Source organism: Actinoplanes sp. NPDC049668, assembly GCF_044465445.1.
Classification (GTDB): domain Bacteria; phylum Actinomycetota; class Actinomycetes; order Mycobacteriales; family Micromonosporaceae; genus Actinoplanes.
Genome location: NZ_JBITLR010000003.1, coordinates 900,239 through 957,413 on the forward strand (window position 1 = coordinate 900,239; position 57,175 = coordinate 957,413).

Annotated in this window: 50 protein-coding genes and 2 pseudogenes (2 of these 52 cut by a window edge); 38 read left to right on the plus strand and 14 right to left on the minus strand. The window is 69.5% G+C overall.

Annotated features, from left to right (window positions below):
• Positions 1 to 537 carry the 5' portion of a TetR/AcrR family transcriptional regulator gene (locus ACIBSW_RS16865; protein ID WP_404799351.1) on the minus strand. It extends 138 nt beyond the left edge of the window, so the window shows 537 of its 675 coding nt (coding positions 1-537); it begins with the start codon at positions 535 to 537; its stop codon lies beyond the left edge, outside the window.
• A gap of 132 nt (positions 538 to 669) precedes the next feature.
• Between ACIBSW_RS16865 and ACIBSW_RS16870 the strand changes: the two genes are divergently transcribed.
• Positions 670 to 852: an alcohol dehydrogenase catalytic domain-containing protein gene (locus ACIBSW_RS16870; RefSeq protein WP_354730149.1), complete on the plus strand. Its 183-nt coding sequence runs from the start codon at positions 670 to 672 to the stop codon at positions 850 to 852.
• Between the two features lie 253 nt (positions 853 to 1,105).
• Here the strand turns inward: ACIBSW_RS16870 and ACIBSW_RS16875 are convergent, their stop codons facing one another.
• Complete coding sequence (locus tag ACIBSW_RS16875; RefSeq protein ID WP_354730147.1) at positions 1,106 to 1,297, minus strand: hypothetical protein; 192 nt, start codon at positions 1,295 to 1,297, stop codon at positions 1,106 to 1,108.
• A 259-nt stretch (positions 1,298 to 1,556) separates the two neighbouring features.
• Here ACIBSW_RS16875 and ACIBSW_RS16880 point away from each other — a divergent pair, with 259 nt between their 5' ends.
• A complete protein-coding gene (locus ACIBSW_RS16880) occupies positions 1,557 to 2,252 on the plus strand; it encodes a hypothetical protein (RefSeq protein WP_354730145.1) in 696 nt (231 codons plus the stop codon).
• 150 nt (positions 2,253 to 2,402) lie between these two features.
• On the opposite strand, the gene ACIBSW_RS16885 is transcribed toward ACIBSW_RS16880, so the two are convergent.
• From ACIBSW_RS16885 to ACIBSW_RS16895, 3 genes and pseudogenes are all read right to left on the minus strand, one after another.
• A complete protein-coding gene (locus ACIBSW_RS16885; protein ID WP_404799363.1) occupies positions 2,403 to 3,368 on the minus strand; it encodes a copper resistance D family protein in 966 nt (321 codons plus the stop codon).
• 526 nt (positions 3,369 to 3,894) lie between these two features.
• Positions 3,895 to 4,254 (minus strand): annotated as a pseudogene (locus ACIBSW_RS16890) (copper resistance protein CopC); the annotation flags it as partial.
• Positions 4,251 to 4,943: a YcnI family protein gene (locus ACIBSW_RS16895; protein WP_354730143.1), complete on the minus strand. Its 693-nt coding sequence runs from the start codon at positions 4,941 to 4,943 to the stop codon at positions 4,251 to 4,253. The gene ACIBSW_RS16895 and the pseudogene ACIBSW_RS16890, both read right to left, overlap by 4 nt.
• Positions 4,944 to 5,123: 180 nt before the next feature.
• Between ACIBSW_RS16895 and ACIBSW_RS16900 the strand changes: the two genes are divergently transcribed.
• Positions 5,124 to 5,345: a tautomerase family protein gene (locus tag ACIBSW_RS16900; protein WP_354730141.1), complete on the plus strand. Its 222-nt coding sequence runs from the start codon at positions 5,124 to 5,126 to the stop codon at positions 5,343 to 5,345.
• An 82-nt stretch (positions 5,346 to 5,427) separates the two neighbouring features.
• Here ACIBSW_RS16900 and ACIBSW_RS16905 read toward each other — a convergent pair whose 3' ends face one another.
• Positions 5,428 to 6,219 (minus strand): IclR family transcriptional regulator, encoded by a 792-nt coding sequence (locus ACIBSW_RS16905; protein ID WP_354730139.1) that lies wholly within the window; start codon positions 6,217 to 6,219, stop codon positions 5,428 to 5,430.
• A gap of 154 nt (positions 6,220 to 6,373) precedes the next feature.
• Between ACIBSW_RS16905 and kduI the strand changes: the two genes are divergently transcribed.
• The 10 genes from kduI (at position 6,374) to ACIBSW_RS16955 (ending at position 20,467) form a co-directional block, all read left to right on the plus strand.
• Positions 6,374 to 7,189, plus strand: coding sequence for a 5-dehydro-4-deoxy-D-glucuronate isomerase (gene kduI / locus ACIBSW_RS16910; protein ID WP_404799352.1), 816 nt, complete (start codon positions 6,374 to 6,376; stop codon positions 7,187 to 7,189).
• Entirely contained in the window at positions 7,186 to 7,965 is a 780-nt protein-coding gene (gene kduD / locus ACIBSW_RS16915; protein ID WP_354730135.1) for a 2-dehydro-3-deoxy-D-gluconate 5-dehydrogenase KduD, read from the plus strand. The genes kduI and kduD overlap by 4 nt, the downstream gene beginning before the upstream one ends.
• A gap of 109 nt (positions 7,966 to 8,074) precedes the next feature.
• Positions 8,075 to 9,133: a sugar ABC transporter substrate-binding protein gene (locus tag ACIBSW_RS16920; RefSeq protein ID WP_354730133.1), complete on the plus strand. Its 1,059-nt coding sequence runs from the start codon at positions 8,075 to 8,077 to the stop codon at positions 9,131 to 9,133.
• 2 nt (positions 9,134 to 9,135) lie between these two features.
• Positions 9,136 to 10,131, plus strand: coding sequence for an ABC transporter permease (locus ACIBSW_RS16925; RefSeq protein WP_354730131.1), 996 nt, complete (start codon positions 9,136 to 9,138; stop codon positions 10,129 to 10,131).
• 73 nt (positions 10,132 to 10,204) lie between these two features.
• Positions 10,205 to 11,734 carry a sugar ABC transporter ATP-binding protein gene (locus tag ACIBSW_RS16930; protein WP_354723990.1) on the plus strand — a complete coding sequence of 510 codons (1,530 nt, stop codon included), beginning with the start codon at positions 10,205 to 10,207 and terminating at the stop codon, positions 11,732 to 11,734.
• Entirely contained in the window at positions 11,731 to 12,726 is a 996-nt protein-coding gene (locus tag ACIBSW_RS16935; protein WP_354723992.1) for an ABC transporter permease, read from the plus strand. Before ACIBSW_RS16930 ends, ACIBSW_RS16935 begins: the two co-directional genes overlap by 4 nt.
• Before the next feature lie 29 nt (positions 12,727 to 12,755).
• Positions 12,756 to 14,252, plus strand: a complete 1,497-nt coding sequence (locus ACIBSW_RS16940; protein WP_354723994.1) for an aldehyde dehydrogenase family protein — start codon at positions 12,756 to 12,758, stop codon at positions 14,250 to 14,252.
• Positions 14,249 to 14,881: a bifunctional 4-hydroxy-2-oxoglutarate aldolase/2-dehydro-3-deoxy-phosphogluconate aldolase gene (gene eda, locus ACIBSW_RS16945; protein WP_354723996.1), complete on the plus strand. Its 633-nt coding sequence runs from the start codon at positions 14,249 to 14,251 to the stop codon at positions 14,879 to 14,881. The genes ACIBSW_RS16940 and eda overlap by 4 nt, the downstream gene beginning before the upstream one ends.
• Positions 14,878 to 15,975 carry a sugar kinase gene (locus tag ACIBSW_RS16950; RefSeq protein WP_354723998.1) on the plus strand — a complete coding sequence of 366 codons (1,098 nt, stop codon included), beginning with the start codon at positions 14,878 to 14,880 and terminating at the stop codon, positions 15,973 to 15,975. The genes eda and ACIBSW_RS16950 overlap by 4 nt, the downstream gene beginning before the upstream one ends.
• Positions 15,976 to 16,183: 208 nt before the next feature.
• Complete coding sequence (locus ACIBSW_RS16955; RefSeq protein WP_354724000.1) at positions 16,184 to 20,467, plus strand: LamG-like jellyroll fold domain-containing protein; 4,284 nt, start codon at positions 16,184 to 16,186, stop codon at positions 20,465 to 20,467.
• A gap of 96 nt (positions 20,468 to 20,563) precedes the next feature.
• Here ACIBSW_RS16955 and ACIBSW_RS16960 read toward each other — a convergent pair whose 3' ends face one another.
• The 4 genes from ACIBSW_RS16960 to ACIBSW_RS16975 form a co-directional block, all read right to left on the minus strand.
• Positions 20,564 to 21,091: a response regulator transcription factor gene (locus ACIBSW_RS16960; protein WP_354724002.1), complete on the minus strand. Its 528-nt coding sequence runs from the start codon at positions 21,089 to 21,091 to the stop codon at positions 20,564 to 20,566.
• A 348-nt stretch (positions 21,092 to 21,439) separates the two neighbouring features.
• Positions 21,440 to 22,540, minus strand: a complete 1,101-nt coding sequence (locus tag ACIBSW_RS16965) for a methyl-accepting chemotaxis protein (RefSeq protein ID WP_354724004.1) — start codon at positions 22,538 to 22,540, stop codon at positions 21,440 to 21,442.
• Between the two features lie 348 nt (positions 22,541 to 22,888).
• Positions 22,889 to 27,682: a diguanylate cyclase domain-containing protein gene (locus ACIBSW_RS16970; protein WP_354724006.1), complete on the minus strand. Its 4,794-nt coding sequence runs from the start codon at positions 27,680 to 27,682 to the stop codon at positions 22,889 to 22,891.
• 804 nt (positions 27,683 to 28,486) lie between these two features.
• Complete coding sequence (locus ACIBSW_RS16975; RefSeq protein WP_354724073.1) at positions 28,487 to 28,699, minus strand: recombinase family protein; 213 nt, start codon at positions 28,697 to 28,699, stop codon at positions 28,487 to 28,489.
• A 939-nt stretch (positions 28,700 to 29,638) separates the two neighbouring features.
• Between ACIBSW_RS16975 and ACIBSW_RS16980 the strand changes: the two genes are divergently transcribed.
• Both ACIBSW_RS16980 and ACIBSW_RS16985 read left to right on the plus strand, forming a co-directional pair.
• A complete protein-coding gene (locus ACIBSW_RS16980) occupies positions 29,639 to 30,004 on the plus strand; it encodes a hypothetical protein (protein WP_354724075.1) in 366 nt (121 codons plus the stop codon).
• The gene (locus ACIBSW_RS16985) at positions 29,991 to 31,586 is read left to right on the plus strand and encodes a cellulase family glycosylhydrolase (protein WP_354724008.1); all 1,596 of its coding nucleotides are present in this window, start codon (positions 29,991 to 29,993) and stop codon (positions 31,584 to 31,586) included. The genes ACIBSW_RS16980 and ACIBSW_RS16985 overlap by 14 nt, the downstream gene beginning before the upstream one ends.
• 501 nt (positions 31,587 to 32,087) lie before the next feature.
• Here ACIBSW_RS16985 and ACIBSW_RS16990 read toward each other — a convergent pair.
• Positions 32,088 to 32,222 carry a hypothetical protein gene (locus tag ACIBSW_RS16990; RefSeq protein WP_354724010.1) on the minus strand — a complete coding sequence of 45 codons (135 nt, stop codon included), beginning with the start codon at positions 32,220 to 32,222 and terminating at the stop codon, positions 32,088 to 32,090.
• A 1,129-nt stretch (positions 32,223 to 33,351) separates the two neighbouring features.
• Here ACIBSW_RS16990 and ACIBSW_RS16995 point away from each other — a divergent pair.
• Positions 33,352 to 34,161, plus strand: coding sequence for a DUF1996 domain-containing protein (locus ACIBSW_RS16995; RefSeq protein WP_354724012.1), 810 nt, complete (start codon positions 33,352 to 33,354; stop codon positions 34,159 to 34,161).
• Between the two features lie 359 nt (positions 34,162 to 34,520).
• On the opposite strand, the pseudogene ACIBSW_RS17000 reads toward ACIBSW_RS16995, so the two are convergent.
• Positions 34,521 to 34,721, minus strand: a pseudogene (locus ACIBSW_RS17000) (DDE-type integrase/transposase/recombinase); the annotation flags it as partial.
• A gap of 105 nt (positions 34,722 to 34,826) precedes the next feature.
• On the minus strand, positions 34,827 to 35,267 hold the full coding sequence (locus ACIBSW_RS17005; RefSeq protein ID WP_354724014.1) for an OsmC family protein: 441 nt from the start codon (positions 35,265 to 35,267) through the stop codon (positions 34,827 to 34,829).
• On the opposite strand from ACIBSW_RS17005, the gene ACIBSW_RS17010 reads away from it, so the two are divergent.
• On the plus strand, positions 35,266 to 36,951 hold the full coding sequence (locus ACIBSW_RS17010) for a calcium-binding protein (protein ID WP_354724016.1): 1,686 nt from the start codon (positions 35,266 to 35,268) through the stop codon (positions 36,949 to 36,951). The two genes, ACIBSW_RS17005 and ACIBSW_RS17010, sit on opposite strands and share 2 nt — an antisense overlap.
• Positions 36,952 to 36,980: 29 nt before the next feature.
• Here ACIBSW_RS17010 and ACIBSW_RS17015 read toward each other — a convergent pair whose 3' ends face one another.
• The gene (locus ACIBSW_RS17015) at positions 36,981 to 37,589 is read right to left on the minus strand and encodes a TetR/AcrR family transcriptional regulator (protein ID WP_354724018.1); all 609 of its coding nucleotides are present in this window, start codon (positions 37,587 to 37,589) and stop codon (positions 36,981 to 36,983) included.
• A gap of 141 nt (positions 37,590 to 37,730) precedes the next feature.
• On the opposite strand from ACIBSW_RS17015, the gene ACIBSW_RS17020 reads away from it, so the two are divergent.
• From ACIBSW_RS17020 to ACIBSW_RS17120, 21 genes are all read left to right on the plus strand, one after another.
• Entirely contained in the window at positions 37,731 to 38,744 is a 1,014-nt protein-coding gene (locus tag ACIBSW_RS17020) for an NADP-dependent oxidoreductase (protein WP_354724020.1), read from the plus strand.
• Positions 38,741 to 39,496, plus strand: a complete 756-nt coding sequence (locus ACIBSW_RS17025; protein WP_354724021.1) for an SDR family oxidoreductase — start codon at positions 38,741 to 38,743, stop codon at positions 39,494 to 39,496. The genes ACIBSW_RS17020 and ACIBSW_RS17025 overlap by 4 nt, the downstream gene beginning before the upstream one ends.
• Positions 39,496 to 40,278 (plus strand): SDR family oxidoreductase, encoded by a 783-nt coding sequence (locus ACIBSW_RS17030; protein WP_354724022.1) that lies wholly within the window; start codon positions 39,496 to 39,498, stop codon positions 40,276 to 40,278. The genes ACIBSW_RS17025 and ACIBSW_RS17030 overlap by 1 nt, the downstream gene beginning before the upstream one ends.
• Positions 40,275 to 41,270: an NADPH:quinone oxidoreductase family protein gene (locus ACIBSW_RS17035; RefSeq protein ID WP_354724023.1), complete on the plus strand. Its 996-nt coding sequence runs from the start codon at positions 40,275 to 40,277 to the stop codon at positions 41,268 to 41,270. Before ACIBSW_RS17030 ends, ACIBSW_RS17035 begins: the two co-directional genes overlap by 4 nt.
• On the plus strand, positions 41,267 to 41,917 hold the full coding sequence (locus ACIBSW_RS17040) for an HAD family phosphatase (RefSeq protein ID WP_354724025.1): 651 nt from the start codon (positions 41,267 to 41,269) through the stop codon (positions 41,915 to 41,917). Before ACIBSW_RS17035 ends, ACIBSW_RS17040 begins: the two co-directional genes overlap by 4 nt.
• Before the next feature lie 14 nt (positions 41,918 to 41,931).
• Positions 41,932 to 42,690 carry a 3-oxoacyl-ACP reductase FabG gene (gene fabG / locus ACIBSW_RS17045; RefSeq protein WP_354724027.1) on the plus strand — a complete coding sequence of 253 codons (759 nt, stop codon included), beginning with the start codon at positions 41,932 to 41,934 and terminating at the stop codon, positions 42,688 to 42,690.
• Positions 42,687 to 43,139: a MaoC family dehydratase gene (locus ACIBSW_RS17050; protein ID WP_354724029.1), complete on the plus strand. Its 453-nt coding sequence runs from the start codon at positions 42,687 to 42,689 to the stop codon at positions 43,137 to 43,139. The genes fabG and ACIBSW_RS17050 overlap by 4 nt, the downstream gene beginning before the upstream one ends.
• A complete protein-coding gene (locus ACIBSW_RS17055; protein WP_354724031.1) occupies positions 43,139 to 44,173 on the plus strand; it encodes a phosphotransferase family protein in 1,035 nt (344 codons plus the stop codon). Before ACIBSW_RS17050 ends, ACIBSW_RS17055 begins: the two co-directional genes overlap by 1 nt.
• On the plus strand, positions 44,173 to 45,399 hold the full coding sequence (locus tag ACIBSW_RS17060) for an acyl-CoA dehydrogenase family protein (RefSeq protein WP_354724033.1): 1,227 nt from the start codon (positions 44,173 to 44,175) through the stop codon (positions 45,397 to 45,399). Before ACIBSW_RS17055 ends, ACIBSW_RS17060 begins: the two co-directional genes overlap by 1 nt.
• 460 nt (positions 45,400 to 45,859) lie before the next feature.
• Positions 45,860 to 46,162, plus strand: a complete 303-nt coding sequence (locus ACIBSW_RS17065) for an Os1348 family NHLP clan protein (protein WP_354724035.1) — start codon at positions 45,860 to 45,862, stop codon at positions 46,160 to 46,162.
• A gap of 100 nt (positions 46,163 to 46,262) precedes the next feature.
• Positions 46,263 to 47,609 carry a B12-binding domain-containing radical SAM protein gene (locus tag ACIBSW_RS17070; RefSeq protein ID WP_354724037.1) on the plus strand — a complete coding sequence of 449 codons (1,347 nt, stop codon included), beginning with the start codon at positions 46,263 to 46,265 and terminating at the stop codon, positions 47,607 to 47,609.
• Positions 47,606 to 48,316, plus strand: a complete 711-nt coding sequence (locus ACIBSW_RS17075; protein ID WP_354724039.1) for a hypothetical protein — start codon at positions 47,606 to 47,608, stop codon at positions 48,314 to 48,316. The genes ACIBSW_RS17070 and ACIBSW_RS17075 overlap by 4 nt, the downstream gene beginning before the upstream one ends.
• On the plus strand, positions 48,313 to 48,894 hold the full coding sequence (locus tag ACIBSW_RS17080; RefSeq protein ID WP_354724041.1) for a prolyl oligopeptidase family serine peptidase: 582 nt from the start codon (positions 48,313 to 48,315) through the stop codon (positions 48,892 to 48,894). The genes ACIBSW_RS17075 and ACIBSW_RS17080 overlap by 4 nt, the downstream gene beginning before the upstream one ends.
• On the plus strand, positions 48,891 to 49,913 hold the full coding sequence (locus ACIBSW_RS17085) for a radical SAM protein (protein WP_354724043.1): 1,023 nt from the start codon (positions 48,891 to 48,893) through the stop codon (positions 49,911 to 49,913). Before ACIBSW_RS17080 ends, ACIBSW_RS17085 begins: the two co-directional genes overlap by 4 nt.
• Positions 49,913 to 51,181 carry an AMP-binding protein gene (locus tag ACIBSW_RS17090; RefSeq protein ID WP_354724045.1) on the plus strand — a complete coding sequence of 423 codons (1,269 nt, stop codon included), beginning with the start codon at positions 49,913 to 49,915 and terminating at the stop codon, positions 51,179 to 51,181. Before ACIBSW_RS17085 ends, ACIBSW_RS17090 begins: the two co-directional genes overlap by 1 nt.
• A complete protein-coding gene (locus ACIBSW_RS17095) occupies positions 51,178 to 51,462 on the plus strand; it encodes a hypothetical protein (protein ID WP_354724047.1) in 285 nt (94 codons plus the stop codon). Before ACIBSW_RS17090 ends, ACIBSW_RS17095 begins: the two co-directional genes overlap by 4 nt.
• Positions 51,459 to 52,145, plus strand: a complete 687-nt coding sequence (locus tag ACIBSW_RS17100) for a 2OG-Fe(II) oxygenase (protein ID WP_354724049.1) — start codon at positions 51,459 to 51,461, stop codon at positions 52,143 to 52,145. Before ACIBSW_RS17095 ends, ACIBSW_RS17100 begins: the two co-directional genes overlap by 4 nt.
• Positions 52,146 to 52,151: 6 nt before the next feature.
• Positions 52,152 to 52,940 (plus strand): aspartyl/asparaginyl beta-hydroxylase domain-containing protein, encoded by a 789-nt coding sequence (locus ACIBSW_RS17105; RefSeq protein ID WP_354724051.1) that lies wholly within the window; start codon positions 52,152 to 52,154, stop codon positions 52,938 to 52,940.
• 43 nt (positions 52,941 to 52,983) lie between these two features.
• Positions 52,984 to 54,408 (plus strand): aminopeptidase P family protein, encoded by a 1,425-nt coding sequence (locus ACIBSW_RS17110; protein ID WP_404799353.1) that lies wholly within the window; start codon positions 52,984 to 52,986, stop codon positions 54,406 to 54,408.
• 75 nt (positions 54,409 to 54,483) lie between these two features.
• Positions 54,484 to 56,073, plus strand: coding sequence for an ABC transporter ATP-binding protein (locus ACIBSW_RS17115; RefSeq protein ID WP_354724053.1), 1,590 nt, complete (start codon positions 54,484 to 54,486; stop codon positions 56,071 to 56,073).
• 49 nt (positions 56,074 to 56,122) lie between these two features.
• Positions 56,123 to 57,175: the 5' portion of an ABC transporter ATP-binding protein gene (locus ACIBSW_RS17120; protein ID WP_354724055.1), read on the plus strand. 774 nt of this gene lie beyond the right edge of the window; only the first 1,053 of its 1,827 coding nucleotides appear in the window; it begins with the start codon at positions 56,123 to 56,125; its stop codon lies off the right edge, out of view.

The following is a 57,175-nucleotide window of genomic DNA, read 5'->3' on the forward strand; positions in this document are numbered from 1 at the left end:
CTGGGGCAGGAAGACGTCCTCGGTCATGTCCGCGAGCTCATCGGCGGTGTCGAACGGCAGGCTGGCTTCCTGCAGGGCGAAACCGTAGACGTAGCTGTCGAGCAACCAGTTGGCGTGCGTCGCCATCAAGACCGAGAAGCCGGCCCTCCGCAGGCAGGCGGTGACCGCTTCGCGGTGGCGCAGGTTCGCGGGCCCCGGCGATGTCCGCGACTCCATCAGGGCGATCGCCCATGGGTGGCATGCGAGAACCCGTCGGGCGGATACCGCCCGCCGTCGCATCGCTGACTGCCAGTCGGTCTGTTCGGGCGGGAGCTCGATCTCCTCGAACACGATGTCGATCATGGCGTCCAGCAACTGCTCCTTGTTCGCCACGTAGTGGTAGAGCGACATCGCACCCGCGCCGAGCGCGCTAGCCAGCCGGCGCATGCTCAGCCCGTGGACCCCCTCGCGGTCGGCGAGCCGGAGTGCCTCGGTCACCACTCTTTGCTTGCTCAGCCCCGCGTCTGACGCGACCTGGCGTTGTTCCCTCGCAGACACGGGTCTCCTCGCTCGAACGGCTTGACAATCGTCCAGCGCACAGTCATCGTACAGTGTACGACCTGTAGTACGGTGTACGACGTACGGTGTACGAATCAGGGAAAGTCGCAGCTCGGACGTGAGGAGGCTGCTGTGGGAATCGAACAGCGATCGAATGCCGGAGCACACCCGGTGCCGGGGGCGAGCCCGGCCGGGACGACGACGATGCGGGCCGCAGGCCAGTACCGCATCCCTGGCAGGGACCTCGCCGGCGTGGTGGCAGCGGTCGGGAAGGATGTCATCGCTCTGCGCCCCGGCGACGAGGTGTTCGGCTGAAGCACCGCTGGAACGCTCGCGGAGTACGCCTGCGTCCCGGCGGACAACCCCGTGTCCGTGCCTGCCAACCTGTCGGTCGTGGACGCGGCAGCGGTGCCCACGTCGGCCATGACGGCATTGCAGGCATTGCGCGAGATCGCGAACGTTCGACAGGGCCAGACGGTGCTGGTCACGGGCGCGTCGGGCGGTGTGGGCTCCTTCGCCACCCGCTACGTTGAACTGGTCCGTCCCTCGGTGCCGACCAAGTCGTCGACTACACGAGGACCGACTTCACCTCCTCGCCAATGTGGAAGCCCAGCCCCTGGCGGCTGTCCGCCGAGCGCTGACGCCCACCGGCACCCTCATCCCCAACAGCGGACGCGGCGGCCGCCGGCTCGGCCCCTTCGGCCGGATCGTCAAAGCGCGCGTGCTGTCCGGGTTCACCCGTACAGGTCACGCCCGTCATCGACCGCACCTACCCCTCGACAAAGCAGCCGACGCCCTCCGCTACGTCGCGGCCGGCCACACCCGAGGAAAGGTCGTGATCACTGTCTGACGACCGGACCGACGAGAACGACCCAACTCGTGCGTGTGCACGCCCAGACCTGCCCACTCCGGCGGACGAACCGCTCCTCTCGAAAGAAGGAACCGATGACCATCCCAACGAAAACCCCGAACCTGCTCGACAACCCGCCGGTCATCCGACCGTAACGAAGGAGTAGGAGATGAGACCACCGAAGAACACCGCCACCACGCCAGCCCGCAGCTGGTTCGATCGAGGCCGGCTCGTCGGTGCCGCGGCGATCGCGTTCGCGGTGTTGGTGGTGATCGAGAACGTGTTGTTTGCGGTAACGGGCGCGCTGCCCTACGGCGCTCCGATCGAGGACGTGCTGGCCTACTACGCGGCCAACCGCGACGCGGTCGCGATCGTGTCCGGTCTGGTAGCCCTGTACCTGCCGCTGCTGCTCGTGTTCGTGACGGGCCTGCACGGCCTCGTGGAGCGGCGCGGCGGAGCGGGCGCCGACTGGTCGCGCCTCGCCTTGGCCGCTGGCGCGACGCTGTCGGCCATCTTCGTGCTTGTCAACGTCCTGCAGATCGGGCTCGCGCTCTCCGCCGGCGGGCTCGTTGAGCCGACGCCCGCGTTCGGGCTCGTCTGGCAGATTCACGCGGCGGCGTTCGCGCTGGCGCTGCCGATGCTCGGCACCACCTGCATCGGCTCGGCCCTCGCCACGCACGCGAGCGGGCTGACTCCGGCTTGGCAGCGGCTGCTGGGCATGGTGGGCGGGAGCCTGCTGCTCGCCGCGGGGCTGGGTAACCTCGCGATCGCCGACGGCTCGCCGCTGATCTTCGTCGGGCTCCTAGGGTTCTTCGCCTGGCTCGTCTGGCTGGTCGCGACCGGCGTGCGCCTCGTCCGGTCGTGACCGAGATGAGGGCGGCGCCGAGGCCGCGGACGAGGACTCCGTGGAGGGCCGCCCGGGGATAGGGGTCGTCGCGGCCCCGGACCCAGCCGCGGCGGGAACGTCAAGTGGCCGCTTGTTCGGCGTTCGGACCGGCAGTGGTGACGAATTGGTCTACGTCGGAGCGCTTGGCCGTGGGGGACTCATTTGAGGTGTTGGTAGCAGATCAGGAGGCCGGCGATGTCGGCGAAGGCGTGGAAGTGTTCGGCGCGGCGTTCGTAGCGTCGGACCAGGCGGCGGTAGTTCATCAGCCAGGCGATCGTCCGTTCGTGGTCGAGGTGGCGCGCCGGCGGCCGTCAGCCGATGACCGAACTCCAGTTCCTCGACCGGGTTGGCGAATTCGCTGACGCGCAATGACACCTGCATCCGCCAGGTCCCGGGTGCCGGGAGCGTGACCTGCGCGGTGTAGAGGCCGGCGGAAACCTGTCTGAGCGGGACGGTGCCGAGCGCGGCCAGGTCGGAGGAGAGGCGTACCACCGGTGGTGCGACGCCCTCGGCGGGTCCGCCGGCCGCTGTGGTCATCCGCAGGGTGATGGTGTTGGGCCCGCGGGTCAGCGGGGTGAGGCGGGCCCGCACCTGGATGTCTCCGAGGGTTGTCGTCTTTGTGTCGGGGTTGGTCTCGGCAGCCACGCGTGCCGGACCGGAACTGGTATCGGGGCTGGTGTCGACGAGGAATCCGGTGAGGAGCAGGGCGACGGCCAGAACGGCGCCCTCGATCGCGGTGGCGCGCACCACCGGCCGGGTGGTCGCCTCCCGGCTGACCTGTTTCGCCGCCTGCTGGAGCCGGGGCAGCAGCTTCCACCTGTTGTACGCCGCGATGGTGAGGGCGGCCACCACGACGGCGATCTTGGCCAGCAGCAGCTGCCCGTAGTCGGTGTCGATGAGGGCTCGCCAGGATCCGAGAATGCGCCAGGCGAGCAGCCCGCCGGTGGCGACCAGGGCGGCCAGGACGGCGGCGGCGGCGTGGGAGAACCGGGCGAGGGTTTCGGCCGCGGCGGTGCCCTGGTGTGCGAGGGCGGGCAGGGTCAGCGCCAGGCCGGTGAGCCCGCCGAGCCAGACGCTGCCCGCGAGCAGGTGCAGGGCGTCCGCACCGACGGCGAGGAATTCGGGGCCTGGCCGCGCGGGTGTGCCCGACCAGCGCCGGGGCGGTGGCCGCGATCGCGGCGGCTGTCACGGCGGCGATGCGGCGCTGGCGTGATTCCGGCCCGGGGCCGAGCAGGGCTACGGCCAGGAGTACGCCGCCGGCGACGGTGGCTGCGACGGCGTACTCGGTGGGCGGCAGGAAGGACCAGGTGGGGCCGTGGGTGAGCAGGCCGGGTCCGCCGCCGAGCAGATAGACCGCGGTGATCGGCAGCGCGGCCAGCCAGGCCGCGGCGGCGATCCCCGCAGCGGTACGCGTGACAGCGGCGAGTCGGCGACGCATCCGGTCGGGCCAGGGGCCCGCCGGCGGGAACAGGGCGGCGAACGTGACCAGCCCGGCGGCGAGCAGGAGGCTGACGTAGCCCACCCACCGGGCCAGGGTCAGCGTCCAGGGGACCGCCGGGATGCTGCCCGCGGCGCTCGGCGGTGGGGTGATGGCGGGGGTGGGCGCGCCGACCGAGAAGGTGAGGGCGCCACTGATCAGGTGCCCGTCCTCGGAGACGACCCGCCAGGTGATCACGGTCGTGCCGTTGCCGAGCGGTCGCGGCAGTCCGACCTGGAGTTCGGTCCCGTTGACGGTCGTCGTCGCCGCGACCGGGTCACCGTGGGCTTCGAAGACCTGGACGCCGTCCGGCACGCCGCGGACGGCCTCGTCGAAGGTGAATCTGATCTGGCCGGGTGCGGCCGGCAGTACCGCGCCTTCAGCCGGGTCGGTGCTGACCAGGTTGGCGTGCGCGTTCGCCGGTGTAGAGACGCCCAGCAGCAGCACGGGTAGCACGGTCAGGAGTACCGCCGTTCGCCGACAACGCGGCCGAGGGCGGCTCATGCTTGGCGGCGTTGGCGAAGCAGCGCCACACCACCGAGGACCGAGCCGAGGACACCGGCTGCCAACGCGGCGAGCGTCAGGCTGTCGCTCTTCGGCGCTGGAGTCGCTGCGGGTGCTGCCGCGGCCGCGTGGTGATGCGAGCCGTCGACCGGTCCGGAGATGGTGAAGCCGGGGGCGGGCAACGCGAGTTCGGCTAGGTTCTGCCCGTCCTGCGGTACCTCGATCCAGGCGGCCTCACCCTGTTGGCAGGTCTGGATGGTCGGGAACAGCAGGGTGGTTCCGGCGGCGTCGGGCAGTTGGACCGCGAGTTCGAAGACCTCGCGGTAGCCGTCCGGCAGCGGGGTGTCGGTACTGAAGGTGACCGCGGCGACCCGTTCCACGATCTGGTTGCCGTGCACGTCCACCACGGGCGGGTCGACCTGCTCGGTTCTCTTCTCGACCTTCCACAGCGCGGTGCGGGAGGGGGTCACCGAGGTGATCGTGGCCGGGATCTGAACGGTGATCCGGGTGGTCGGCGATTCCTCGCAGCCGTGCCCGACGCTGAACTGCAGGATCGCGTGGGCGCCGGCGCTGGTGGTCGAGGGCGTAACGCTGACGTGGGCGCCCGCCGCGGAGGCGGGGACGGCCAGGCTGACGATCAGCGCGGCGGCGCCTTTCAGCAGGAGACGCCGGATCCAGGTAAATCCCATGTCAACCTCGCGCCTGAAGAACGAGTCGGGCGCACAGATTGGACCAACATGCCGAATCGATGTCAAGGATGTGAACTAGACAGGCATGGCGTTGCGACACTCCTGGCGGAAAGGTAGGGTCCGGTTCACATAAGTGAATCGAAGTCCATCTGATGGACGATCGAGAGGAAGGGCGGCGCAATGCCTAACATCACCGTCGAGTTGCTGGCGGGCCGGACCCTGGAGCAGCGCAGGGCCTTCGCCCGGGCCGTGGCCGACAGCGCCGTCGAGATCCTCGGTGCCCGGGAGCAGGACGTCCGCATGGTGTTCAACGAGATCACCCCGGATGACGTGGCCAACGGAGGCGTGCTGGCCAGCGAGGACGCCAGTCGCGCCGGGGTGCTGGCCGCGCTCGACAAGTAATACGCCTGCCGCCGTGCCCCGCCGTTCAGGTGGCCGCGCGGCGGCTGCTTTTTTGCCCTGGCACCGCCGGTGCGGTGCCAGGTCAGCGCACCATCCGGTTGTCGCGCATCGCCGACAGGCGGGCCTTCACGCTCAGCAACGTTTCGATGATGAAGTCTTCCCGGCCCTGGTCGAGGCGGCTGATCGGGACGGCGACGCTGATCGCGTCGATCGATCGGTGCGAGAAGGGCAGCGCAACGCCGAAGCATCGCACGCCGAGGCAGGACTCCTCGCTCTCCTCGGCGTATCCGAGTTGGACGGCCTTGTCGATGATCGCCAGCAGGGCGTTGCGGTCCGTTGTCGTCTTGGGGGTGAGGGCCTTGATCTCATGGGCCACGAGCGGGTCGCGGACATCCTCGGGAAGCTCGGCGAGCATCGCCCGGCCGAGGGCCGTGGTGTAGGCGGGAAGGCGCCGGCCGACCGCTGAGTACATGCGCAACGGGTACTTGGACTCGCGCTTGGCGGTGTAGATGATCTCCGCGCCCTCGAGGCGGCCCAGGTGAACCGTTTCATCGGTGGCCGCGGCGATTTCGTCCATGACGGCGCCGGCGCGTGACAGCACCGGGTCGCCGTCGAGATAGGCGGAGCTGACCGTCAGCGTGTGCACGCCGAGCCGGTAGACGCTGCCGGTCTGGTCGGTGTCCAGCCATCCGCGGGCGCACATGGTGCGCAGCAGCGCGTGCAGGCTGCTCTTCGGGATGCCGAGGCGCTTGGCCAGCTGAAGCTGGGTGCCAGGGCCGTTGGCGGCGATGTCGTCCAGGACGTCGAGGACGCGGGCGGCGGACTTGACCTGCGAGGTGACGCCGCTGCCGCTGGCCGTCTTCTCGATGTCCACGAGACCTCCTCATCAACCGTTCGTGGTCGCATAACCCTACACCACGGTTCACATAGAGGGACTGACTTCGGCCCCTTGACCTGTGATCGGCGCCATAGGTATCGTCGAATCCAGTTCACATAGCGGAACGCGGTTCACGAACGAGGAGAGAGTGTTGATCGAAGTTAGGTACTCCGCATCGCCGTCGGAAGTGGAGACGGCGACCAATGCGGACCTGCGAAAGAACTTCCTCGTGCAGGACCTGTTTCGCACCGGCGAGGTGCGCGGGGTCTACACCCACGACGACCGGCTGGTCGTCGGCGCGGCGGTTCCCGGTGACGGCCAGCTCGAGCTGCCGGCCTGGGACGTGCTCGGCGCCGGCTCGCACCTGGCCCGCCGCGAGCTCGGCATCGTCAACGTCGGGCAGTCCGGTCACGTGCTCGTCAACAACGAGAAGTTCGAGCTGCGCCACCTCGACGGGCTGTTCGTCGGCCGGGGCAGCGAGGTCGTCTTCGCCGGTGCCGACGCCGCGTTCTACTTCGTCTCGGCTCCGGCGCACGCGGCCTACCCCACCACCCTGCTCAGCCACTCCGCGGTCGAGCCGGTCAGGCTGGGCAGCCCGGAGAGCGCCAACGAACGCCGCCTCTACCGCTACGCCTGGGGTCAGGAGCTGCAGACCGCGGTTCTCCAGTTCGGCGTGACCGTCATCGCCGACGGCTCGGTGTGGAACACCTGCCCGCCGCACCTGCACGACCGGCGCACCGAGGTCTACATGTATGTCGACCTCGACGAGAAGGACCGGCTCTTCCACTTCATGGGCCGCCCCGGCGCCGCCCGCCACCTCGTCATGCGCGACCGCGAGGCGGTCATCTCCCCGCCCTGGTCCATCCACTCCGGTGTCGGCACCGGCTCATACGCCTTCATCTGGGCGATGGGCGGCGAGAACAACGAGTACACCGATCTGACCCCGGTAGCGCTGGAGGACCTGTGAGCACCGGGCCTGCCGCCGAGCCGCGTTCGCCGTTCGACCTGCGCGGGCGCTGCGCCGTCGTGACCGGCGCCGGCCGTGGCCTGGGGCAGGCCATCGCTCTCGGGCTGGCCCGGGCCGGAGCCGACCTGATCCTGCTCGGCCGGCCGGGCTCCCAGAAGTCCACCCGCGACCAGCTCGCCGAGCTCGGCCGGGAGGTGGAGGTCGTCGATCTCGACGTCAGCGACCACGACGCCGTCGAGCGGGTCGCCGCCGAGGTGAGCGGCCGCCGCCGGGTGGACATTCTGATCAACAACGCCGGCGTCATCGACCGCGAGGACTCGGTGATGGTTCGCCGGCCGTCCTGGAACCGCGTGCTGGACATCAACCTGACCGGCCTGTTCCTGCTCTGCCAGGGATTCGGGCGGCCGATGACCGAACGCGGGCACGGCAAGATCGTCAGCGTCGCGAGCCTGCTCTCCTTCCAGGGCGGCATTCGCGTCGCGGCGTACGCCGCAAGTAAGCACGGCGTCGCCGGCATCACCAAGGCCCTGGCGAACGAGTGGGGCCCGCTCGGTGTGCAGGTCAACGCCATCGCCCCCGGCTACATCGCCACCGACAACACCACCGCGCTGCGTGCCGACCCCGACCGTTCCCGCGCCATCCTCGAACGCATCCCCGCCGGCCGCTGGGGAGACGCCTCCGACATCGCCGGAGCGGCCGTCTTCCTCAGCTCCGCCGCCGCCGACTACGTCAACGGCCACGTCCTGGTCGTCGACGGAGGCTGGATGGCCCGCTGACCCCCGTACGAAACGACGCCTCTCTGCATGTGCCACCGCGCCGGAGATCCGGCATCGAAGAGATTGAGGATTGATAATGAAGATCACCGCTCGTCCCTCCGCAGCCATAATGAGCGTGTCATTGGCCGCGGCCGTCCTGGCCGGCTGCAGCAGCGAGCAGGCCGGCGGAGGGGACACCGCCACCGGCGACAGCGCAGCCTGTGCGTCGGCCGACGTCCGCCTGGTGGGGCAGGTCCGCAACGAGTCCAACCCCTACGAGGCCGCCTGGCTCTCCGGCGGCGACGCCTTCGCCCAGTCGGTCGGCCTCAAGCAGGAGCGCCTCACCTACGACGGCGACTCCACCAAGCAGCAGGAGCAGATCAGCCAGCTCCTCGCCGGCGACACCAAGTGCCTGGTCATGAACGTGCTCCCCAACGGCGACTCGGACACCCCGGCGATCGTCAAGGGCGCCGACCAGGCGGGCGCCTACCTCGTCACCCAGTGGAACAAGCCGGCCGACCTCAAGCCGGCCGACTACAAGACGTGGATCAGCCACATCACCTACAACGGCGTCGAGTCGGGCCAGCAGATCGGTGACGCGCTCGCCACGGCGATCGGCGGCTCGGGCGGCATCATCGCGCTGCAGGGCATCCTCGACACCGCGGCCGCCAAGGACCGGTTCGCCGGCCTCGAGGCGTCGCTGAAGAAGAACTCCGGCGTCAAGCTGCTCGACCAGCAGGCCGCCAACTTCTCGCGGGCCGAGGCGCTCACGGTCACCAAGACGCTGCTGACCAAGCACGGCGACAACATCAAGGGCATCTGGGCCGCCAACGACGACATGGCCCTCGGCGCTCTCGAGGCACTGCAGCAGGCCGGCAAGGCCGGCAAGGTGGCCGTCGTCGGTATCGACGCCGTTCCGGACGCGATCACCGCCATCCAGGGCGGGACCATGACCGCCACCGTCTCCAGCGACGGCACCTGGCAGGGTGGGATCGGCCTGGCGATCGGCTACTGCGTCGCCACCGGCAAGTTGAAGGTGGCGGACATCGCCGCCGACAACCGGGCGTTCTTCGCCAAGCAGTTCCTCGTCAACAAGGCGAACGCCGCCGACTTCGCGTCGCCCAAGTCGAACCCGTCCGACTACGAGTGCGCCAACGTCTTCAACCGTGTGGCCGGGCCTCTGACGTGACAATGACAGCCGAGGTCGTCAACGCGCCTCGCCGCCAGTCCCGGCGAGGCGCGTCGTTTCGAGACGCCGGCCCACCGGTCGCGCTGATCGTCATCTTCCTGATCTTCGCGGTCCTGAGCCCGCAGTTCCGCAGCATCGGGAACGTCCAGAACATCGTGGACGCGGCCGCCGTGCTCGCCGTCGTCACCTGCGGCATCACGTTCGTGCTGATGATGGGGTCGATCGACCTCTCGGCTGCCGGCGTGATGGGTGCCTCCGCCCTGACCGTGTCGCTGCTGGTCGCCAACAATCGCAACGACAACGACTTCGGGCTTCTCGGCATCCTGATCGCCGTGCTGCTGGGCTGTGCGTTCGGCTGTCTGAGCGGGCTGGCCCTCGTCCTGCTGAAGGTGCCGTCGTTCATGGCCACGCTGGGGGTGTCGGCCGTCGGGCTCGGCGTCGCGACGCTGATGTTCGCCGGCGTGCAGCCCAACATCTCCGACGCCATGCTGGAGAGCTGGGCGATCGAGCGGTTCCTCGGGTTCGCCTATCTCACCTGGATCGCCGCCGCGTGCATCCTGGTGGGCTGGCTCATCCAGCGTTACACCCGGCTCGGCCGGTACGCCTACGCGATCGGCGGCGCCGAGGAGGTGCTCGCCCTCTCGGGGGTGCGGGTCAGGCCGTGCAAGGTCGCGGTCTTCGCCCTGGCCGGCGCCTTCTACGGGCTGGGCGGCGTGATGGTGACCAGCCAGCTCGGCGCCGGTCTGGTCCAGGCCGGCGACGGGTACGACTTCTCCGCCATCACCGCCGCGGTCGTCGGCGGCACCCTGCTCACCGGCGGCCGCGGCGGCATCCTGCACTCCGCTGTCGGTGTCCTGCTCGTCATGGTGCTCACGAACGGTCTCGTGCAGGTCGGGGTCAGCCCCTATTGGCAGGGCGGTGTCGAGGGCCTCATCGTGGTGGCCGCAGTCGCCGCCGCGGTCATTCCCCAGCGTCGACGGAACCAGGTGGTCAAATGAGCGAGCTCGCGAGCGAATCATCAACTCAGTCCCGAGCTCTTGGCATCGCCGGAGCGCCAGCGGAGGCGATGGCATGAGCTCGCCCGCGCCGGTGCCGGCACTGGAGGTACGCGGCCTCGTCAAGCACTACCCGGGCGTGAAGGCCCTCGACGGCGTCGACCTGATCGTGCGGCAGAACGAGGTCCTCGGTCTGGCCGGCGAGAACGGCGCCGGCAAGTCCACGCTGCTCAAGGCGCTGGTCGGTCTGGTCGCCCCGGATGCCGGTGAGATCTATGTCCGTGGCGAGCCGGTCCGGCTGCGCAGCGTGGTGGAGGCCGCCGATCACGGCATCGGGATGGTCTTCCAGGAGCAGTCCCTGGTGCCCAACCTGACCGCCGCGGAGAACATCGTTCTCGGCAGCGAAGGGGCGGCGGTCCGGCGGGGCATCTACCGCTGGGATGCCATGCGCCGGCTGGCCCAGGAGCAACTCGACAAGATCGGCTCGCATATCGACCCGCTGGCCCGTACCGACTCGCTGTCCTTCGCCGAGCGGCAGATGGTCGAGATCGCGAAGGTGCTGCGCATCGAGCAGCGCAGCCAGCACCCGCCGGTCATCATCCTGGACGAGCCGACCTCGGTGCTGGAGTCCAAGGAGATCGAGACTCTGTTCGCGCAGATCCGCCGGTTGCGCGAGTTCGCCTCGGTCGTCTTCGTCTCGCACCGTCTCGACGAGGTGCTGGACGTGTGCGACCGCGTCGTTGTGCTGCGGAGCGGGGAGTCGGTCGGCGAGGTCGCCACGGCCGGTGCCGTCCCGCGTGAGCTGCACCGGATGATGATCGGGTCCACCGGGTCCGACGATCATTATCACGAGAACGCCGCCGCGCCGGTCGTGGCCGAACAGCCCCGGCTGTCCGTACGCGGTCTGTCCGGCAGATCGTTCCACGACATCGACCTGGACGTGGCCGCCGGTGAGATCGTGGGGATCGTCGGTGTCCACGGCTCCGGTCGCGAGGACGTCTGCCGTGCCCTGTTCGGGGCCGAGCCGACGACCGCCGGTGAGATCCGGATGGACGGCAAGCAGATCGAGCTGCCCAGCACCCGCGCCGCGTGCGCCGCCGGCATCGGCTACGTGCCGGCCGAACGCAAGATCGAGGGCATGGTCGGCGCGATGTCGGTGGCCGAGAACATGACCCTGACCAAGCAGAAGGCCCGCTGCACGGGACCCTTCGTGGCGCCGAAGAAGCAGGCCACCCTGGTGGACGGCTGGATTCGCCGGCTGTCGATCCGGACGCCGAACCGCGGCACCGCCATCGGCCGGCTGTCCGGCGGCAACCAGCAGAAGGTGGTTCTCGCCCGGTGGCTGGTCGCCGGCGACATCCGGCTGCTGCTGCTGGACCATCCGACCCGCGGCCTGGACATCGGTGCCCGCTCGGAGGTGTACCGGCTGATGCGCGAGCTCGCCGCAAGTGGGGTCGCCACGGTGCTGCTGGCGGACAGCCTCGAGGAGGCCATCGGCATGGCCGACCGGATCCTGGTGATGAACGACGGCCGGGTCGCGGCCGAGGTCGCCTGCCCGAACGGCGGCAAGCCGAGCCCGCTGGATCTCGTCAAGGAGATGGTATGAGCACTCCCGTCGCCATGAGACCGGCCACCGAACCCGCCAGCGTCACGAGCAGGCCCCGCACAGCCGAGCGGCTCACCGGGTTCATGCCGCTGATCGCCCTGGTGGCGCTGGTAGCCGCCCTGACCATCGCCGATCCGGACTTCCTGACTCAGCGCAGCCTGACCGCGGCGGCGCGGACCGCGGCGCCGCTGATCGTGCTCGCCGCGGGGGCGACGCTCGTCGTCCTCTGCGGTGGCATCGACCTGTCCATCGCGGCGTCGGCGTCGCTGTCGACCGTCCTGCTGGCGCTGTGGCTGCCGGACCTCGGCGGCGTCGCCACGCCGGTCGTCATTCTGGTCGCGGCGGCGATCGGCGCGGTGCAGGGCGCGGCGCATGTACTGCTGCGGATCCCGTCGTTCATCGTCACCCTGGGCGGGCTGAGCATCCTGTCCTCGGTCGCCCTGGTCATTTCCGGTGCCGGCACCGTGCGGGTGGTGGACGACTCCCCGGTCCGGTGGCTCGACCTTTATGTCGCCGGCTACGTGCCGATGTCGTTCGCGATGGCGGTCCTCGTCGTCGCCCTGACCGCCGTGGTGCTCAGGGTGACTCCGCTGCACAGCTGGATCTCCGCCACCGGCTACTCCGAATCGGCCGCGCGGCTCGCCGGCACGCCCGTCGACCTGGTCAAGATCGGCGCGTTCTGCGTTTCCGGTGCCTGCGCCGGCTTCGCGGCGGTCATGCTGGTCTCACGTCAGTTCAGCGGCGGTCCGACCATGGCCGACAACCTTCTTCTGCCGGCGGTCGCGGCGATCGTCGTCGGCGGAACCGCGATCACCGGCGGTCACGGCAGTGTGTGGCGAAGCCTTGCCGGCGCGCTCGTCGTGACGCTGCTCCGGGTCGGCCTGCCGATCGTGGGGGTCCCGTCGGCATACGAACAGATCCTGTACGGCGTGATCATCGTCGTCGCCGTCGCGCTCACCCTCGACCGATCACGAGTCTCGATCATCAAGTAGTTCCAGTCCCGACCCTATGGAAGGCGATCATGCCCCACGAGAACTCCGCACTGCTGCCCGCCGTCCGTTCGTTCCTGTCCTCACCCAAGCGGCTGCTGATCGACGGCAATTGGGTGGACGCGAAGGACGGCCGGACGTTCGCCACCGTCAACCCGTCGACCGAGGAGGAACTCGTCCAGGTCGCGCACGCGTCGAGTGTCGACGTGGATCGCGCGGTCGTGGCGGCTCGCACGGCGTTCGAGTCCGGCTCCCCGTGGTCGAGGATGACCCCGCGAGACCGCTCACACCTGCTGTGGCGGATCGGCGACCTGATCGAGGCGCACGCCGACGAGTTCGCCCAGCTGGAGGCCCTCGACAACGGCAAGCGCGTGGAGGCGGCCCGCGACGGTGACATCGCGGTCGCCGCCGAGCTGTTCCGCTACTTCGCGGGCTGGGCGACCAAGATGGAGGGCACGTCCATCCCGATGTCCGTGCCGGGTCGCGAGTTCCACGCGTACACCCGGCGCGAGCCGGTCGGCGTCGTCGCCGGCATCGTGCCGTGGAACTTCCCCCTGCTGATGGCCTGCTTCAAGATCGTCCCGGCGATCACCGCGGGCAACACGGTCATTCTCAAGCCGGCCGAGCAGACCCCGCTGACCGCGCTGCGCCTCGGCGAGTTGCTGCTCGAGGCCGGTCTGCCGGCCGGAGTGGTGAACGTCCTGCCCGGCTTCGGCGACACCGGTGCCGCGCTGGTCGACCACCACGGCGTCGACAAGGTCGCCTTCACCGGCAGCACCGAGGTCGGCAAGAAGATCGCCGCCGCGGCCTCGGGCAACCTCAAGAAGGTCTCCCTCGAGCTCGGCGGCAAGGCTCCCAACATCATCTTCAACGACGCCGACATCGAGGCCGCGATCGCCGGTGCGGTGCTGGGTGGCTACTTCAACGAGGGGCAGTGCTGCGTCAACGGCTCGCGCCTCTACGTGCAGAGCGGCGTCTTCGACCGCGTCGTCGAGGGCGTGGCCGCGGCCGCTGCCGCGATCAAGGTGGGCGACGGTTTCGACCCGAGCTCGCAGATGGGTCCGCTGGTCTCGCAGGAGCAACACGAGAAGGTGCTGGGCTACATCCGCGGCGCGGTCGAGCAGGGCGCCGTCCTGAACGCCGGTAGCGCCGACCGGGTCGGTGACCGCGGCTTCTTTGTGCAGCCGACGTTGATCACCGCGGTCAACGAGCAGATGGCGGTGCAGACCGACGAGATCTTCGGCCCGGTGGTTACGGCGGTCCCGTTCCAGACCGAGGACGAGGCCGTCGCGGCCGCGAACAACACGGTGTACGGGCTCGCCGCGGGTGTCTGGTCGAACAACATCGGCACGGCGCACCGGGTCGGTGCCCGGCTGCGGGCCGGCACGGTGTGGCTCAACACGTGGCACGCCGACGACGTCACCCTGCCGCGCGGTGGCTTCAAGCAGTCCGGTTGGGGCCGCGAGCTCGGTTCGTTCGGGCTGGACGACTACACCGAGCTCAAGACCGTCATCGCCGAGCTGCGGTGAGCGTCATCGACGTTCTGCGCGGGCACCGGGTGGTGCCGGTCGTGGTGCTCGACGACCCCGCGTACGCCGATGATCTGGGCGCCGCGCTGGTCGCCGGCGGCCTGCCGGTCGCGGAGGTCACCTTCCGCACGGCGAAGGCGGCGGAGGTGCTGAGCCGGCTGGCGCGGCGCGGTGATCTGGTGGTGGGTGCCGGTACGGTCCTCACCACCGAGCAGGCCGGTCTCGCCTACGAGTCGGGTGCCCGGTTCGTGGTCTCGCCCGGCTTGAGTGCCGAAGTCGTGCGCCGCTGTCAGGCGCTCGGGCTGCCGGTGATCCCCGGGGTCAGCACCGCCTCCGAGATCATGGCGGCGCTGGACCTGGGTCTGGACACCGTCAAGTTCTTCCCGGCCGAGGCCGGCGGCGGGCTGCCCACCGTCAAGGCCCTGGCCGCGGCGTTCCCGCAGGTCCGTTTCGTGCCGACCGGCGGGATCACCGCGGAGAAGGCGCCCGCCTACCTGGCCCATCCGGCGGTGGCCGCCGTCGGCGGCAGCTGGATGGTGGCGCCCGATCTGCTGGCCTCTGCGCAGTGGGACGAGGTCACCGCGAGGTGTGCGGCCGTGCCCACCCCCGACCGGCGGGGAACAGCATGATCGAGATGCGTCCGGCCGCCGAGTGCGAGTTCGACATCGTCGCGCTCGGCGAGGTGATGTTGCGGCTCGACCCCGGTGCGGGCCGGGTCCGGACCGCCCGGCGGTTCGAGGTGTGGGAGGGCGGCGGCGAGTACAACGTGGCCCGCGGGATGCGCAAGGTCTTCGGGCTGCGGGCCGCGGTGGTGACCGCGCTGGCGGACAACGAGATCGGCCATCTCGTCGAGAACCTGATCATGCAGGGCGGGGTCGACACGTCGCTGATCCGCTGGGAGAAGTACGACGGCATCGGCCGCACGGTCCGCAACGGGCTCAACTTCACCGAGCGCGGTTTCGGGGTACGCGGTGCGGTCGGGGTGTCCGACCGGGCCAACACGGCGATCGCCAACGTGCGGCCGAGCACGATCGACTGGGACGACCTGTTCGGCCGGCGTGGTGTCCGGTGGCTGCACACCGGCGGGATCTATGCCGCCCTGTCGGAGAACGCCGCCGCCGTGGCCGAGGAGGCGATGGCCGCCGCGCACAAGTACGGCACGGTGGTCTCGTTCGATCTCAACTACCGGCCCAGCCTGTGGGCCGGTATCGGTGGCACGCAGATGGCGCGTGAGGTCAACACCAGGCTGGCCCGGCACGTCGACGTGATGATCGGCAACGAGGAAGACTTCACCGCCGCACTCGGCTTCGACGTCGAGCACGTGGACGAGCAGCTGCGGGCGCTGCCGATCGACAGCTTCGCGCAGATGGTTGCCACTGTGGCGAGCAGATTGCCGTGGCTGTCGATCGTGGCGACGACCCTGCGCACGGTGCACACCGCCAGCGACAACGACTGGCAGGCGATCGCCTGGTCACCGTCGACCGGTGTGCTGTCCTCGGCCGTACGCGATCATCTCGGCATCTTCGACCGGGTCGGTGGAGGCGACGGGTTCGCCTCCGGATTGATCTACGGCCTGCTCGAGGGTGAGGCGTTGCAGTCCTGCCTGGAGCTTGGCGCCGCGCATGGCGCACTCGCCATGACCACGCCGGGCGACACGTCGATGGCGACCCGGGAGGAAGTCTGGGCGCTGGCCGGTGGCGGTAGCGCCCGCGTACGCCGGTAGGTCGAACTGACGAGGTAGGCCCCGCGGATTTCCTCGGGGCCTACCTTTCTGTACGGATCCAGTTCTCATATAAGAACTGGAATGATTGAGGTTCGCGTATATAGACGCAGTTCTTGACGATGCATCCATGGTGGGCATACGTTCAGGCACACCGTGGCAGCGACCGTCCCTCGCTGCCACGTCACCCGAATCCCCAAGGGAGCTCTTAATGAAAGTGCCCCGCTTCCCCTTGTCTGCCCGCCTCGAACGATTGTTCGGGGGACTGTTCCTCCCGATCACCGCGGTTGTCGTCGCGCTGACCCTGGTCGCCGGCTCGGCGGCCGGCGCGGTCGCCCGGGCGGCCGCCGTCGACGACGGGCGGCTCAACGTCCTGCTCTTCTACAAGCCCAACTTCCACGCCTCCAACGTGCAGGCCCGCCAGGCCGTGCGTGACCTGGCCACCCAGCTCGGCACGCAGTACAACCAGCCGGTGGAGATCCAGGAGACCGACGACCCCGCGGTCTTCAACACCTCGAACCTCGCCGCCCGCGACACCGTGGTCTTCGCGCAGACCGGTGGTGTGCTGTTCAACGCGGCGCAGCGCTCCGCGCTCGAGGCCTACATCCGCGGCGGTGGCGGCTTCATGGGCCTGCACTACACCGGCTGGTCGGTCGGCGAGAGCGAGCACGACGTCAACCCCTTCTACGCCCGCCTGGTCGGCGCGGTCTCCGAGGGACACCCGGAGAACCCCGGCGTGCGCCCGGGCCGGGTGTTCGTGCGGGACGCCGGTCACCCGCTGACGTCGGGTGTGACGGCCTCGATCACCCGCAGCGACGAGTGGTACGACTGGGTCGTCAACCCGGCGCCCAACGTCCGGACCCTGATCGAGGCCGACGAAGCCTCCTACGGCGGCGGCCACCAGGGCACCTCCCACCCGGTCACCTGGTGCCAGAAGATCGACTCCGGCCGGTCCTGGTACACCTCGATGGGCCACGAGGGCACGGCCTACTCCGAGGCCTACATGCGCGCCCAGATGAAGAACGGCCTGGCGTACGCCGCCGGGCTGCTCACCGCCGACTGCTCGCCGCCGGTGTTGGACCGGGCCGGCGCCTGGAGCGATGTCACGCCGTGGCCGCTGGTGCCGATCAACATGTCGCTGACCTCCGACGGCAAGGTGCAGTCCTTCGGCAGCGTCGGGGGCTGGAGCAACGACACCACCCCGTACGACTGGAGCGGCAACGACTCGGTCACCCAGGGCGGCCAGATGGAGGTCGACGTCTGGGACCCCGCCCAGGCACGCACCCTGGCCAACCTGCGCGCCGGGATCCTGCCGAACACCACCTACACCGACCTGTTCTGCGCCATGCAGGTGCAGAACCCGCACGACCACTCCACGATGACGATCGGCGGCGACGACGGGTTGGGTGGTAACAGCCCGAACGACGCCGCCATCGGCGTCACCGGTTACACCACCAACAACGGGCTGCAGAACAAGGCGCCCATGAACTACCCGCGGTGGTACCCGACCGGCACCACCATGCCCAACGGCGACATCGTCGTTCAGGGCGGCAGCCTGCGTGGCGGCACGGGCGGACCCGGCGTGCTCACCCCGGAGATCTACACCCCGCAGTCGGGATCGGGCTGGAAGACGCTCGACGGCGCCCGGAGCCCGGCGGCGTACGGTGACGGTGGCGCTGACCACGCCGGTCAGGACGAGAACCGCTGGTGGTATCCCCGCGCGTTCGTCGCGCCGGGCAGCGGGACGCTGTTCAACATCAGCGGCACCCAGCTGTCCGAGCTCAACCCCGCGGGCAACAACGGCACCGGACAGCTGGTGCTGCGCGGCACCCTGCCCGGCACCATCGCCAACCAGGGCACCAACGGCAACCCGGTCGGTGCCACCTCAACGGCCACGATGTACCGCCCCGGCAAGATCCTTCAGGTCGGCGGCGGCTGGTGGGGCAACGGTGGCGGCCCGGACGGCGCTCGCGCCGGCTTCACCGTCGACATCACCGGCGGCACGGCGAGCCCCGTCATCGCGGCGACCAAGCCGATGAAGTACCAGCGCCACTGGGCGACCTCGACGGTCCTGCCCGACGGCGACGTGCTCGTGACCGGTGGCGGCCGCGAGAACAACGGCAACGGTGGATACGTCACGAACGCCGAGATCTGGGACCCCGACACCGGGAACTGGAGCGAGGTCGCCGTGCCGTACGAGCACGCTCGTCTCTACCACTCCGCGGCCCTGCTCCTACCGGACGGCCGGGTGATGATGGGCGGCGGCGGCACTCCCGGCCCGCGCAACTACACGGACGTGGAGTACTACTCCCCGGCGTACCTGTTCAACGGTGACCAGCCCGCGCCGCGCCCGGTGATCAACACCGCGCCCGCGACGATCGGGTACAACGGCAGCTTCGCGATCACCGCGTCGGGCACCGTCTCCCGGGTCACGCTGGTCCGCAACGGCTCGGTGACGCACGGCTTCAACAACGACCAGAACTTCCAGGACCTGGCGTTCAGCCAGTCCGGCAGCACGGTCAACATCACCGCGCCGGCCAACGGCACGTACGCGCCGCCCGGCTCGTACATGCTGTTCGCCTGGGACGCCGCCGGCACCCCGTCGGTCGCGAAGATCGTGAAGATCGACCCGGCGGTGAAGCTGACCCAGCTCAACCCGCGGGTCGTCGACCAGTTCGAGTACCCGCGCCTGCCCGCCGAGTGGCGTACCGCCAACCCGCCGGCCACCGTCGACGTCGCCGCCGGCAGCACCCGGATGTCCCCGTGGACGGTCGGCAGCCAGGTCCAGCTCGCGCGCGGCACCGTTGCCGGCCAAGGCGGTCTCGGGCTCACCGGCTACCAGCTCAGCCTGGGCGCCGCGGGCGGCATCCAACGCACCCTGAGCTCCCTCACCCCCGGCACCACCTACCGGGTCTCGCTGCGCTACGCACGGGACAGCCGGGTGAGCGGAACCACCGCGGCGACTGGCACCCTGTCGGTGGCGAACCTGAACGCCACCCTCACCGCCACCACCGCCCAGCCGTCGACGGCCGCCTACGGCACCTACGCCGGCACCTTCACAGCCGCGTCGAGTACCGCGACGCTCAGCCTACGAGGCACCGCCGTCGGCCTGATGATCGACGACCTGGTGGTCGTGGGCGACGACGCCCCACCGCCGCCCGCCAGTTCCCTCACCCGGTACGAGTTCGAAGAGGGCACCGGCACGTCAGCCGCCAACACCGGCACCGCCGGCGGGCCCGGTCCGGCCATCCTGACCGGAACCACGAGCTGGGCCGGTAACGGGGTCATCGGCAAGGCGGCCAACCTGCCCGGCGGAAGCACCGCCAACGCGGTGGACCTGCCGGACAACCTGCTGCAGGGCGCGACGAACTTCACCACCGGGTTCTGGGTGCGCCCCGACACGAAGGCCAACTGGACCGGCCTGTTCCACATCGGTGACGGGACCGGCTCCGCCGGCAGCTACTTCCAGATCCAGATGCAGACCCAGGCGTCCGGCAGCACCGGGCTGGCCGCGACCTTCAAGGCGAAGACCGGCCCCGAGGAACGGATCTACGCCAGCCCGGCTCAGGACGTGGCCGCCAACCAGTGGAACCACGTGGCCTTCACCCGCCAGGGCTCGGTCGGCACGCTGTACCTCAACGGGGCGGCGATCGCGAGCCGTGCCGATCTGACGATCGACATGACCGCGATCGGTCCGACAGCCAACAACTGGCTGGGCCGCAACGGCTACCCGGACGCGGCGTTCGACGGCCTGATGGACGACGTACGCCTGTACACGTCCACGCTGAGCGCGGCGGACGTCGCCGCGATGTACAACGAGGGTGCCGCCGTCCGCTACACCTTCGACGAGAACGCCGGCACCTCGGCCGCGAACACCGGGACGAAACCGGCGCTCGGGACAGCCACCCTGCAGGGCACGACGGGCTGGAGCACGGCAGGCCAGATCGGCGGCGCGGTGTCGCTGCCCGGTGGTGCCGCCGCCACGGGTAACCAGGTCCGGATGCCGGACAACGTCGACGCCGGATTGGACGAGCAGTTCACCGTGTCCTTCTGGGCGCGTCCGGACACGCTGCCGAGCTGGGTGCCCTTGGTGCAGATCGGCAGCAGCACGGACACGTTCTTCCTGCTCCAGTCGGCCACGAACGGCGGGACGACCGGACTCGGCGCCACCTTCAAAGCACCGGGGGTGGCCGCACAGGAGCGGCTGCTTCTCGGTGCCGGCCGGGACCTACCACTCAACGCGTGGACGCACGTGGTGTTCACGATGAACGGCTCGACCGGGAAGATCTACTTCAACGGCGTCCAGCAGGCCATCCGTACGGACTTCCCGATCAACATCGGTGACGTGGGTGTTGGCGGCAACACGACGGCCAACTTCATCGGCGGCACCAGCTGGGGTGACGCCCGCTTCGACGGGCTGATCGACGACTTCCGGCTGTACGGGTACGAGCTCAGCGCCGAGCATGTGGCACAGCTCCATGCGGGCCGCCGATGACCGTATCGACCAGGTAGAGATGACATGACGAGATGGGCCCCGGGAATCCTCCCGGGGCCCGCGGATCACCGTGTGCCTGTCCCGACTGGAAGGTGTCTAGCTCTCGGGGGCGGCGACCCAGCTCGCGATCTGGATACGCGAGTGGAAGCCCAGCTTGTTCAGGATGTTGCGCACGTGGCTCTCGACCGTGCGTTCGGAGATGAACAGCCGCGCGCCGATGTCCTTGTTGCTCAGGCCCTCGGTGACCAGCCCGGCGACGTCCTTCTCGCGCTGTGTCAACGGACCGTTCGGGCTCGGGGCGGCCACCTCGCGCAGCGCCAGCCGCAGCGCGTCGGCGCGGCTCATCCGCCGGCCGCCGCGCAGCGACGACTCGAAGCGCGCCGGACCGAGAGCCGCCCGTCCACGGCGACGCCGCCGCGGGAGCCAATTCGTCGAACCATCGGACGCCCCCTCGGTACCGAATCGTGCGCATCGTTGCAGGTAGTGATCCGCCCAGCGCTGTTCGAGGCCATTCGGGAAACGCGTCGAGCCGGCGTACTCGCGCATGGTCTCGTGCAGGCGGTAGACGACCGCGCCCGCAGCGGGCTCTCGCTGCAGCAGCGACTTGTCGACCAGCGAGGACACCAGTTCGATGCTCTGCGCCGCCTGATCCGTCGGTGTGTTCCGGCGAGCCCACGAGTCTGCCTGATCAGCACGGGGTCAGGCCGAAATCGTCGCCGGACGGAGCGCATTCCTCGAACCGTTCGCCCTGTACGCCGAGCAGATCGATCTACTGCTGCGGCTGCGTGCCGACGACCACGTCACCTGGTTCCGGACGCTACGGCCACCGCTGCAGGGCACCCCGATCGCGCCCCGTGCCCGCAGGCCGAACTACCCGTGTGAGCCGGCGTCGGCGGCTCGGACAGCGCCGAACGCGCCGGCGGACCGCTCAGCCAGCCAATACGTGCCTGCCCGGTCGCTCCGGGTTGACGGTCAGCGGTGCTGGCGCTGGATGACGATGAGTTCGTTGAGCCGCTCGACCTGATCGCTGATGCCCGCCGCCGCCGTACGGACGGTCTCGGCCGCCTGCGCGGACGCCTGCACCGAGTCCGCGACCGAGCGCACCCCACCGGACATCTGCGCAGTGGTCACGGTCTGCTCCTCCACCGCGCTGGCGATCATGGTCTGCTGCTCGGCCACCCGGTCGATCAGCTCCACGATCCCGGCGATCGCGCCGTCGACCTGTGAGCTCTCGCCCTGGATGGCGTCGGCCATCGCGATGATCTGCTGAGTCGCCTCGGCGGTGCGCGCCGCGAGGTCCTTGACCTCGCCGGCGACGACGGCGAAGCCCTTGCCGCTCTCCCCGGCCCGGGCCGCCTCGATGGTCGCGTTGAGCGCCAGCAGCTTGGTCTGGTCGGCGATGGAGGTGATCAGCTTGGTGACCTCGCTGATCTGCCGGCTGGACTCCTGCAGCCGGACCATCGTCTGCGCCGCGTCCCGGGCCGAGGCCACGGCCGCGCCCGTATCCGCGGACGCGGCGACGACCCGATCGGAGATCTCACTGATGCTCGCGGTCATCTCGGCCGAACTCCGCGAGATCAGCTGGGCCTGGTCGGCGGTGTCGCTGGAGGTGCTCGCCAGCTCGTCGCCGAGGCCATTGAGCGAGTGCACCGCCGAGTCGAGGTCCGCGGCCAGCTCACCCGCGACCTCCGTGGAGGTCACCCGGGCGGTCACATCCGCCCAGGTCGCGACGTACCCGCCGCCGGGGATGCGGTTGATGACGGTCTCGGCGTAGACCTCGTCGCCTCCCTCTCCTCCTTCGACCTTGCGGGCCAGGGTGTACGGGTACTCCGTGACGGTGGCAGCGATCTCCTTGAACGTGTCCCGCAGCGCCTGCAGCGCGGCCGGTCCCCGCTCGGCGACGACCCGAGCCACCATGGCAGCGCCGGCCTCGTTACGCCAGACGACATCGCCCTGGTCGTCCACCACGATGATCACGACCGGGAGAGCCGTCATCACGACCCGCAGCGCCTCGGCGGTGCCCACCAACGGGTGCACCGACTCGGCCTTGCCGAAAAGCCCCAACCGTGCCACAGCGGCTCCCGTCTCGTATCAGTCGATAGCCGATCGACAGATCCGGGACACGGCTGAGGAATCCCACCTGCTGAGTTTCTCGTTCGCACCGGGCAGGTCAGACCGTCCATGACCGGTCGGCGGGCGAGGCTGGCCTCCAGCCTGCGATACAACAGGGCGTTATCGAGGGAGACGGCGAGTCGCGCGGCGAGCAGCGTGACGGCGTCGAGCCGGTCGGTGGTGAAGGCGTCGACGCTGAGCCGGTTCTCCGACACCAGCCCCGCCCGCAGCGCGCCCTGCTGCAGGACGGGCACGACGAGCAGCGAACGGCCCGGCACGTCCGCCAGGTACGGGTCGTCGGCGCGGACGCTACCGCCGGACGCCCGGCGGGTAGGCCGGGGTGGGCGCTGCCGACTCGGCCACGCACAGTCGGTTTCGGCCCTGCCCCTTGGCGCGGTAGAGCGCTGCGTCCGCAGCCGCGATGAGGCCGTCCGCTGGCGCGCTGCCGGCCGGTACGTGTGTCGCGACGCCGATGCTGAGCGTGACTACCTTGGCCTCGGTGTGCTCGTGCGGCAGCGCGAGCGCCTCTACGGCGGCCCGGGCCCGTTCGGCGACGGCGGCGGCTCGGGTCTGGTCCGCGCCGGTGAAGACGATCGCGAACTCCTCGCCGCCGTAACGGCAGACGATGTCGGTGCCCTGACGGACGATTTCGGCGAGCTCTGCGGCGACCCGGCGCAGGCACTCGTCGCCGGCCTGGTGGCCGTAGGCGTCGTTGTACCCCTTGAAATGGTCGATATCGATCATGGCAAGCGCGACGGTCGTGCCAGCCTGGCGTGCCCGCGTCCAGGTGGCCTCAAGGGCGTCGTCGAAGCGGCGTCGGTTGGCCAGCCCGGTCAGCGGGTCGGTCAGGCTCAGCGCCGCGAGCTGCTCGTTGGCGTCCTGCAGGGCGCTGGTGCGCTCGGCGACCCTGGCCTCCAGCCGCCGGTACAACAGGGCGTTGTCGAGGGAGACGGCGAGTTGCGCGGCGAGCAGCGTGACGGCGTCGAGCCGGTCGGTGGTGAAGGCGTCGACGCTGAGCCGGTTCTCCAACACCAGCCCCGCCCGCAGCGCGCCCTGCTGCAGGACGGGCACGACGAGCAGCGAACGGCCCGGCACGTCGGCCAGGTACGGGTCGCTGGCGAATCGGTCGTCGGCGGCGGTGTCGGCGACGAGGAGCGGCTCGTGGGTGCGCTCGACGTAGTGCAGCGCCCGCAGCGGCACCAGCCGTTCGGTTCCCGGCGTCGAGACGGGCACCGGGGGGTCCCCGGGCCGGTCCGGGTCGGGCAGTACCCAGCCGCCCGCGTCGGTGTCGAACAGGGCGAGCCGGATATCGGTGGCCCCGGCGAGGGCGCCCACCTGCTCCACGACGCTGGCCTGCAGCCGGTCGAGGTCGGTCTCCGAGCTCAGTGCCTGCGACGCACGCAGGACGGCCAGCAGGTCGATGTCGTCGGCGCGGACGCTACCGCCGGACGCCGGGCGGGCCGGCGCGGACGGCGCGGCGGGTAGGCCGGGGTGTGCGCGCTCGAGCTGGCGAACCTTGCCTGCGGCGCCCCAGCTCCGATAGTGCTCGCGGGCCTCAGCTAGCAGGCCGCGGCCGGTGCGCGGCAGCCCGTGCTCCAGGTGGAACAGGCCGGCCCGCTCGGCGATCAACGCCCGGTGCCACGGCCGTTGACGCGGCTCGATGTCGCGCAGGGCAGCGTCGAACGCGGTTGCTGCGGCGCGGAAGTCGTCGACCGCCCAGGCCCGTTCGGCCGCTACCAGCCGCTCCAGGTGGCGGAAGTTCTCGGGCGCGTCTACGGCGCGTTCAGCCAGGTAGTCCCGGCAGTCGTCCAGGGCCGCCAGCAGTGCGGGTCGCTGCTCGGGTTCGGCGTCGCGCAACCGCCGGGCCAGCGCCAGTGCCTGCAGCAGTTGCGTCAGGGCGTACGGATAGCAGGCTTGCAGCATCGGGGCCAGTCGCACGGCCTGTTCGGTGTGGCGAACCAGGACCTCGACGTCGTCGAAGATGACGGCGGACAGCGCCCGGTAGATGAAGTAGTGCAGCGCAACCCGCTTGTTGACCTCGAGGTGCCGGTGTTCGTCGAACGTGTCGTCGCTGAATCCGCCGGGCGTGCTGGTATCGCCGCGCAGGGCGCGCACGAACTGCCGGTACAGGATCTGGATGGCGGCGGCGTTGTCGTTGCCGGTGCGGGCGGCGAAGGTGAGGGCGGCGTTTGCCTCGGCGTCGAGGTGGTCGAGGGTCGGCCCGGTGTCGACCAGTGCGAACAGCGACGGCCAGTAGGCGAGGCACACCGAATGCAGGTCGCCGCCGCGCAGCAGGCCCTCACGGGCCGAGCGGGCCTGGTGCACCTCGTCCTCGAGCGGCTGGAACCAGTGCAGGGCGCCGGCGGCGTGCACGTACCGGGCGTGGGCGGTCTCGGTCTCGTAGCCGCGCGCGGTGCCCACGGCGAGGGCGTGCTGGACGAGGCGTTCGGCGACGCGGTGCTTCCCGCCGGTCATGATGGTGGCGAAGCCGGCGCTGGCGACGGTGGGGACGAGGGCGGCGCAGGCGCCGTGCCGGGTCCACAGTCGGTGTGCCTCGGTGACCGCCCAGGGCAGGGCGGTCGGGTCGGCGAGGAATCCGAAGAACGCCGCGGGGGTGAGTCGTTGCAGCACGCGCGCCGCGGCGAGCGCCCGGGGGTCGGTCGGCTCCGGGCGGGCCAGGTCGTCTGTCACCGAGGCGGTCTCGATCCACCGGTACATCGCGTCCATGCGGTGCCGCACCTCGGCCGCGGCGTCCTGGCCCGGATGGGGGTAGCCGAGCCGGTCGAGCAGGGCGAAGCCGAGGGCGATCGCGTCGGCGTGCCGGTACCGGTTACTCAGGCTGGAGATCTGGTTGCAGGCCGCCTCCACCAGCGCGAGTGGCTCGGGCGCGAGGCACTCCAGCGAGTGATACACCTCGTCGGCGTCGCCCAGCCGGCCGAGGCTGTAGAGGGCGGCGTGCCGCTGCGTCTCCCATCCGATCGGCACGGGGTCGTCGTCGGCAGCGCCGAGGGTCGCCCAGAGCGCGAGTGCCGCGGTGAGATACCGCTCGGCGGGGGCGTGATTGCTGATCATCCGCGCGGCCGCGGCGGCCGCGCCGAACAGTTCCGCCGCGGTGCGCCGTTCCGCCGGTTCGACGTCGCGCAACAGTGGCCCGGCGGCTAGGTACTGTTCGGCGGCCACGGCGCGGAAGGCGTCCTCCCTGGCCAGGCGGCGGGCGATCGCGAGGTGGGTGGTGGGCAGGTCGGTCGGGTCGAGGTCGAGGCGGGCCGCTTCGTGTACCCGGTCGTGACGGAAGCGCAGCGCGGACGTGCCGCCACCGCCGTCGTCGTCCATGACCAGCAGCGCGTCCTCCAAGGCGGCGGCCAGGTGCTCGCGGGCGGTCTGCTCGCGGTACCCGCCGGCGCGGGCGAGCAGGTCGAGCCGCACCTCGCCGCCGAGGCAGGCCATTACCCGCAACAGCTTGCGGTCGTCCTCGGCCAACCGGCCGATACGCTCGGTGAGCAGGTCGACGACGTCGCCCGATCCGACATGGCGACGGATCGCCGAGGAGTCCCAGCACCACCCCGCCGCACCCAGTTCCAGGGTGCCGTCGGCGCGCAGCGCGTTGATCAGCTCCACCGTGTCGTAGGGGTTGCCGTCGGTCCGCTCGCTCAGCACGCTGGCGAGTTCGGTCGCGGGGGCGGCGGGCAGTCGCAGCATCTGCCCGACGAGGGCACCCAGGTCAGCAGGGCCGAGGTTGTCCAGGTGCAGCCGCGCGGGCGCGGTGCCCAGCCGCTGCCACCGGTCGAACAGCGCGGTGAGCGGGTGCGCCGCGTCGACCTCCCGCTCGCGGTACGCCCCGACCAGTAGCAGCCCGGGCAGTTGACCGTTGGTCTGGATGGCGTCGACGATGCCGAGCGCCGATGGGCTGGCCCACTGCAGGTCATCGAGGACGATCACCAGCGGCCGCTGCGGCGACGCGGTCACGCGCAGCAGGGCGAGCGCCGCCTGCCCGAGCCGCGCCTGCAGCTCCACCGGGTCGTCCGCCCCGACCACCTCGTGGTGACCCAGCAGCGAGGCGAACTCCGGCGCGGCCACGGCGATGAGGCCGGCGTTGGGTCCGAGCGCCGCGAGGATCCGCTCACGCTGCTTCGCCAGTTCCTCCTCCGGTTCGGCCAGCAGCAGCCGACCGATGCCCAGCAGCGCCTGCGTGACGACCCCCGACGCGGTGTCGTGGCGGTACGGGTCGGCCTTGCCGGTGGCGAACCAGCCCCCGTACGCGGTGACCATGGGCCGGAGCTGGGAGATCAGGGCCGACTTACCCACGCCGGGCGCGCCGGTGATCAGCAGGCCGGCCGCGCGGCCGTGGACCGCCCGGTCGAACGCCGACCGCAGCGCGGCGGTCTCGGGGTCACGCCCCACCACCGTCGACGGCGGCGACAGCCGGCTCGGGAAGTCTTGTTCCCCCAGCCGCAGGGACGCCTCCGGCGCGGCGATCAGTCGGGTCAGGTCGTGCACCAGCCCTTCGGCGCTCTGGTACCGCCGTGCCGGTTCCTTCTCCAGCAGCCGGGACACGATGTCGGACAAGCCCCGGGACGCGCCTGGCACGATCTCCGCCAGCGGCCGCGGCGGGCAGGCGAGGATGTCGCGAACCAGCTGCAGCGGGTCGCCGTCGCCGAACGGGGGCTGCCCGACGGCCAACTCGTACATGGTCGCCCCGAGCCCGTACAGGTCGGCGCGGGAGTCTACGGGCAGCCCGGTCCGCCCGGTCTGCTCCGGCGCCAGGTACGGCAGCCGGCCGACGATCTCGCGGTGGTGGGTGAAGGCAGGACGAACCTCGGCGAACGTGGTCGCCAGGTCGAAGTCGATCAAGACCGGCCGGCCGTCGTCGTCCAGCAGAACGTTGCCGGGGTTGATCTCGCGGTGCACCACCGCGGCCCGGTGCACCGAGACGAGGATGCGCGCGAGCGCCAGCGCGAACGTCGGCAGGTCGGCGTTACCCATCCGCTCGGTCGGCGGCAACTCCGCCAGCGCCCGGCCAGGTACGTCGACGAGGGTCAACACGTGTCCGTCGGCGGACGCATCGTCGCCCGCGAGCTGGCGCACGCCATCAACGCCGGCCAACCGAGACAGGATCGTCCGCTCGTGGCCCGCCCGCGCCGCCGCATTCGCCCCGAGTGACTCCTTACGGACGACCGTACCGCCGTCCGGCGTCGGCGTTCTGGTGACCCGGGTTCGGTCGCTGTCGTACAGCACGCCGGCTGGGTACCGGTCCGCCCGGGGCGAACCCCCGATGGGCGTTACTACTGACATGATGCTTCGCTCCCGTTTACCGACGCTCTCCGACACGTCCCGCCTCGCCGATGCCAATGTCGGAATACGCGGTCCTCCCGGTTCCGGTCGGTCGCGACCGGCCCAAACTGAGGGTTCCCCCGGTCATCCGGGCCGATCTTCGGCCGACGGATACCCCACCCGTCACCCTTGACGCCTTCTGCACGACGGGCGGCCAGCTGCTCGCCAACCGCGGCGTTTGGCTCTCGCGCTGAAGACACTGACCCGTGGTTCGCGAGGCCACCTCGCGTGACGACGGCCGGCGGCTGAACCTGGTTGGGGTGGTGGCATGCCGAAGCACACCGCGCGTTCAGCTCCGCGAGGGACGCGACCTCCGGAACCGGGACTAGATGGTTGCGGCGTAACCGGCCGATGTCGCCCTCGACGCCGCCTTTGTCATGCGCACCGGTGATGCCCGATGACCAGCCCGGTCAGCTGATACCGGTCGAGGTTGCCATCATCCGGTGCCGCAACCGCGGTGACCTGCTGGACGCGCAGGAAGTCGATGTTGCTGACCAGCGGCGGATGCGCGTTCGGCGGGGAGATCTTCCATCGCTCGCGCGAGTTCCAGGTGCGGGTCGGTTTGCTGCCCGGGGGTCAGCTGGTCTTGGCCCCAGGCCGGGTTTCGTGGTGGTCGATGCTCTGTCGTTTCCACACCTGCCGGCCGGTGTGGCGCGGGTTCGCCAAGATCGCGGCGACCGTACGGAGAGTCCACGCGGTCCCGGCGCGGTGCGGGTTGCGGACCCGGTCGTGCGCCGATGGCGGCGGCACACCGAGCGCGTTGAGGGTCCGGGCGATCCCGGCGGTGATGTACCCGGCGAGTCACTGCGCGAACATCCATTGCGTGTGGGGTGCAATGTCCGGGTCGAGGCGCAGGAGTCGTCCCCAGTGGGGCGTGCTGCGGGTTCGGGTGCGGGCTGGCGTCGGCGCGCCCGGTACCCGTACGGCGGGCGTCCGCCGAGGTGCCGGCCTTGGGCGGCCATCGCCGCGGTGGTACGTCGGCGGGCCCGTAGCACCTCACGGCGGGACTGGTGGCCAGGCAGCATCAGCAGCGCCTGGTGGCTGGTGTCGGTCAGGTCGCCCGTTCCGTCGAGTCCGGACGGCCACACGCTGATGCCGTAGGCGTGCAGTTGGGCGAGGATGCTGCGTGCTTGCCCGGCGGTGAAGGCGCGTTCGAACTCGCCGATCACCATCGCGTCGAACCCGGTCCGGGCTGGCGGCCGCACACGGCAGCGCGGCGGCCGGCGCTGCCAGGGCAAGGTGCGGGAGTGTCCGATGTCGAAAGAACTCGGTCACGATCCTCCCGACCCCGCCGATCACCTGCAGCGCGTTGTCACGCTGCCACTCCTGCGACGAGGCCGGGTCCTGGAATCGGCCGGTCGAGGTCCGTCCGTAGAACGCGAACCGCAGCCCGCCACCAGCCATCCGCAGCCGATGCCGGCCGCGCACCCGTGACCGAGCAGGTCGCTCGCCAAGCTACGACGCCAGCGCGTTGCCGCTGGTCTCGGCGGCCGAGGTGAGGCGGCTTCGGTGGGCCTACCGCTCACCAACGTGGTGTTCCCCGACCGCGGCGCTCGACCGCAGCCTGATGGACGGCTATCGATGCCTCCTGTATTTTGGCTGGCATGCCAACAAAGAAGTCGCACTTGAAGTACGCCTTGAGTGCCGCTGGCGCACCCGCAGTGGTGACTCGGCATTGTCGCGACGGCGGCAACGCGAACGCCGCGGCAACTGGATGCCGCCCACACGATCTCGAGCCACTGGGGCGGCTGCGCCAGCGACGTCAAGATCACATGCCTGGGCGACCCTGTCTCGACTTGGCGGTTGACCTTCGCCTTCGCCGGTGGCGAGTGCGCAGGCAACGTCTGGAACGGGGCGCTTACCCAGTCCAGCCAGCCACCAGGCGTGCGCCGGATACACCGCCATCAGTTGCGTCAACGACATCCGGGAGAACGCGTCGCGGTGCGCCGCGCCGGGTGGCCGGTTCCTCAACCAGCCGGGCAACTACCCGAACTGTCCCGGCGGCGGGCCCGCACTACGACCAGTCATTCCGGCTCACCGCCGGGGATCAGCGCTCGAGACCGCACGAGAGGACCCAGCTATGAGTTCAAATAGACGGAAGGCCGGGCTCGCATTCCTTGCCGCCATCCTGGCCTTCGCCGCAACGGTGTCCGGCGTGACGAGGTCGGCGTCGGCCGACGTCGTGGCCCAGCTGAACGGTCCTCAGCTGGTTGCCGACATGGGTGCCGGCTGGAACCTGGGCAACACGCTCGAGGCCAGCAACAACGGCATCCCCAGCGAGACGGCCTGGGGAAACCCGGTCGTGACGCAGGCCTTCATCGACCGGGTGCGGGCCTCGGGATTCAAGACGATCCGGATCCCGGTCTCCTACCTGGGACACATCGGGTCCGGACCGAACTACACGGTGAACGCGGCGTGGCTGACCAGAATCCAAGAGGTCGTCGACTACGCCTACAACCGGGGCCTGTATGTGCTGATCAACATGCATGGCGACGGTTACAAGACCGTCACCGGGTCCTGGCTGATCTGCGATGCGGCCGACCAGACAACGATCAAGGACAAATATCAGAAGGTCTGGCAGCAGGTGGCGACCAGGTTCCAGAGCTACAACGAGCACCTGATCTTCGAGTCCATGAACGAGAACTTCGACGGGCAGTACGGCAACCCGACCCAGCCGTGCTACTCGAACATCAACGCCTACAACCAGATCTTCGTGGACACCGTGCGCCGCACCGGCGGAACCAACGCCTCCCGGTGGCTGCTGGTGCCCGGCTGGAACACCAACATCGACCACACCGTGGGCAGCGGATTCGTGCTACCCACCGACCAGTACCGGTCGTCGTCCATCCCCGCGAACGAACAGCGGATCATGATCTCCGTCCACTACTACGACCCGTGGGACTTCGCGGGACAGGAGGACGGCACCATCACGCAGTGGGGCGCGGCCGCGACCAACCCGGCGAAGAAGTCGGTGTGGGGCCAGGAGGACTTCCTCGACGGGCAGATGAAGAAGATGTACGACAAGTTCGTCACGCGCGGATATCCGGTCTTCGTCGGTGAGTACGGCGCGATCGACAAGACGACGTACGACTCCTCGAGCAACCGGTACCGCGCGGACTATGCGCGCGCCGTGGTGGCCACGGCCAAGAAGTACGGAGCGGCCACCGCCTATTGGGACAACGGCTGGAACGGGCAGCACGGCTTCGGCCTGTTCGACCGGAGCTCGGGCGCGGTGACCCAGCAGAGCATCATCGCCGCCATCATGAGCGCCGTCGGCGGCAGCCAGCCCACCACCGCGCCCACCACGCCGCCGACCACCGCACCCACCACACCGCCCACCACACCGCCGACGACCAGCCCCGGCGGCACCTGCCGGGTCAGCAACGCGGTCAACGCGTGGAACACCGGCCTGACCAACAGCATTACCATCACCAACACCGGTACCACCGCCGTCAACGGCTGGACCCTGGCCTTCACCCTGGCCGCCGGACAGACGATCGTCTCCGGCTGGAGCGCCAGCTACTCCCCGACCAGCGGCACGGTGACCGCGACCAACGCCAGCTACAACGGCGCCCTCCCGCCGGGGGGCTCGGCCACCATCGGCTACCAGGCCAACCACGCCGGCAACGCCGCCGCCCCCACCGGATTCAGACTCAACGGCACCGCCTGTAACTGACCCACCGCGATGGGCCGGCGCCGCTTCGGCGGCCCCGGCCCGTCGTGCGTTTCGCCGGCCCAGCCGTCGCAGCACGAGGACAGGGAGACGGTCCGCCCGTTCATTGCGGGCCGCGGTTCTGGCGGAAGGCGCCACTGCCGTCCCGTCGGCTCGGCCCCGCGACGTGTTGTTTCGGTCTCCGCAGTTCGATCTACGACTGCACGACCCTGCCCAGCCTCCCCATGCGAGGCCACGGGTCTGAGTCGAAAACAGACCTCAGCCGACTGGTGTCAGTACGGCTTGGTAGCCGAGTAGCTGGAGTTGGTGGACCAGGCGGGCGGGTCGACGCGATTGAGGAAGTGCTCGGCCGAGGTCCTGGTAGTCGGCGTCGTTGCTGATCATTTGCCAGATGGCGACCAGCGCGCGTTTCTTGCCTCGGCGGTCGGCCAGGCGGCGATAGGGGGCCTGCTGACCCGATCGAGGACTCGGTGTCGGTCGAGGGTCTCGGGCGTTGGCTGGTGCTCAGTGCCCCGTGGACGGGATGTTCGAGGAGTGGCCGTTCTGCGCGTCACGCTTCAAGCGCTTCGCCGTCTGCTTCTCCTTGATCGTCTTGCCTTTTTTCTTGACGTTCGCCTTGCTCGTCGAGTCCTTGGACATGATCGAACCTCCCTGAAACGGGTCGGTGGACGTGCAGCGTCGGTGCTCGCCTGATCGCGGCGGGTGGGCGGTTCATGACGTCCGCGTGACGGCGGCGGAATCCGTGCGACACGCTGACCTTACGCCTCTTCCAGCTCCCACGATGATCAAGAGAAGCTGCTGAGGCGGAACCGAAGTCTGACGACATCGCGGACCTGTCCGACCCGGCTGGCCAACTGCGATCCGGACGACCATGTCTGGACACTGAGGGCGGAGCGGCAGGCCGTGGCTGGCGTCGACGCCGAGGTCCGGTGGCTGCGGGCGGATCGCCGCCATGCGCCCCCGCGCGGCCCGCGGCCCCTCCTTCGAGCGCGAGCCAGGGCGTTGAGAGTGCGGGCGATTCCGGCGCTGATCCACGGCTGCGCCGGTGAACAATCGAGCCAAGCCCGAAGCAGTCGGTTGGGAGGCTGGGCTGTGCGAGTGAGGGGAGTGGTCGACATGCCGATCACCTCGATTCTCGAGGCTGGTGAAAGTCGGTCCTTGAGATACCCGCACCGGGGTGCGGCCCTGAACGCACTGAGCCGCGATATCACTCGTAAGCCTGAACGACTGGGTCCATCCCCGGCCGGCTCGGTTCCGCATTGATAGCCGCGGACCCGTCCGCCTGCACGATCGCCGCCGCATACGCCTCCTCGGACGGGTGACCCACTGTCGGTGGCGATGCTGCGCTAGCGCCTACCTGACGCGCGGACACCGTTCCAGCCGTCCTCGTGGACCTGGACTCGGCCCCGGTCCGCCGCAGGAAGATCCTCAACGGACTGATCAGCGAATATTCGCCGGCAGTGCAGCCAAAACCGCATTTCCGAGCGGTACAGGTTGATCTCTTCCGCACCTGAAAGAACCGCGAAATCCCTTGAGCTGGCACCCTTCACCGTGTCGTCCAGGCAGCCGCCATTCCTCGCTGCGATCACCTCAATGTCTGATGATTGACACCTATCTATACAGGCTGTCATATTTGTGAAAGCGCTCTCTCGAGTGTTAGGAGGGCGCGGCCGTTCGGTCTCCCCCAGGCCCGAAGGAGTCCCCCATGAACCGCACGAATCCCCAGACCAGTTGGCCGAAACGTCTGCTTTCGCTGCTAGGAACCGCGGTGCTGGCCCTCACGGCCGGCATCCTCGTTGCACCCACCCAGGCACAGGCGATCGTCCGCGTGTCGGAGTTCCTCGCCGACTGCCCATTCAGCCACCGCCTTCCGGACGACCCCATCGTGTTCCCCGGCCTGCCCGGTGCGTCGCACATGCACAGCTTCTTCGGTGCCACGTCGACGAACGCCCACACCAACCTCAACTCCCTACAAAACGGCAGAAGCAATTGCAACCCGAGCGTCGACCTGTCGTCGTACTGGGTGCCCACGCTCTACAACGCCGCCAACCAGCCGGTCGAACCGAACATCGTGACGTTCTACTACCTCGGTGAGGGCATCGCGAACCCCGGGGCGATCCAGTCCATGCCGCTCGGCATGCGGATCGTCGCCGGCAACGCGAGGGCCACCGCACCGGACGCGACCACCATCTCCCGGTGGTCCTGCCTGCATGGACCGAGCAACCTGGTCAGCAAAGACTTCGTCAGCTGCCCGGCTGGCACCCAACTGGAGTCGTACCTGGACTTCCCGCAGTGCTGGAACGGGCGTGACCTGGACTCCGCCGACCACAAAAGCCACATGGCGTACCCGGTGAACAACGGTTGCCCGTCGTCGCACCCGGTCCCGGTGCCGAAGCTCCGCCAGGTGCTGCGGTACCCGATCACCGGCAACGCCGCCGCCATCCGGCTGTCCTCCGGCCGCGGCTTCACGATGCACGGCGACTTCTTCAACGCGTGGCCAGTGGCCGAGATGGATCGGCGCGTCCGTGACTGCATCCGTCCGGTCATCAAGTGCGGCGCCGACGGCCGCCCCAGCTAACCGCGCACTGACCAGCAAGAACGGCGGGCGGAACCACCGAAGCTCCGCCCGCCCCTACGCCCGGACGTGCCCTTCGCCGTGTCGGCCGCCTTGAGGTACGCGTGCTGCGTGCCGGTGAGCTGATCGGCGGCGGCGGTCGGTTTACTCGGCTCGGGCGTCGATACGGACGGCCGCCCGGCCGGCGTGGCGCCTGGAGCGGTGGTGCCGTCCGGTGCGGCGCCTAGTGCCTGGGTGCTGCCCGGTGCGGCGTCGGCGGGCTTGCCCGTACCGGTGGAGTGCCCGCACGCCGCGAGGGGTAGCCGCAGGAACGAGGCGAGTGTCAAGCGCCGAAGAACCGCGGTTCCCCAATCTTGAAGTGATCATGCTCGAAGGACAGTGTCGGATCCGGCTTTCCCATGCACAAATCCGCTGTTGTCGCACGGCGTCAGTCGCACTTCGCTCGGGATCACAGTTGGCGTGCGTAGTGCCCGGGTGAAGAACCGCCGGGCCGTCCGGGCGTCCCGGCGGACTGGCAGCAGGACGTCTACGACCTGGCCGTACTGGTCGATCGGCCGGTGGACGCAGAGCGAGGAGGAGACCCGGGGCGCGACGCAGCGGCATGCTTCACCGGTCGATCCTGCCCGGGCCTATCCGATTGGCGAAACGCGATAGAGCCCGGCTTTCTTTCAGTCGGCTGGCGACGGCGCGGTGCGGGTGTCGACCGGAGTGCCATGCTCGACCGTGCGCGAGACGGTGCAGAGCCGGTCATGCGACATCCGCGCCGCGCGCGGCAGCGCCTCCCGGGCCGCGTCGCCGGCGGCACCCTCCGGAAACGTGACGCGCAGCTCGATGGCCAGGTTGACCAGCCGGTTGCCGCCGGCCTCGTCCCGGACTTTGTCGCCGGTGACGTGGACGACGAAATTCTCCGGCTCCGCGCGCTTGCTGGTGATGTAGTCAACGTCGGCACCGGTGCAGCCACCGAGCGCGGCGAGCAGCAGCTCTACCGGGGTGAAGTCGGTACCGTCCCCGACGCCGACGGTTATCGTGCCGCCGCGGGCGTTGCGCGCCTCGTACTGGCCGAGGCTCGTGCGCTTCAGGTCCACCGAGCGCTGGGTGTCGTCCGCCATGCGGCGAATCTATCCCACCATGATCGCGGTCGGTGTGCTCCCCGAGATTCGCTGCTCTATAGTGACACTCATCAATCTGACGCGCGTGAACCGTGACCGCATTGCCTTCAGGAGGCGATCAGTGACCCGTTCAGCATCCGGGAGGACCCGATCTCGTATCCTCCGAGTGCTGGCGGCAGTCCTGGTCGCGGCTTTCGCGCTCGTGGCGTCCGGTACGGCGCAGGCCCGTACCCCCGTGGTGCAGACCTTTGCCCAGCTGCCACCGGGCCCTTGGCGGATCAACGAGCCGGCGACCGTCGCCGGCAATGTTCTGACCCTCGGCCCGTACGGGTACGTCGGCTTGTTCGACGGATCGTCGAGTGACTGGTCCGGCAACGCGGACAACGACCTGGGCTGGACCGTCGAGGCGAGGATGCGCCTCGATGAGTCGGTGACCCAGGAGTGCGGCTATGCGGAGCCGGCCCGCATCTGGGCCGGCGACCACCTGAGCGTCGTCACGGTCGGCTTCGCCCGCGGGCAGGTCTGCCTGACCTATCCCGTGCAGATCGCTTACGCGATGGACACCCAGAGCGCCTTCCACACCTACAAACTCGACGTACGGCGGGAGCGGGTCCAGTTGTCCGTCGACGGTCGTGTGGTCATCGCCCACACGCTGCCCTGGTCCGGTGGGGGGACACCGGCGTTGATGGCGGAGAGCCTGACCGGGACATCGCACTGGAAGTACCTCCGCTACGACACCACACCGTCGCTGCCCCGGTGCACGATGCGCGGGACGCCGGGTCCGGACCGCCTGGTCGGCGGTCCTGGTGCGGACGTGATCTGCGGCGGCGACGGCACGGACGAGCTGATCGGTGGTGGTGGCGACGACGTGCTGATCGGGGGCCTCGGCGCCGACGTGCTCCACGGCGGCTGGGGGCGCGACACGTTGGTCGGTGGGGACGACACCGACGTACTCGACGGGGGCGCCCAGGACGACACCCTGTACGGCGGGATAGGCCAGGACCAGTTCCCGGCGCTGCCGGAACACGACGGCGCTGACGTCCTGTCCGGCGGTGGCGGGTACGACACCGCCGACTATCGCGCCCGGACGACCCCGGTCACGGTCAGCCTTGACGGGCAGGCCAATGACGGCGCCGTCGGCGAGAGGGATCTGGTCGGCAGGCAGCGGTGGTCCGGCGACTCCGAAATCGAAGCGGTGCTCGGTGGTGCCGCAGCCGACATGTTGACCGGGGACAACTGGCGCAACTCCTTGACCGGAGGCGCCGGCACCGACGTTCTGCGCGGACTCGGCGGTGAGGACTCCCTCAACGCCGTGGACGGCGCGCCCGGCGACCTCGTCGACGGTGGGGACCTCATCGACTCCTGCCAGGCTGATCCGGGCGACGTTCTGAACTCATGCAACGAGCCTCGGTGCTTGCCCACGACAATGACGATGCCGCCGCCACCGACTTCAGCTGCGCCGCGGCCGGCGACGCCGACGCCACAGCCGTCCCCGACGAACCCCACCACTGCGCCTCCCACGGTCCCTACTCCGGCGGCTACGCCGCAGCCGGCAACCCCGATCCCCACGCCGTCGTGCCTGACGCCTCCGCCGACGTCCGCTGTCAGCACGCCGACGCAGAGCGCAGCGGCGGTACGCGGTGAATCCGGCGCGTGGACGGTGGGCTCTGTGCCGGTCGGCTGAGGGTGCCGAGCGCCTGCCCGGGTGGCGCTCTACAAGCTCGACAGGTCCACTCCGACGATCCGCAGGGCGAGCTCCGCGTAGTGGTCGCCGATGTCCTCCGGCGTCCACGTGCCCTCGTCCCGGTACCAGCGGGCGATGTCGATCCCCAGCGACAACAGCGCCAGGGTCGTCATCCCTGCATCTCTGACCTGAAAGACACCCGCGGCCATGCCGGACTCCACCAGGCGTCGCACCTCGTGGTCGATCTCCTGGCGGATCTGCCGGATCTCCTCGAAGTGCTCGGGGCTGAGCGCTGCGAGTTCGTAGTTCACGACCCGGGCCACCGTGTGCCCGCGCGCGTGGTCGATGGCGAACCGCCGCACCACGCTGACCAGCTGCTCCACCGGATCGTCGGAGCCGATCAGACCGTCGCGTACGAGCGCGAGCGTGCGTTCGTGGCCGGACCGGGAGATCAGGTAGAGCAACTCTTCCTTCGACTGGTGGTGCACATACAGGGCCGCGGGACTCATGCCGGCCGCCGCTGCGATGTCGCGGGTCGTCGTGGCGTGAAAGCCGCGTTCGGCGAACGCGCTTACCGCGGCGTCGAGAAGCCTTGCGCGGGTAGCCGCAGCCCGGGACAGGTCCGTGGTCTCGGTCATAGCGCTGCCATCCTCTCAGGTGCCTGGCGGGTGTGAGATGGGCCACGTCATGCGGCGACCGAATCTCTTGACGGACCGGAACGCTTCTCGCAAGCTGGGCAAGTAAGCAAGCGCTTAGTCAGTAGTGTAGAGGAGCGGCGTATGGGTCGCACAAATCGTCAGTACCGGCTCGCCAAGCGACCGGTCGGCCTGCCGGCGCCCTCGGATTGGGACTTGGTCGAGCAGCCGGTCGCGGAGCCGGGCGAGGGCCAGCTGCTGATCGAGGTGATCTATCTGTCGCTGGACCCGGCCATGCGCGGCTGGATGAACGAGGGCAGGTCCTACATCCCCCCGGTGGAGATCGGTGCGGTCATGCGCGCCGGCGGAGTGGGCCGGGTGGTCGCCTCCCGCAACCCACGGTACGTGGCCGGTGACTACGTGTCGGGAATGCTCGGCGTGCAGGAGTACCACCTGTCGGACGGCCGGGGCCTGACCAAGGTCGATCCCGCGCAGGCGCCGCTGCCGGTGTACCTCGGTGTCTTGGGCATGCCGGGCATGACCGCCTACTTCGGGCTGCTCGACATCGGCCGACCCGAGCGCGGCCAGACCGTCGTGGTCTCCGGCGCGGCGGGTGCGGTCGGCAGCGTGGTCGGCCAGATCGCCAAGATCAACGGATGTCGGGTCATCGGCATCGCCGGCGGCGAGCGCAAGTGCCGTCTGGTCGTGGAGGAGCTCGGCTTCGACGCCTGCATCGATTACAAGTCCGAGGACGTGCGCAAGGCTCTGCACGAGGCGGCACCCGACGGCGTCGACGTCTACTTCGACAATGTCGGCGGCGACATTCTCGACGCCGTGCTGACCCGTCTGGCGCGGGGCGCGCGCATCATCATCTGCGGCGCGATTTCGCAGTACAACGCGACCGATCAGGTCAAGGGCCCGGCCAACTACCTGTCGCTGCTGGTGAACCGCGCCTCCATGACCGGGATGGTGGTATTCGACTACGCCAGCCGGTATCCCGAGGCCACCACCGAGTTGGCAGGGTGGCTGTCGACCGGAAAGCTGCGGTCGCTGGAGGACGTGGTCGACGGCGGCGTGCAGGCGTTCCCCGACACCCTGCTTCGGCTCTTCAACGGCGACAACACCGGAAAGCTCGTTCTTCAGGTCGGTACCGAGTGAGCGGCCGGTTCGCCGGGCGGACGGCGATCGTGACCGGGGCCAGCCGGGGGATCGGGCTGGCCATCGCCGAGCGGCTGGTGGCCGACGGGGCGAAGGTCGTCGTCACCGCGCGCAAGCAGGAGGCGCTGGACGCCGCGGTCGCGCAGCTCGGCGGGCCCGAACACGCGGTCGGCGTGGCCGGGCACGCCGCAGACGTCGACCACCAGGCGGAGGCGGTCAAGCGCGCGATCGACGTGTTCGGCGGCGCCGACCTGCTGGTCAACAACACCGGCATCAACCCGGTGCACGGACCGATGGTCGAGCTGGACCTGGATGCGGCCCGCAAGATCGTCGAGGTCAACTGCCTGGCCGCGCTGTCGTGGGTGCAGCAGGTCCATCGGACCTGGATGGCCGAGCACGGCGGCGCCGTCGTCAACGTCTCGTCGGTGGCCGGCATCCGCCCGGCACCGGGTATCGGCTTCTACGGCGCCAGCAAGGCGATGCTCACCCACATCACCCAGGAGCTCGCGGTGGAGCTCGGCCCGGGCATCCGGGTCAACGCGGTCGCCCCGGCCGTGGTGAAGACGAAGTTCGCCGCGGCGCTCTACGACGGACGTGAGGAAGAAGTCGCCGCCGCCTACCCGCTCAAGCGGCTGGGCATGCCGGCTGACGTCGGCGGCGTGGTCGCGTTCCTGCTCTCGGATGACGCCGCGTGGATCACCGGGCAGGTGCTCGTCGTCGACGGCGGTGTGACGCTGACCGGGGGCGTCTGATGCCGGTGGGGGGACAGCGGGTGGTCGTCACCGGTGCCGGGCACGGCATCGGTCGCGCGCTCGCCACCCGGCTCACCGCCGAGGGCGCGCGGGTCGTGGTCAACGACCTTGACGCCGCCGCGGCGACCCGGGTGGCCGACGACATCGGCGGGCACGCCGTCACTGGTGACGCGGCATCCGAGGCGGGCGTGACCGCGCTGGTCGATGCGGCTCGCCGTCACCTGGGCGGTATCGACATCTGGTTCGCCAACGCGGGCATCGACCGCGGCGAGGGTCTGCAGGCGTCCGAGGCGGACTGGGCGGCCGCCCTCGACGTCAACGTGCTCGCGCACGTGCGCGCAGCGCGGCTACTGGTGCCCGAGTGGCTCGAGCGGGGCGCCGGTCGGTTCGTGGTGACGGCGTCCGCGGCAGGCCTGCTCACCATGCTCGGCAACCCGACGTACTCGGTCAGCAAGCACGCGGCCGTCGCGTTCGCCGAGTGGCTCTCCGCGACCTACCGGCACCGGGGCGTGGTCGTGCAGGCGATCTGCCCGCAGGGCGTCCGCACCCGGATGCTGGACAACGCCGGCCCCCTGCAGGAGCTGCTCAGCCACGACACCGCGATTGCGCCCGAGGAGGTCGCCGAAGCGATGTGGCAGGCCCTGGCCGACGACCGGTTCCTGGTGCTCCCGCACCCCGAGGTGGCGGGGTACTACGCCAACCGTGCTGTGCAGACCGACCGCTGGCTGGTCGGCATGAACAAGCTGCAGCGCCGGCTCGAGGCGAAGGGAACGACCGCATGAGGGCGTGGCAGACGACCGAACTCGGCCAGCCGCGTGACGTACTGCGGCTGGTCGACGTGGCCGACCCCGAGCCGGGCCCGGGTCAGCTCGCGGTCGCGGTGCTGGCCGCGCCCGCCAACTTTCCCGACGTCCTTATGTGCCGGGGGGAGTATCAGGTCAAGCCGGAGCCGCCGTTCACGCCGGGCGTGGAGCTGTGCGGCGAGGTGATCGCGCTCGGCGAGGGCGTCACCGGGTTCGCCGTGGGCGACCGGGTGCTGGGCGGCGCCGTGCTCCCGTACGGCGGGTTCGGCGAGCGCGCGCTGATGAACGCCGCCACGACCTTCGCGGCGCCGTCGGCGCTCGACGACGCCGAGGCCGCGTCGCTGTACATCGGGTACCAGACCGGCTGGTTCGGCCTGCACCGCAGGGCGGGGCTGCGGGCGGGCGAGACGTTGCTTGTGCACGCCGCGGCCGGCGGCGTCGGCAGCGCCGCGATCCAGCTCGGCAAGGCCGCCGGCGCGCGGGTGATCGGCGTCGTCGGCGGGCCGGCGAAGGCCGAGGTCGCCCGCAAGCTGGGCGCCGACGTGGTGGTGGACCGGCACGAGCAGGACTTCGTCGAGGTCGTCAAGGCCGCGACCGGCGGCCGGGGCGCCGACGTCGTCTACGACCCGGTCGGCGGCGAGACCTACCAGCGCTCAACCAAGTGCGTCGCCTTCGAGGGCCGGATCCTCGTCGTCGGCTTCGCCGGGGGCCAGATCCAGTCGGCCGCGCTCAACCACGCACTGGTGAAGAACTACTCGATCGTCGGGCTGCACTGGGGCCTGTACAACCAGTACGACCCGGCGGCCGTGGCGCAGTGCCACCGCGATCTCACCGCGCTGGCCGAACGAGGCGCCGTGCGGCCGCTGGTCAGCGAGCGGCTTGCGCTGCACGAGGTGGCCGACGGCGTGCAGCGGCTTGCCGAGGGCAGCACCGTCGGCCGCGTGGTGTACGTGCGGGGAGCGCAGCGATGAGCGCCCAGCGCCGGGTGGACGCCGTCATCTTCGACTACGGCGGCGTGCTGACCGGACCCGTCCGCGACTCCATCGCCGCCTGGATCGAGTCCGATGGCATCGACCCGGCGTCGTTCTCCCGCACGCTGAAGGCCTGGCTGTCCCGCGACGCCCCGGACGGCACCCCGATCCACCAGTTGGAGACGGGGCGGCTGTCCGTCACGGAGTTCGACGCGCTACTCGCCGCCGAACTGACCACCGTCCACGGCGACCCGGTGCACCCCGTCGGCGTGCTGCGCCGGCTTTTCGCCGGATTGCGGCCGGACCCGGAGATGTTCGCGCTGGCCCGGAGCCTGCGCGACCTCGGCGCGCGCGTCGGGATGCTGTCCAACAGCTGGGGCGACACCTATCCGCGCGAGCGGATCGATGCGCTGCTCGACCCGGTCGTCATCTCCGGCGAGGTAAGGCTGCGCAAGCCGCTCGCGCCGATCTACCACCTCACGCTCAAGCGTCTGGGTCTGCGGGCCGAGCGGGTGCTGTTCGTTGACGACGCCGTGCCCAATGTGGCCGGCGCGCGGGCGGTGGGCATGCGGGCACTGCTGCACACCGATGCGGCCACCACCCGTACGGCCATCGCCGAGCTGATCCCCGGCCTGACCCCGCAATGACAGGAGTGACCCACATGACCACCACCACCCGCATCGCGATCGTCACCGGCGCGGCCCGTGGCATCGGCGCCGGCGTCGCGAAGCGGCTCGCCGCGGACGGCCTGGCCGTCGCCGTCGTGGACCTGGACGAGGCGGCCGGCAAGCCGGTCGTCGAGGAGATCGAGCGCGCCGGGGGCCAAGCCGTCGCGCTGGGCATCGACGTGAGCGACGAGCGGGCCGTGCGAGCCGGCGTCGCGCGGATCGCCCAGGAGCTGGGCGCGCCGACCGTGCTGGTCAACAACGCCGGCATCCTCCGCGACAACCTGCTGTTCAAGATGACCGTCGACGACTGGGACGCGGTCATGAACGTGCACCTGCGCGGCTCGTTTCTGATGTCCCGCGAGGTGCAGAAGCACCAGCTGGAGGCCCGCTGGGGCCGGATCGTCAACCTGTCCAGCACCTCCGCGCTCGGCAACCGCGGCCAGGCCAACTACGCCGCGGCGAAGGCCGGTGTGCAGGGCTTCACCAAGACGCTGGCCATCGAGCTGGGTAAGTTCGGCGTCACCGTCAACGCCATCGCGCCCGGCTTCATCGAGACCGAGATGACCGCCGCCACCGCCGAACGCATCGGCGTGCCTTTCGAGGAACTCAAGAAGGCCGCGGCCGCGGAGATCCCGGTGGCCCGCACCGGCATGCCGGAGGACATCGCGCACGCCGTGTCGTTCTTCGTCAGCGAGGGCGCCGGCTTCGTCTCCGGCCAGGTGCTCTACGTGGCGGGAGGGCCGAAAGCATGAGGGTCTTCCAGGGCATCGAGGAGTTGGAGCGGGCCGTCGGCACCCACCTCGGGTACTCCGGCTGGCACACCGTCACCCAACGGCAGATCGACACCTTCGCCGAGGCCACCGGCGACCACCAGTGGATCCACGTCGACCCGGAGAAGGCCGCGGCCGGCCCGTTCGGCGGCACCATCGCGCACGGGTACCTCACGCTGTCGTTGGTGCCGACGCTGGTCTGGCAGGTGTTCACCGTCGAGGGCGTGCGGATGGGCGTCAACTACGGCGCCAACAAGGTCCGCTTCCCCTCACCGGTGCCGGTGGACACGCAGGTGCGGGCGGGGGTCGAGCTGCTTTCGGTGAAGCCGGGTGGCGGCGGGCACCAGGTCACCACCCGGGTCACCGTCGAGCGCGAAGGTGCGGACAAACCGGCCTGCGTGGTCGAGACGGTCAGCGTGCTGGTGGCGTGATGTCCACGATCCCGCACGACCCGCCCGGCCTCGACCTGCCCCGGCTCGCCGCCTGGTTCGCGGCGACGGTGCCCGGGGTGGCCGACGGGCCGCTCAGGGCCCGGCTCATCGCCGGGGGACGGTCCAACCTCACCTACGAGGTGACCGACGGCCGGGCAACGTGGATCGTCCGGAGGCCGCCCCTGGGGCACGTGCTCGCGACCGCGCACGACATGGCGCGCGAGTTCCGCGTGATGTCGGCGCTGCGGGACACCGAGGTGCCCGTGCCGGGGACCTACGCACTGTGCCGGGACGAGGCCGTGCTGGGCGCGCCGTTCTACGTGATGGAGCGGGTCGCCGGTACGCCGTACCGGTACGCCGCCGAGCTCCGGCCGCTCGGCGCCGAGCGGACCCGGGCGATCTCGATCGGGCTGATAGACGTTCTGTCGATCCTGCACGAGGTCGACCCGGCCGCGATCGGGCTCGGCGACTTCGGCCGCCCGGAGGGATTCCTGGCCCGGCAGGTGCGGCGCTGGCGCAAGCAGCTCGACGCCTCGCACAGCCGCGACCTGCCCGCCGCGGACGAGCTGCACGCCCGGCTCGCGGCCGGCGTGCCGGCGGAGACCGCGCCCGGTGTGGTGCACGGCGACTACCGGCTCGACAACGTCCTCGTCGACGACCACGACCGTCCCGTCGCCGTCATCGACTGGGAGATGGCCACGATCGGCGACCCGCTCACCGACCTGGCGCTGTTGGTGGTCTACCAGCGGCTCGGCACGCTGCTCGGCGGAACCGTCGTGGCCGACGCGTCGTCGGCGGCGGGCTTCCTCAACGAGGACGAGCTCGTCGAGCGTTACACCGCGCGCAGCGACCGCGACCTGTCCCGGTTCGGCTTCTACCTCGGCCTCGCATCGTTCAAGCTGGCCGCGATCCTCGAGGGCATCCACTATCGCCATCTGCGCGGCCAGACGGTCGGTTCTGGTTTCGACCGCATGGGTGACGCCATCTTTCCCATTCTCGACGCGGGGCTCGCGTCACTGAAGGAGCAGTACTGATGGATTTCCAGTTCGATGCCAGGACCGAGGAGCTGCGGGCCGGACTACTCGAGTTCATGGACAGCCACGTCTACCCGGCCGAGCCGGTCTTCCACGAGCAACTCGGTCAGCTCGAGGACCGGTGGGCCTGGGACTCGGTACCGGTGCTCGCCGAGCTGCGGGCCGAGGCACGCCGCCGCGGCCTGTGGAACCTCTTCCTCCCGGGGGAGCACGGCGCAGGGCTGACCAACCTGCAGTACGCCCCGCTGGCCGAGATCACCGGCCGCAGCCGCCTGGCCCCGCCCGCGCTCAACTGCTCCGCACCCGACACCGGGAACATGGAGGTACTGGCGCAGTTCGGCAGCGAGGCGCAGCGCAAGGAGTGGCTGCGGCCCCTGCTCGAGGGTGATATCCGCTCGGCCTTCGCGATGACCGAGCCCGGCGTCGCATCCTCGGACGCCACCAACATCGCCACCCGGATCGAACGGGACGGCGACCACTACCTGATCAACGGCCGCAAGTGGTGGATCACCGGCGCGATGAACCCCAACGCGAAGATCCTCATCGTGATGGGGAAGACCGACCCGGCCGCCGATCGGCACCGCCAACAGTCGATGATCCTGGTACCCCGCGACACCCCGGGCGTGGAGATCACGCGCGGCATGGAGGTGCTCGGGTACGACGACCGCGACCACGGCGGCCACGCGGAGCTCGAGTTCCACGACGTACGGGTGCCCGCGGACAACCTGATCGGCGGAGAGGGTGACGGGTTCGCCATCGCGCAGGCCCGGCTCGGCCCCGGCCGGATCCACCACTGCATGCGGTCCATCGGCGTCGCCGAGCGGGCGATCGAGCTGATGTGTGCCCGAGCCGAGGAGCGGATCGCCTTCGGCAAGCCGATCTCCGAGCAGGGGGTCGTGCGTGACTGGATCGCCGAGTCCCGGGTGCGGGTCGAGCAGCTGCGCCTGCTCGTGCTCAAGACCGCCTGGTTGATGGACACCGTCGGCAACAAGGGCGCGCACACCGAGATCCAGGCGATCAAGATCGCCACCCCGGCGACCGTGCAGTGGATCCTCGACAAGGCCATCCAGGTGCACGGCGCTGCCGGGCTGTCGCAGGACTTCCCGCTGGCCTACGCCTACGCCCAGATTCGTACGCTGCGCTTCGCCGACGGACCCGACGAGGTGCACAAGAGCGCCCTGGCCCGCCACGAACTGCGCCGCCAGGCCATCGCACGGGAGTCATGATGACCACGTGGGTACTTCGTCCCGCGGCAAGTATGCACACGCTGTCCGCCGCGACTCTGCACACGATGTCCGTGGCTGTCGTACATCCGTGATCGATCCCGCATAGTGAGCGGCGGCGCGTCGGGAAATTCTCGGAGAGGGCGTCGCACGGACGCGCTACCGACCAACGCCTCGGGGAAGTTCGAGATGAAGATTGCCGCGAGTAGTGCCAGCTCGCGGGCGCTCTCGCTGAGTGAAACCCCCAAGGCGACACGGCGGCCAGCGGGGCCGGCCCGGCGAATCCATGTCCTAAATGGAAGAGCTGACGCCAGCCATACATTGAGGATCTTGACAGTGGATCTCACCCTTGCCAGACTCCGGGAAGTGCGCCCGAGCCGAAGCCCTGCGTGGAGCGCAGGTGCCAAGCCAGGTGTCCAGGTTCTGCCTTCGAAGCACAGATCTGGAGACGGGAGATTCGCAAGTGAGCACTGTGGCCGGCGAGATCGAAACGGTAGAGCAGACAGAGCAGGTCAACATCGTCGCAGCGGCGATGGACGCCCTGATCGGTCGACTCAGCTACGACGAGGCGTTCAGGACGGCCCTCGCCAACAGCCCAAAGGAGACGCTTGAGGCGTCCGGAATCGTTCTTCGGAAGGAGGCCCTCGAGGCCTACATCCGCACCCAGCCTGAGCGGTTCGACAAGGCGTCCGAGGCGCTGTTCTCGCGCGTCGACTCGGACTTCCTCATGAGCCTGTCGGCACCCTCCTGCGACCAGCCCACGTAAGAAGTTCCATTGAGAGCGGTGTAATTCAGAAGCGGCGTTCTCGGTCGATGTCTGGGGCCGTGGTCTGGACGGCTCCAGACATCCCCCCTTTAGGAGCGACATGGCGCGCGTCGCACTGGTGAATCTGGCAAGTCTTCGAATGCCGGGTAATCAGCCCATATTTCCCCTCGGGATCGAGCGGATCCGGCAGGTTCTGCAGATCGATGGGCACGAGGTTGAGATCATCGACTTCTGTGAACGCCCGGAGCTCCAAGCCGATCACAGCTGGGTTCGCGAAGGCTGGGACGTCGTGGGTCTCACGATACGGAACATCGATCCGATCGACATCGCCTGCGAGAGTCACGTCCCCCACTATCTGCAGTACACCAGGGACCTCCAGAATGCGGCTGGAGATGCCGACATTCTGTGGGTCGGTGGAGGACCGGGGTTCAGCCTGTTCGCGACCGAGCTCACCGAAAAGATGCGGCTGGCCATCGGCGTCGTCGGTCCGGGGGAGACCGTCATGTCGCGAATCTGCGCCGACGTCCGGTCCTATTCGAATTCGGCGCCCCGCGTGCTGACCGGCGTTCCGGACCCGGGTTTCGACACGCGCGTCATGCTCTACTCTCCGGCGCTGATGGAGGTCTACACCGTCCGGGACCCTCGGGCGATGATCGGGGTGGAGACCCGGCGCAAGAGCTGCTACCAAGGCTGCACCTACTGCCCGTACGCCCATATCACGAAGGACGACGGCGGGACCTGCCGAACCATCCCTTCGCTGATCGAGGAGATCCGTGGCATCTACGCCGCAGGTTTCCGCAGGATCTTCTTCACCGACGGGATCTTCAACGCCGAGCTCCGGTTCGCGAAGGACGTCGTAGCGGCGGTCAAGGCGGAGGCACTACCGGGACTGCAGTGGTCCGCGTACTTCACGCCCAAGCCGTTCGACGAGGAGTTCGCCGAGCTGCTGTCGGGCAGCGGCAACGACACCGTGATCGTGTCGCCGGATTCGCTCGACCCTCAGATGATGAACGAGATCGGGAAGTCCTTCGACGTGCGCCACGTCCGCCGCTTCCTCGACCTCTGCCGCGCCCACGCGTTGAATCCGCGCGTCAGCCTGGTGATCGGGGGCCCCTTCGAATCCGAGCAGACCGTCGCGAACACGATGGCCTTCGTCAACGATCATCTGCGCGACAACGAGCTGGCGCTCAACGTCGGCTACCGGGTCCTGCCGGAGACCGCCATGAGCAGGCAGACCGAGGCGAGCACGGCTGAGCTCCTGGAGCCGACGTTCCTTGAAATGGATCCACAGGTGTTTCAATGGATCTACAACGCGTTGGATTCACGCTTTCTCACGACCGACCTGATGCTGAACGTGGCGGCGGCCAAGCACGGCATGAAGAAGCGAAGCTCGATCAAACCGAAGTTCTCCGTCGCCCGCAAGCAGCAGATTTCGCTACTGACTTGACACTCGAATTTCGTGTCCTGTGCGCCGGCGACAGAGCAGCCGAGGTCGTCCACGATCGGCTGTCCCCTCGGCACGACGTCCTGGGCGAATCGCAATTCCCCGACGACTTCCTCTGGGCGGTCATCTCGGACGACGATTCGGTTGTGGCGGCGCACCGGGCGCTGATCGGACACGGCCGTCTCTACCTTCGGGGCGTCTTCGCCTTTCAGAACACGGGTTTCGCGACCGCCTACGCGCTCGCGCGCTACCTTCTCGGTGAGTCGCGCAGGCGCGGAATCTGCCGGTCGCACGTCTGGGTGGAGACGGCGGGTCGCGAGCGAAAGATCGCCGAGCTGCTGGGCGCGAGGACGACGCTGACGCCGTTGCACCGCTATCGCGTCCCCGTGCCGCTCCGGCCGGGCGGCCGGTTCGAGGGAGCTTCCGGGACGTTCGATCTCGCGAGCGGAGCACGGCTCGACTGGTTGGTCGATCGAACGACGACCGTGATCATTGGACCGCCCGGCTCGGACGGCCTTCCAGGTCCCCTCCCGGTCAGCGAGACCATCAACCTGCCCTGGAGCGAACTCGTCTCGACGCCTTACGTCGAGTTGCCGGTGCCGGCCAGCGACATCCCGGCCACCCTGGAACTGCTCGGGCGGGGGGCGAAGCGAGTGAGTCGGTGCACCGTCCTGCATGGTGACGCCCAACCGGAATCGGCGGCGCCATGACGGGAGTCCTCGCCCTCCACGGCGCGGGCGGCTCGGCCGCGCGCTTCCGGAAGCAGCTACACCACATCGCGACGGGCACGCCGGCTCTGAGCTGGCAGGTTCCGAGCGCCGACCGACCACCCGAACCGGTGGACAAGATCCACTATGCCGGGCTCGGGGCCGCCGCGTACCGCCATCCGTGCTGGAACATCGACGCGCTGGCGCGGGCCGGTGCGCAGAAGGTGCTCCTCGGCTTCTCGATGGGGGCCATCACCGCGATGCGGGTGCTTCAGGCATCCCCGGCGAAGACCCGGGCCGTCGTCTGCATCGCCGGGTGCCACAGCATGATGCAGCTGTTCGGAGAGCCCTGCTCGGCGCCCGAGGGCTTCGCCGGCCCCGTGCTCTTCATCCACGGAACGATGGACAAGCAGATTCCGCCGGCTCTGTCGCACGAATGCGCAAGGGCACTCGAGAAGGCGGGGGCGACGGTCGACTACTGGCTGATACCCGGCGCCGGACACAGCCTCGACCAACTGGGACTGACCGGTCCTGGACCGACAGCTGATCGCCTACGGCAATGGATCGAGGACATCCCATGAAGCCAGAGACGAAGACGGCCGCGGCGCCGAGCACCGCACCGGATCCACTGCGCCTGACCCGCGAGAAGCTGATGGCCGCGCTGCGCGCCCGCGGCGCGGAACAGCAGGCCCTGCACGCGGCCGCGTTGAAAGTGAAGAAGCAGGTGTTCGGGGACGATGTCGTGCTCCGCGGCGTGATCGAGATCGGCAACGTGTGCCGGGTGAACTGCACCTACTGCCCGATGCGACGCGACAACAACCGCGCCAATTCGAGCTTCTTCATGTCGACCGCGGCCATCCTCGAGCGAGCCGGGCACGTCAAGGAAGCCGGCATCGACGTGATCCTGCTTCAAGCGGGAGAGAGCCCCAAAGCGGCGGCTGTCGCCCTCGACGCGCTCCCTCGGATCCGCGCGCTCTTCGACGGCGCCGTCGAGGTGATCCTGAACCTCGGATCGCTCGGGCATCAGAGCTATCGGCGGCTTCGCGACGCCGGTGCGACCACCTACATCCTCAAACACGAGACCAGTTCCGACATCCTGCATGCCGAGTCGAGGTTCGAGAAGCTGTCTCAGCGCATCCAGGAGTGGTACCTGGCCAGAGACGCCGGTTTCCGCATGGGTACGGGAATCATCTCGGGGCTGCCTGGGCAGGACTACGAGTCGCTCGCCGACGAAATGGTCTTCCTGCGCTCGATGGACCCGGAGATGATCAGTGTGAGCCCGTTCGTCCCGGCCCCCGACACACCCCTGGCCGACGCGGCCCCGGGCAACGTGGACGACGCCCTGAACTTCCTGGCGCTGACCAGACTTGAACACCCGCACGCCCTCATCCCGTCGGTGAGTGCCCTGGAGAAGAACTCCAGCGGCGGCCAAGGGGCCGGCATCGCCGCGGGAGCCAACGTGATGACCGTCAACTTCACCGGCGACCACCAGGAGGAATATCTGATCTACGGCAAAGAGCGGTTCGTCGTGAAAACCGAGCACGTCAGTCGCGTCCTCGCGCTGAACAAGGCGAGACGAGCCGGTTCGGTATGGATCTGATGACACTGAATCTGCTCGACGGCCTGATGGCTTCCGGCGCCCTGATCAACGGCGTCAAGATCCCCGACCTGACCACCGCCCTGCGGGAAAGCCGAGCCTTCGACGAGGTCGATGACCTGCGAGGCCGGGTCGTAGTGGTCCAGGAGCCGGACGCCGCCTCGACGATCGGCATGATGGTGGCCGCTTGGCAGCGCGAGGCCGTGCCGATGCTGTCGGGCGGGCCTGCGGACGAGCTGCCCTGGTGGAACAGCGCTCCGGGAAGCTTCCTCGTACCTGAGGAGATCTCGTCAGCTTGGGAACTTCCGGTGGAGTGCGCCCTGGTGCAGGCGACCTCGGGATCGAGCGGAACGCCCCGACTGGCGATGCGGTCGCACGCCTCTTTCTACTGGGAGTCGCAGGCGTACGCGAATGCCTGGGGCACCGGCACGCATCCCCTGGTGCACTGCGTTCTCCTGGAGCACTCGCTCGGCATCGGCATCACGCTCAGCGCGCTGCTCGCCGGCCGCGACGTCGTCCACGAACGCCCGGTCCGGGCCAATCGGCTGACCGACTTCGGTACCCGCGCCGGCGTGATCGCCGGCACCCCCTCGACGCTGCGCATCCTCAATGAGGCCCTGTCGGACGGGAGTCTGGGCGCCGACACGGTGTTCTGCGGAGCCGGAAGCCTTGCCCCGAAGTTCCGAAAGGTCCTGGAGCAACGCTGGGAGACGCAGGTCATCGTGGGATTCGGGTCGACCGAAACCGGCGGTGTGCTGTCGGGAACCCGCGGCCTCGGTTCTCCGGTACCGGGCGCCTCGCTGGCCGATGAGCCCTCGACCGGATCGGCGGAGCCCTTCCAGTTGAAGGTCCGGTTGCCGCACCTCGTGCTCGGGTACGTCGGGCGACGCGACAGCACGGAGGTCTGGGAGTTCCCCGACCTGGTGCGCCGGGGCGGCGACGGGCAGCTGGAGCACGTCGCACGGATCACCCGAACCATGCGGACCCGGGACCAGACGCGGGCTCTCGGACTACTCTCCGACGCCCTGAGCTCGATGGATCGCGACTGGCGACTCCTCGAAGCGAGCGAGGGGGACACCGCTTCCCCACAGTTACTCGTCGAGGGCGAGCCGTTGTCGGCGTCCGAGGAGGTACGGCTGCGGCGTGCGGGCGGCGCCGTCTCCAGCGAGATCGCGATCCGCACGGTGCCCAGGTTCCCGCGCAACGACGTGGGCAAGGTCGAGCTGGCGAAGCTTCTCACCTGTCAAGGGACCGAAGGCGGTGGCGCTTGAACGGAATCGAGTACGAAGAGTTCCTGGAATTCATGAAGAGCAGTCTCGCGGCGGATCACCCGGAGCTCGCCGACCTGCCCGTCGGCGCCTTCGCCCGCTCCTCCCTGCAAGGACTCGGCGTGGACTCCCTGGCACTGACCGAATTGGTGATCAAGGTGCACTCCCGCTGGGGCCGCGAGTTCAGCGACCAGTTTCTGGCTTCACCCGTGATCGACATCCCGGTGAACTGGTGGGCCGAGGTCGGCGACAGCCCACAGAAGATCGAGAAGGGCGAGCGATGAGCAGGCAGATCACGTCGGTCGGAGACCGCTTCGTCGTCTTCGATGACTTCTTCGAGGATGATCAGCTCCAGTTCGCGCGCGAATGGGCCGAGTCGCGGCCCGTGGAACTGCGCGATTCGGTGATCGGCGGGACTGACGGCAAGGCCTGGCGAAGCTCGACGGTCGCCGTCGGCACCGATTCGAGCGAGGCGCCGCTCCACCTGCGAACCGTCATCGAGGCATTCGCCATACCCGAGGTTCCGTGGACGGTGGAGGAGAGCAGCACGGTCACGGGCGCGGTGTGGCGGTATCCGCGAGGCGCCGCACTCGGGTGGCACAACGACGCGGGCGGCGGGCGGATCGGCGAGTTCGTGTGCTTCCTGCACTCCGACTGGGGCGCCGACTGGGGCGGCGAGCTCATCGTGCTGGACAAGGCCGCGGACCATGCCGATCGGACCGGCCCTGACGGGACGCTGTCGATCTCGGAGTTCGTCAGCAGGTCCCGCAGCACCATGACCTTGATCGCGCCGCTGCCCAATCGCGTCGTGTTCCTCAAGGCCGGAACGGCCCACACGATCAAACGGGTGGAAGACCAGTGGCAGGCCAAGCCGCGGCTGACCTTCACCGGATTCGTCACCAGCAAGGAGCAGTCCAACCGCGGACGCGCGCGCCGGCTGCTGCAGGCACTGGCCTTGGAGGATTGAGCACCGATGCAGGACGAATCGCGAGGAGCCGTGCGGCACCTGCGGCAGTGGGCGACCAGCAAGGACGTCGCGCCGTCCGATATCGAACGGGTGCTCGTCGGTCTGGAGACCCTCGAACGGCCCGATCACGGCGAGGCGTCGGCCGATTCCCCGGACCCGGCCTGTCCCGTTCCCGGCCTGACGGCGCGGCCTTGGTGGAACCCTGAGATCTTTCCGTGGACCGCCGGACTTCTCGCCGAGGCCGACGCGATCCGTGCGGAGTACTTCGAGGTCTCCTCCCGGTTGACGCGCTCCGAGGCGCTGCGGAACCGCGACGACATCGGCCGGCTCCGCGCCTCCGGCAGGTGGACCACGGTCCAGCTCTACCATCGCGGCCTGCGCCAGGCACAGGCCGAATCGTTCCCGGTTGCCGTTGCGTCCCTGCTGCGCATCACCGAGCCACCCTGCGGGATGGCGTTCTACTCGACCTTGGAGCCGGGGAGCAGGATCGAGCCCCACAGGGGGTTCACCAACGCGCACCTGAGGGCCCACCTGGTGATCAGGGCCAACGACGACGCACGGTTCCGGGTCGCCGACGAGTGGCGGGCCTGGCAAGACCATCAGCTGTTGGTGTTCGACGACACGTTCGAACACGAGGCGATGAACGACGGCGACGACGACCGTGTCGTGCTGCTCTTCGACATCTGGCATCCGGACCTGACCGAGGTCGAACGTATGGCATTCCAGGAATCGATGGACTTCCTGCGGAAGCAGAGAGCGCGCCATCACCTGCTGAACGCCTTGGCCACGGGCTGACCCGGACCAAGGTCCGATCGCACTCGGAGAGAAGGAGACGTCGATGACCGAGCGGGAGTTCCACGACTTCATGCGTACCGGCTGGAGTCCGGTTGGACGTTCGGTGACCGAGCTGCGGCAGGCTTCCTTCCACGCCGAGCGCCGCAAGGCGCTTTCGGATGCCTTCCCGGGCGAGACGATCGTGGTGCCGACCGGCCGGGAGCAGGTCCGCGCGAACGACATGCACTACCGGTTCCGTGCCGGATCCGACTTCGCGTGGCTCACCGGTGACCTCGACCCCGAAGGTGTGCTCGTGCTTCACGCGACCGCCTCGGGCCACGACGCCGTGCTGTACCGACGTCCGGGCAGGGGCGTCGACTCCGAGGAGTATTTCGCTTCGCTGCAATACGGCGAGCTGTGGAGGGGCCGAAGAGAGACGTTGGCCGAGAGCACCACGATGCTCGGCATCGAGTGTCGCGACCTGCAGGATCTCGACCCCGTCCTGGACCGGATCGCTCGCGGACGGGTGCGAGTCCTGCGGGACCTGGACGCCGACATCGACGCCCGATTCGCCGTCGAGACGCCTGCCGCACCGGAGACCACCGGCAGCGGGTTGGCGTTCACGCTGGCGGAGCTACGACTGGTGAAAGACCCCTGGGAGCTCGAGCAGCTGCAGGAGGCGGTCGACGCGACCGTCCGCGGGTTCGAGGACGTCGCCCGCATCCTCCCGCCGACCGGAACGGTTCCCGAGCGGCTCATCGAGGGGGTCTTCGGCGCGCGCGCACGGGTCGAAGGCAATGGTGTCGGCTACGAATCGGTCGTCGCCGCCGGTCCTAACGCGACGACCGTCCACTGGACCGCCAACACCGGGCGTACCAGGTCGGGCGAGCTCATCCTCATGGACATGGGAGTCGAGGGACGGAACCTCTACACCGCCGACCTCACCCGTACCCTTCCGGTCAGCGGATCCTTCACCGCCGTGCAGCGGGAGGTCTACGACATCGTGCTCGCCGCACAGCAGGCCGGCATCGACGCGATCAAGCCCGGGGTGAGCATTCGTGCGATCCGCCAGGCCTGCATGGAGGTGTTGGCGGAGGGCGTACAAGACCTGGGTCTGCTGCCTCGGGCCGCCGGAGGGGTGTCTGCGACCGACTCGCCCCGATACCGCCGTTGGACGCTGCACGGCTTCGGCCACATGCTCGGCATCGACGTCCACGACTGCGCGGCCTCCTGGCCCGATCGGTTCCAACACGGCGTCATCGAAGAGAATCACGTACTCACGGTGGAACCCGGCCTGTATTTCCAGCCCAACGACGAACTCGTCCCCGAAGAGCTGCGCGGGATCGGCATCCGCATCGAGGACGACGTGCACGTCACCGCCGACGGCTGCCGCAACCTTTCGGCTGCCCTGCCCCGACACGCGACGGAGGTGGAGAACTGGCTCGCCGCGCAGCGCGAGTCAGGACCCCGCATCCCCACCGAATTGTGAGCGTCCATGTCACCCGCGCCTCGGTCGGCGGCTTGGCGTCTGCTGGTCCGCCTCGCTCACCCCCATGCTCTCAGGATGACGCTCGGCGTCGTCGCGTACCTTCTTGCCGGCGCGACCTCGATGGCGCAGCTGTGGATCATCGGTAGGGTCATCGACGAGGGAATCATCGCGCGTGACCCCGACGCCTTCGGGCTGTGGATAGCGCTCCTGCTGACCGCCGTGGTCGCGCAACCACTCTTCTGGTCGGTGGGCTTTCGGCTGTTCGTCGGCGCGGAGGCCGAGAGCCAGCGTGCGATGCTGCGGGGCCTCACCGACCATCTCAACGCGGTCGGCACCGGGGTGCGAGGGCGGGCATCGACCGGGGAACTGGTGAACCTTCCGAGTGAGGACACCCGCCAGGCTGCCGGGGCCATCTCCGACGTCGGAGCCTTCGTCAACACGTTCGCGATGTTCGTCGTAGGCGCATCCCTGGTCTGGTCGATCCACCCGATCCTGGGCACGGTGGTCGTCGCCGGAAGCGTCCTCACCGCCGCCGTCACCGGGCCCCTCCTGGGGCGGCTACAGCGCCGCCAGTCCGACTACCGAAGGGCGGTCGGTGGTCTCACCGCGCAGGCCGCCGACATCGTCGGTGGCCTGCGGGTGCTGCGCGGCATCGGCGGGGATCTCCTGTACGCCGCACGCTACCGACAGCAATCGGTGGCCCTGCGACATACAGGCGAGCGGGTCGCGAACTCGAGCTCCTGGATTCATGCGCTTCAGCGCTCGCTGCCGGTCGCCTTCGTCGCGGCGATCACCTGGACAGGCGCACTCCTGGCCGCGGACGACGCGATCACCATCGGCGGACTCGCCTCGGCGTTCACCTTCGCCACCTTCTTCATCGCCGTCTCCGAGGGCCTGATCGGCACCGCGTCCTTCCTGGTGGGCTCCTGGGTGGCGGCCGAGCGCATCGCCCGGTTCCTCTCCATCGAGACCGACATCGACGACGCCGGGACCGCTCCCGGCCCGGCCGGCGGCGAACTGTACGACCCGGACACCGGCCTGGTCGTGCCGATCGGCGGGCTCACCGTGGTGGCCACCGCCGAAACCGCCGCCGCCCTCGATGCCTGCGAGCGTCTTGCCCGCTACCGCGCCTCCGGGGCGGTCTGGGGCGCGAAACCCTTGGAGGCGTACGCGCTGACGACCGTACGCGAGCGGATCATGCTCCTGACCGACGAGGACCACCTCTTCGCCGGTACCCTCGGCGAGACGCTGCGGGCCGAGCCGAACGCGGCCCTCGCGGCCATCGAGACGGCCTGCGCCGCCGACGTGTACGAGGGACTCGGCGGCACCCTCGACGGGCAGGTCGCCGAGGGCGGGCGCAATCTCTCGGGCGGTCAGCGCCAGAGACTGCGCCTGGCCAGGGCGCTCGCGGCCACCCCGGAGACGCTCCTGGCCGTGGAACCGACCTCGGCGGTCGACTCGCACACCGAGTCGCTCATCGCCGAGCGGGTGGCCGCCGCACGCGCCCCGATGTCCACTCTGGTCGTGACGGTCTCGCCGCTCTGGTTGGCCCGCGCCGACCAGGTGGTGTGGATGGTCCGGGGCCGGGTCCACGCCGTCGGCACGCATGCCGAGCTGCTGTTCGATCCGGCCTACCGGACTCTCGCCTCGCGCAGCGTCGCATGACACCCCCGACCCTCACCCACGTACGAGCTGATCAGGAAGCCGAGACCGCATGAGCGCCGTCGATGCGAGGTCCGGGTCGCGCCTACCTGTCGCGGGCCCTGCCGAGGTGCGCCGCGCCTTCCTGCGGCTGCTCGCCGCTGACAAGGCCCGCGTCGTCCAGATCCTCCTGCTGTACATCCTCGCCGCCGGATGCGGTGTCACGGTGCCCCTCCTCCTCGGCCGGGTCGTCGACGGCCTCGGCACCGGCTGGGACATCGCGCGCATCAATGCGGTGTGCGGCCTCATCGTCGCGTGCGTCGCGGTCCAGTTTGTACTCGGCCGGCTGGGTAGGCGTTCCGCCTACCGGTTCGGCGAGCGAGCCGCGGCACACCTGCGCGAGAGTATGGTCGGCCGGGTTCTCGGACTGCCGCTCGACCGGGTGGAGCAAGCCGGACGTGGCGATCTGGGAACCCGCACCGCCTCGGACGTCAACGCCGCCGCGGACGTGCTGCGTAACAGCGGGCCGACGATCGCCACCGCCCTCATCGAGGTCCTGGCTCTCTACGCGGCGATATTCGTGGTGTCTCCGCTGCTGGGTTTGTGCGCACTGCTGACGCTACCGCCGCTGCTGCTGACGGGCCGCCGGTACCTGCGCCGATCGGGCGAGACGTTCCGGGGTGAGCGTGCGGCGATGAGCGAGGTGGCCGAGACCCTCGCCGCCTCGGCCTCGGGCGCCAGGACGGTCGCCGCCCTCGTCCTCCAACAGGAACGGCGCTCGGCCGGGTACCGACGCGCCGAGACGATGTACGAGTGGTTCATGCGGGTGCTTCGGCTCCAGAACGAGTTCTTCCTGACCCTGCAGTGGCTCAACCGGATCCAGCTGGTGCTCGTGATCGCCGCTGCCGGATGGTGGTCCCTCGAGGGCGGCCTCAGCCTGGGCACGGCGGTAGCCGGGATCGCCGTGACAGTTCGCCTCGCCAACCCGACCGGCGCGGTCATGGCACAGCTCAACGGATTCCAGCAAGGCACCGCGGCACTGGCGCGTATCGAGGGTGTCACCCTCATGACCATCGAACCGCGGGAGGCGACGCCCGACGGCACGGAACTGCGCCTGGACTCGGTC

Excerpts from the sequence above, each read along its gene's own strand:
- ACIBSW_RS16990 (WP_354724010.1), bottom strand. The coding sequence starts at position 32,222 with ATGTCCAAGGACTCGACGAGCAAGGCGAACGTCAAGAAAAAAGGCAAG.
- ACIBSW_RS17020 (WP_354724020.1), top strand. The coding sequence starts at position 37,731 with ATGGGTCGCACAAATCGTCAGTACCGGCTCGCCAAGCGACCGGTCGGC.
- ACIBSW_RS17105 (WP_354724051.1), top strand. The coding sequence starts at position 52,152 with ATGCAGGACGAATCGCGAGGAGCCGTGCGGCACCTGCGGCAGTGGGCG.
- ACIBSW_RS17080 (WP_354724041.1), top strand. The coding sequence starts at position 48,313 with ATGACGGGAGTCCTCGCCCTCCACGGCGCGGGCGGCTCGGCCGCGCGC.
- ACIBSW_RS17070 (WP_354724037.1), top strand. The coding sequence starts at position 46,263 with ATGGCGCGCGTCGCACTGGTGAATCTGGCAAGTCTTCGAATGCCGGGT.
- ACIBSW_RS16930 (WP_354723990.1), top strand. The coding sequence starts at position 10,205 with ATGAGCTCGCCCGCGCCGGTGCCGGCACTGGAGGTACGCGGCCTCGTC.
- ACIBSW_RS17005 (WP_354724014.1), bottom strand. The coding sequence starts at position 35,267 with ATGGCGGACGACACCCAGCGCTCGGTGGACCTGAAGCGCACGAGCCTC.
- ACIBSW_RS16925 (WP_354730131.1), top strand. The coding sequence starts at position 9,136 with ATGACAGCCGAGGTCGTCAACGCGCCTCGCCGCCAGTCCCGGCGAGGC.
- ACIBSW_RS17035 (WP_354724023.1), top strand. The coding sequence starts at position 40,275 with ATGAGGGCGTGGCAGACGACCGAACTCGGCCAGCCGCGTGACGTACTG.
- ACIBSW_RS17040 (WP_354724025.1), top strand. The coding sequence starts at position 41,267 with ATGAGCGCCCAGCGCCGGGTGGACGCCGTCATCTTCGACTACGGCGGC.
- ACIBSW_RS17085 (WP_354724043.1), top strand. The coding sequence starts at position 48,891 with ATGAAGCCAGAGACGAAGACGGCCGCGGCGCCGAGCACCGCACCGGAT.
- ACIBSW_RS17090 (WP_354724045.1), top strand. The coding sequence starts at position 49,913 with ATGACACTGAATCTGCTCGACGGCCTGATGGCTTCCGGCGCCCTGATC.
- fabG (WP_354724027.1), top strand. The coding sequence starts at position 41,932 with ATGACCACCACCACCCGCATCGCGATCGTCACCGGCGCGGCCCGTGGC.
- ACIBSW_RS17100 (WP_354724049.1), top strand. The coding sequence starts at position 51,459 with ATGAGCAGGCAGATCACGTCGGTCGGAGACCGCTTCGTCGTCTTCGAT.
- ACIBSW_RS16940 (WP_354723994.1), top strand. The coding sequence starts at position 12,756 with ATGCCCCACGAGAACTCCGCACTGCTGCCCGCCGTCCGTTCGTTCCTG.
- ACIBSW_RS17015 (WP_354724018.1), bottom strand. The coding sequence starts at position 37,589 with ATGACCGAGACCACGGACCTGTCCCGGGCTGCGGCTACCCGCGCAAGG.
- ACIBSW_RS17050 (WP_354724029.1), top strand. The coding sequence starts at position 42,687 with ATGAGGGTCTTCCAGGGCATCGAGGAGTTGGAGCGGGCCGTCGGCACC.
- ACIBSW_RS16950 (WP_354723998.1), top strand. The coding sequence starts at position 14,878 with ATGATCGAGATGCGTCCGGCCGCCGAGTGCGAGTTCGACATCGTCGCG.
- ACIBSW_RS17060 (WP_354724033.1), top strand. The coding sequence starts at position 44,173 with ATGGATTTCCAGTTCGATGCCAGGACCGAGGAGCTGCGGGCCGGACTA.
- ACIBSW_RS17030 (WP_354724022.1), top strand. The coding sequence starts at position 39,496 with ATGCCGGTGGGGGGACAGCGGGTGGTCGTCACCGGTGCCGGGCACGGC.
- ACIBSW_RS16900 (WP_354730141.1), top strand. The coding sequence starts at position 5,124 with ATGCCTAACATCACCGTCGAGTTGCTGGCGGGCCGGACCCTGGAGCAG.
- ACIBSW_RS17110 (WP_404799353.1), top strand. The coding sequence starts at position 52,984 with ATGACCGAGCGGGAGTTCCACGACTTCATGCGTACCGGCTGGAGTCCG.
- ACIBSW_RS16935 (WP_354723992.1), top strand. The coding sequence starts at position 11,731 with ATGAGCACTCCCGTCGCCATGAGACCGGCCACCGAACCCGCCAGCGTC.
- ACIBSW_RS17115 (WP_354724053.1), top strand. The coding sequence starts at position 54,484 with ATGACGCTCGGCGTCGTCGCGTACCTTCTTGCCGGCGCGACCTCGATG.
- ACIBSW_RS16955 (WP_354724000.1), top strand. The coding sequence starts at position 16,184 with ATGAAAGTGCCCCGCTTCCCCTTGTCTGCCCGCCTCGAACGATTGTTC.
- ACIBSW_RS16895 (WP_354730143.1), bottom strand. The coding sequence starts at position 4,943 with ATGGGATTTACCTGGATCCGGCGTCTCCTGCTGAAAGGCGCCGCCGCG.
- ACIBSW_RS16985 (WP_354724008.1), top strand. The coding sequence starts at position 29,991 with ATGAGTTCAAATAGACGGAAGGCCGGGCTCGCATTCCTTGCCGCCATC.
- ACIBSW_RS17055 (WP_354724031.1), top strand. The coding sequence starts at position 43,139 with ATGTCCACGATCCCGCACGACCCGCCCGGCCTCGACCTGCCCCGGCTC.
- ACIBSW_RS17010 (WP_354724016.1), top strand. The coding sequence starts at position 35,266 with ATGCGGCGAATCTATCCCACCATGATCGCGGTCGGTGTGCTCCCCGAG.
- ACIBSW_RS16880 (WP_354730145.1), top strand. The coding sequence starts at position 1,557 with ATGAGACCACCGAAGAACACCGCCACCACGCCAGCCCGCAGCTGGTTC.
- ACIBSW_RS16920 (WP_354730133.1), top strand. The coding sequence starts at position 8,075 with ATGAGCGTGTCATTGGCCGCGGCCGTCCTGGCCGGCTGCAGCAGCGAG.
- ACIBSW_RS16875 (WP_354730147.1), bottom strand. The coding sequence starts at position 1,297 with ATGACGGGCGTGACCTGTACGGGTGAACCCGGACAGCACGCGCGCTTT.